The 44,839-nt window shown below is 70.1% G+C and carries 46 protein-coding genes; 18 read left to right on the top strand and 28 right to left on the bottom strand.

Annotation, left to right across the window (positions count from 1 at the left end; all coding sequences use genetic code 11):
• The 6 genes from FL311_RS09105 to FL311_RS09080 form a co-directional block, all read right to left on the bottom strand.
• Nucleotides 1–117, bottom strand: a 117-nt coding sequence (locus FL311_RS09105) for a GTP-binding protein (protein WP_228556770.1), incomplete at its 3' end; no start/stop codon positions are given.
• 141 nt (nt 118–258) lie between these two features.
• Nucleotides 259–2,337: an elongation factor G gene (fusA, locus tag FL311_RS09100; RefSeq protein ID WP_141324546.1), complete on the bottom strand. Its 2,079-nt coding sequence runs from the start codon at nt 2,335–2,337 to the stop codon at nt 259–261.
• 149 nt (nt 2,338–2,486) lie between these two features.
• Nucleotides 2,487–2,957 carry a 30S ribosomal protein S7 gene (gene rpsG, locus FL311_RS09095; RefSeq protein WP_011553340.1) on the bottom strand — a complete coding sequence of 157 codons (471 nt, stop codon included), beginning with the start codon at nt 2,955–2,957 and terminating at the stop codon, nt 2,487–2,489.
• Nucleotides 2,958–3,097: 140 nt separating this feature from the next.
• Nucleotides 3,098–3,469 (bottom strand): 30S ribosomal protein S12, encoded by a 372-nt coding sequence (gene rpsL, locus FL311_RS09090; protein WP_043408969.1) that lies wholly within the window; start codon nt 3,467–3,469, stop codon nt 3,098–3,100.
• 215 nt (nt 3,470–3,684) lie between these two features.
• Nucleotides 3,685–4,179 carry a ribosomal protein S18-alanine N-acetyltransferase gene (gene rimI / locus FL311_RS09085; RefSeq protein ID WP_141324545.1) on the bottom strand — a complete coding sequence of 165 codons (495 nt, stop codon included), beginning with the start codon at nt 4,177–4,179 and terminating at the stop codon, nt 3,685–3,687.
• Complete coding sequence (locus FL311_RS09080; RefSeq protein WP_228556769.1) at nt 4,176–4,877, bottom strand: hypothetical protein; 702 nt, start codon at nt 4,875–4,877, stop codon at nt 4,176–4,178. The genes rimI and FL311_RS09080 overlap by 4 nt, the downstream gene beginning before the upstream one ends.
• Nucleotides 4,878–4,990: 113 nt before the next feature.
• On the opposite strand from FL311_RS09080, the gene FL311_RS09075 reads away from it, so the two are divergent.
• From FL311_RS09075 to FL311_RS09050, 6 genes are all read left to right on the top strand, one after another.
• A complete protein-coding gene (locus FL311_RS09075) occupies nt 4,991–5,986 on the top strand; it encodes a DnaJ C-terminal domain-containing protein (protein WP_141324543.1) in 996 nt (331 codons plus the stop codon).
• 92 nt (nt 5,987–6,078) lie between these two features.
• Nucleotides 6,079–6,807, top strand: coding sequence for a HEAT repeat domain-containing protein (locus FL311_RS09070; protein ID WP_141324542.1), 729 nt, complete (start codon nt 6,079–6,081; stop codon nt 6,805–6,807).
• Nucleotides 6,808–6,915: 108 nt separating this feature from the next.
• Nucleotides 6,916–8,607: a hybrid sensor histidine kinase/response regulator gene (locus tag FL311_RS09065; RefSeq protein WP_141324541.1), complete on the top strand. Its 1,692-nt coding sequence runs from the start codon at nt 6,916–6,918 to the stop codon at nt 8,605–8,607.
• A 75-nt stretch (nt 8,608–8,682) separates the two neighbouring features.
• Nucleotides 8,683–10,404 carry an arginine--tRNA ligase gene (gene argS / locus FL311_RS09060; RefSeq protein WP_141324540.1) on the top strand — a complete coding sequence of 574 codons (1,722 nt, stop codon included), beginning with the start codon at nt 8,683–8,685 and terminating at the stop codon, nt 10,402–10,404.
• A 14-nt stretch (nt 10,405–10,418) separates the two neighbouring features.
• Nucleotides 10,419–12,971, top strand: coding sequence for a 1-acyl-sn-glycerol-3-phosphate acyltransferase (locus tag FL311_RS09055; RefSeq protein ID WP_141324539.1), 2,553 nt, complete (start codon nt 10,419–10,421; stop codon nt 12,969–12,971).
• A gap of 73 nt (nt 12,972–13,044) precedes the next feature.
• A complete protein-coding gene (locus tag FL311_RS09050; protein ID WP_141324538.1) occupies nt 13,045–13,542 on the top strand; it encodes a DUF6265 family protein in 498 nt (165 codons plus the stop codon).
• Between the two features lie 18 nt (nt 13,543–13,560).
• Here the strand turns inward: FL311_RS09050 and FL311_RS09045 are convergent, their stop codons facing one another.
• The 3 genes from FL311_RS09045 to FL311_RS09035 are packed head-to-tail and all read right to left on the bottom strand — an operon-like array spanning nt 13,561 to nt 16,520.
• Nucleotides 13,561–14,016 (bottom strand): Ig-like domain-containing protein, encoded by a 456-nt coding sequence (locus tag FL311_RS09045; protein ID WP_141324537.1) that lies wholly within the window; start codon nt 14,014–14,016, stop codon nt 13,561–13,563.
• Nucleotides 14,016–15,200, bottom strand: coding sequence for a cytochrome c3 family protein (locus FL311_RS09040; RefSeq protein WP_141324536.1), 1,185 nt, complete (start codon nt 15,198–15,200; stop codon nt 14,016–14,018). Before FL311_RS09040 ends, FL311_RS09045 begins: the two co-directional genes overlap by 1 nt.
• The gene (locus FL311_RS09035; RefSeq protein ID WP_228556768.1) at nt 15,201–16,520 is read right to left on the bottom strand and encodes a hypothetical protein; all 1,320 of its coding nucleotides are present in this window, start codon (nt 16,518–16,520) and stop codon (nt 15,201–15,203) included.
• 192 nt (nt 16,521–16,712) lie between these two features.
• Here FL311_RS09035 and FL311_RS09030 point away from each other — a divergent pair, with 192 nt between their 5' ends.
• The gene (locus FL311_RS09030; protein ID WP_305036143.1) at nt 16,713–17,897 is read left to right on the top strand and encodes a type II CAAX endopeptidase family protein; all 1,185 of its coding nucleotides are present in this window, start codon (nt 16,713–16,715) and stop codon (nt 17,895–17,897) included.
• A gap of 299 nt (nt 17,898–18,196) precedes the next feature.
• On the opposite strand, the gene FL311_RS09025 is transcribed toward FL311_RS09030, so the two are convergent.
• The 3 genes from FL311_RS09025 to FL311_RS09015 form a co-directional block, all read right to left on the bottom strand.
• Complete coding sequence (locus tag FL311_RS09025) at nt 18,197–18,412, bottom strand: DUF5818 domain-containing protein (protein ID WP_141324534.1); 216 nt, start codon at nt 18,410–18,412, stop codon at nt 18,197–18,199.
• On the bottom strand, nt 18,409–20,208 hold the full coding sequence (locus FL311_RS09020; RefSeq protein ID WP_141324533.1) for a S8 family serine peptidase: 1,800 nt from the start codon (nt 20,206–20,208) through the stop codon (nt 18,409–18,411). Before FL311_RS09020 ends, FL311_RS09025 begins: the two co-directional genes overlap by 4 nt.
• Nucleotides 20,209–20,369: 161 nt before the next feature.
• On the bottom strand, nt 20,370–21,002 hold the full coding sequence (locus FL311_RS09015; RefSeq protein ID WP_141324532.1) for an alpha/beta hydrolase: 633 nt from the start codon (nt 21,000–21,002) through the stop codon (nt 20,370–20,372).
• A 273-nt stretch (nt 21,003–21,275) separates the two neighbouring features.
• Here FL311_RS09015 and FL311_RS09010 point away from each other — a divergent pair, with 273 nt between their 5' ends.
• The 3 genes from FL311_RS09010 (at nt 21,276) to FL311_RS09000 (ending at nt 23,201) form a co-directional block, all read left to right on the top strand.
• On the top strand, nt 21,276–22,217 hold the full coding sequence (locus FL311_RS09010) for a hypothetical protein (RefSeq protein WP_141324531.1): 942 nt from the start codon (nt 21,276–21,278) through the stop codon (nt 22,215–22,217).
• 33 nt (nt 22,218–22,250) lie between these two features.
• Entirely contained in the window at nt 22,251–22,676 is a 426-nt protein-coding gene (locus tag FL311_RS09005; protein WP_141324530.1) for a hypothetical protein, read from the top strand.
• Nucleotides 22,677–22,778: 102 nt separating this feature from the next.
• Entirely contained in the window at nt 22,779–23,201 is a 423-nt protein-coding gene (locus FL311_RS09000) for a hypothetical protein (RefSeq protein ID WP_141324547.1), read from the top strand.
• Between the two features lie 185 nt (nt 23,202–23,386).
• Here FL311_RS09000 and FL311_RS08995 read toward each other — a convergent pair whose 3' ends face one another.
• Genes FL311_RS08995 through FL311_RS08985 form a run of 3 tightly spaced genes read right to left on the bottom strand, consistent with a single transcriptional unit; the run spans nt 23,387 to nt 26,569 of the window.
• Nucleotides 23,387–24,583, bottom strand: coding sequence for a class I SAM-dependent rRNA methyltransferase (locus tag FL311_RS08995; RefSeq protein WP_141324529.1), 1,197 nt, complete (start codon nt 24,581–24,583; stop codon nt 23,387–23,389).
• Nucleotides 24,584–24,587: 4 nt separating this feature from the next.
• Nucleotides 24,588–25,412 (bottom strand): HAD-IIB family hydrolase, encoded by an 825-nt coding sequence (locus FL311_RS08990; protein ID WP_141324528.1) that lies wholly within the window; start codon nt 25,410–25,412, stop codon nt 24,588–24,590.
• A complete protein-coding gene (locus FL311_RS08985; RefSeq protein ID WP_141324527.1) occupies nt 25,412–26,569 on the bottom strand; it encodes a hypothetical protein in 1,158 nt (385 codons plus the stop codon). Before FL311_RS08985 ends, FL311_RS08990 begins: the two co-directional genes overlap by 1 nt.
• Nucleotides 26,570–26,649: 80 nt before the next feature.
• Here FL311_RS08985 and corA point away from each other — a divergent pair, with 80 nt between their 5' ends.
• Together corA and FL311_RS08975 are read left to right on the top strand one after the other, a co-directional pair.
• Nucleotides 26,650–27,591, top strand: a complete 942-nt coding sequence (corA, locus tag FL311_RS08980) for a magnesium/cobalt transporter CorA (RefSeq protein ID WP_141324526.1) — start codon at nt 26,650–26,652, stop codon at nt 27,589–27,591.
• Between the two features lie 20 nt (nt 27,592–27,611).
• Nucleotides 27,612–28,394, top strand: coding sequence for an alpha/beta fold hydrolase (locus FL311_RS08975; RefSeq protein WP_141324525.1), 783 nt, complete (start codon nt 27,612–27,614; stop codon nt 28,392–28,394).
• Between the two features lie 5 nt (nt 28,395–28,399).
• Here the strand turns inward: FL311_RS08975 and FL311_RS08970 are convergent, their stop codons facing one another.
• The 9 genes from FL311_RS08970 to FL311_RS08930 form a co-directional block, all read right to left on the bottom strand.
• Nucleotides 28,400–29,575, bottom strand: a complete 1,176-nt coding sequence (locus FL311_RS08970) for a hypothetical protein (protein ID WP_141324524.1) — start codon at nt 29,573–29,575, stop codon at nt 28,400–28,402.
• On the bottom strand, nt 29,572–31,035 hold the full coding sequence (locus tag FL311_RS08965; RefSeq protein ID WP_141324523.1) for a hypothetical protein: 1,464 nt from the start codon (nt 31,033–31,035) through the stop codon (nt 29,572–29,574). The genes FL311_RS08970 and FL311_RS08965 overlap by 4 nt, the downstream gene beginning before the upstream one ends.
• A 173-nt stretch (nt 31,036–31,208) precedes the next feature.
• Entirely contained in the window at nt 31,209–31,592 is a 384-nt protein-coding gene (locus FL311_RS08960; protein WP_141324522.1) for a hypothetical protein, read from the bottom strand.
• A gap of 36 nt (nt 31,593–31,628) precedes the next feature.
• Nucleotides 31,629–32,633 carry a dipeptidase gene (locus FL311_RS08955; RefSeq protein WP_141324521.1) on the bottom strand — a complete coding sequence of 335 codons (1,005 nt, stop codon included), beginning with the start codon at nt 32,631–32,633 and terminating at the stop codon, nt 31,629–31,631.
• Nucleotides 32,634–32,694: 61 nt separating this feature from the next.
• Nucleotides 32,695–33,828 carry a serine/threonine-protein kinase gene (locus FL311_RS08950; RefSeq protein WP_141324520.1) on the bottom strand — a complete coding sequence of 378 codons (1,134 nt, stop codon included), beginning with the start codon at nt 33,826–33,828 and terminating at the stop codon, nt 32,695–32,697.
• 207 nt (nt 33,829–34,035) lie between these two features.
• Entirely contained in the window at nt 34,036–34,626 is a 591-nt protein-coding gene (locus FL311_RS08945; RefSeq protein WP_141324519.1) for a hypothetical protein, read from the bottom strand.
• A 254-nt stretch (nt 34,627–34,880) separates the two neighbouring features.
• Nucleotides 34,881–35,459 (bottom strand): hypothetical protein, encoded by a 579-nt coding sequence (locus FL311_RS08940; RefSeq protein WP_141324518.1) that lies wholly within the window; start codon nt 35,457–35,459, stop codon nt 34,881–34,883.
• Nucleotides 35,460–35,513: 54 nt separating this feature from the next.
• Nucleotides 35,514–36,044 carry a hypothetical protein gene (locus FL311_RS08935; RefSeq protein WP_141324517.1) on the bottom strand — a complete coding sequence of 177 codons (531 nt, stop codon included), beginning with the start codon at nt 36,042–36,044 and terminating at the stop codon, nt 35,514–35,516.
• An 11-nt stretch (nt 36,045–36,055) separates the two neighbouring features.
• Nucleotides 36,056–36,445: a hypothetical protein gene (locus tag FL311_RS08930; RefSeq protein WP_223747712.1), complete on the bottom strand. Its 390-nt coding sequence runs from the start codon at nt 36,443–36,445 to the stop codon at nt 36,056–36,058.
• Nucleotides 36,446–36,564: 119 nt separating this feature from the next.
• On the opposite strand from FL311_RS08930, the gene thiS reads away from it, so the two are divergent.
• From thiS to FL311_RS08900, 6 genes are all read left to right on the top strand, one after another.
• Nucleotides 36,565–36,765 carry a sulfur carrier protein ThiS gene (gene thiS / locus FL311_RS08925; protein ID WP_141324516.1) on the top strand — a complete coding sequence of 67 codons (201 nt, stop codon included), beginning with the start codon at nt 36,565–36,567 and terminating at the stop codon, nt 36,763–36,765.
• Between the two features lie 7 nt (nt 36,766–36,772).
• Nucleotides 36,773–37,561 carry a thiazole synthase gene (locus FL311_RS08920; protein ID WP_342742212.1) on the top strand — a complete coding sequence of 263 codons (789 nt, stop codon included), beginning with the start codon at nt 36,773–36,775 and terminating at the stop codon, nt 37,559–37,561.
• A 29-nt stretch (nt 37,562–37,590) separates the two neighbouring features.
• A complete protein-coding gene (locus FL311_RS08915) occupies nt 37,591–38,226 on the top strand; it encodes a thiamine phosphate synthase (RefSeq protein WP_141324515.1) in 636 nt (211 codons plus the stop codon).
• Complete coding sequence (locus tag FL311_RS08910; RefSeq protein WP_141324514.1) at nt 38,223–39,248, top strand: hypothetical protein; 1,026 nt, start codon at nt 38,223–38,225, stop codon at nt 39,246–39,248. The genes FL311_RS08915 and FL311_RS08910 overlap by 4 nt, the downstream gene beginning before the upstream one ends.
• A gap of 12 nt (nt 39,249–39,260) precedes the next feature.
• A complete protein-coding gene (locus tag FL311_RS08905) occupies nt 39,261–40,160 on the top strand; it encodes a DUF4129 domain-containing protein (protein WP_141324513.1) in 900 nt (299 codons plus the stop codon).
• 220 nt (nt 40,161–40,380) lie between these two features.
• Nucleotides 40,381–41,565 carry a DUF4350 domain-containing protein gene (locus FL311_RS08900; RefSeq protein WP_141324512.1) on the top strand — a complete coding sequence of 395 codons (1,185 nt, stop codon included), beginning with the start codon at nt 40,381–40,383 and terminating at the stop codon, nt 41,563–41,565.
• A gap of 56 nt (nt 41,566–41,621) precedes the next feature.
• Here the strand turns inward: FL311_RS08900 and exoP are convergent, their stop codons facing one another.
• From exoP to FL311_RS08880, 4 genes are all read right to left on the bottom strand, one after another.
• Nucleotides 41,622–42,824 (bottom strand): spore coat polysaccharide biosynthesis glycosyltransferase ExoP, encoded by a 1,203-nt coding sequence (gene exoP / locus FL311_RS08895; protein WP_141324511.1) that lies wholly within the window; start codon nt 42,822–42,824, stop codon nt 41,622–41,624.
• 63 nt (nt 42,825–42,887) lie between these two features.
• Nucleotides 42,888–43,949, bottom strand: a complete 1,062-nt coding sequence (locus tag FL311_RS08890) for a glycosyltransferase family 4 protein (RefSeq protein ID WP_141324510.1) — start codon at nt 43,947–43,949, stop codon at nt 42,888–42,890.
• 8 nt (nt 43,950–43,957) lie between these two features.
• The gene (locus tag FL311_RS08885; protein ID WP_046714337.1) at nt 43,958–44,476 is read right to left on the bottom strand and encodes a serine O-acetyltransferase; all 519 of its coding nucleotides are present in this window, start codon (nt 44,474–44,476) and stop codon (nt 43,958–43,960) included.
• Between the two features lie 163 nt (nt 44,477–44,639).
• Nucleotides 44,640–44,839 (bottom strand): hypothetical protein (locus FL311_RS08880; protein WP_194869128.1); only part of this gene is annotated, 200 nt, incomplete at its 5' end.

The following is a 44,839-nucleotide window of genomic DNA, read 5'->3' as shown; positions in this document are numbered from 1 at the left end:
CGTCTTCGCCAGCACCTTCGTGATGGCCGCCGTCAGCGACGTCTTGCCGTGGTCCACGTGTCCGATCGTGCCGATGTTCACGTGGGGCTTGTTACGCTCGAACTTCTCCTTGGCCATGACACTCCTCACCGCGGCTGAGCCGGTCAATCACCCGGCGCGTATCGAATCCCGCCAAAACTCACTGCGAAGGTGCTGCGTCCTGCTCCAAACCCGCCACAACGTCAACTGAAATCGCCCGCTGGGTCGACTGCTGGGCCGTCAGTAGCGGTTCAGCGCCGTCTTGGGCGCTGGCGCGTAGTGACTGAACTGCATGGTGTAGGTGGCCCTTCCCTGGCTGCGGCTGCGCAGGTCGGTCGAGTAGCCGAACATGGCGGCCAGGGGCACCTGCGCCTGGATGGCCTGCAGGCTGCCTGGGCGGGGCGTCATGCCCAGCACCTTCCCCCGGCGGCCGTTCAGGTCGCCAATCACGTCGCCCATGAAGGGCTCCGGCGTGACGATCTCGCAGTTCATGATGGGCTCGAGCAGCACGGGGCTGGCCGCGCGCACGGCGTCCTTGAAGGCCAGCGAGCCGGCGATCTTGAACGCCATCTCGCTCGAGTCCACGTCGTGCACGGAGCCGTCGTAGGCCTCCACCTTCACGTCCACCATGGGGTAGCCCGCCACGGGGCCGTTCTGGAGGGCCTCCTGGACACCGTCGCGCACCGCGTCCACGAACTCCTTGGGCACCACGCCGCCGACGATCTTGTTCTCGAAGGCGAAGCCCTTGCCGGCCTCGTTCGGCATCACCCGCAGCCAGATGTGGCCGTACTGGCCCCGGCCGCCCGTCTGACGGATGAACTTGCCCTCGGCCTCCATCTGGGTGGTGATGGTCTCGCGGTACGCCACCTGCGGCTTGCCGATGTTCGCGTCGACCTTGAACTCCCTCAGGAGGCGGTCGACGATGATCTCCAGGTGCAGCTCGCCCATGCCAGCGATCAGCGTCTGCCCCGTCTCCTCGTTCGTCCGCACGCGGAAGGACGGGTCCTCCATCGCCAGGCGCTGCAGCGACTGGATGATCTTGTCCTGGTCCGCCGTGGACTTCGGCTCGATGGCGATGTCGATGACCGGCTCGGGGAACTCCATCCGCTCCAGGATGATGGGCTGCTTGTCGTCGCAGAGCGTGTCGCCCGTCGCCGCCAGCTTCAGCCCCACCACCGCGCAGATGTCACCCGCGTAGCACTCGGTCAGCTCGTCCTTCTTGTCCGCGCGCATCTGGACCAGGCGGCTGACGCGCTCGCGCTTGCCCTTCACCGAGTTCCACACCGCCGTGCCCGCCTCCAGCTTCCCGGAGTACACGCGCAGGAACGTCAGCGTCTGGGACTGGAACGCCGGGTCGTTCATGATCTTGAACGCCAGGGCGCTGAAGGGCGCGTCGTCGCGCGTCTCGCGCACCGCGTCCTCGCCCTTGGGCGTCTTGCCGTGCACGGGCGGGATGTCCAGCGGGCTCGGCAGGTAGTCGATGACCGCGTCCAGGAGCGGCTGCACGCCCTTGTGGCGGAACGCAGACCCGCAGAACACGGGGAACAGCTTCAGCCCCACGCAGCCCTTGCGGATGGCCGCACGGACCTCCTGCTCGGTGAGCTCCTGGCCCTCCAGGAACTTCTCCGTCAGGGCGTCATCCTGCTCCGCGGCGGCCTCGAGCAACTCCGCGCGCGCGGCCTCGGCCTGCTCGCGCAGCTCCTCGGGAATCTCCTGGATGTCGTAGCGGCTGCCCTGCTCCGAGTCGACGAAGACCAGGGCCTTCATCGTCAGGAGGTCGATGACGCCGCGGTGCTTGTCCTCGGCGCCCAGGGGGAGCTGCATGCGCACCGCGCGCGCGCCGAGCTTCTCACGGATGGTGCCCACGGACATCTCGAAGTCCGCGCCGATGCGGTCCATCTTGTTGATGAAGCAGATGCGGGGGACCTTGTAGCGGTCCGCCTGGCGCCAGACCGTCTCCGACTGCGGCTCCACGCCGTTGACCGCGTCGAACACGGTGACGGCGCCGTCGAGCACGCGCAGGGAGCGCTCCACCTCGATGGTGAAGTCCACGTGCCCGGGGGTGTCGATGATGTTGACGCGGTAGCGCTGCTCGTTGCGCTGCCAGAAGGCGGTGATGGCGGCGGAGGTGATGGTGATGCCGCGCTCACGCTCCTGGACCATCCAGTCCGTGGTGGTGTTTCCCTCGTGCACCTCGCCCATCCGGTGGATGGCGCCGGTGTAGAAGAGGATCCGCTCGGTGGTGGTCGTCTTGCCGGCATCGATGTGCGCCATGATGCCGATGTTGCGGTAGCGCTCCAGGGGATGCTCGCGAGCCATTGCGTCGGTACCTCTCCATGAGGGCGGGAGGGCTTTGGATGCCCCGTCTCACGTTCCCACCCGGACGATTTCAGAGAACCTGCTTCACCTAAAGAAACCGCCCGGATGCACCATCTGCATCCGGGCGGGACACCGCGAGGCCGAAAGACCTACCAGCGGTAGTGAGCGAAGGCCTTGTTGGCCTCCGCCATCTTGTGCGTGTCTTCACGCTTCTTCACCGCGTTGCCGCGGTTGTTGGCGGCGTCCATGATCTCGCCGGCCAGCTTCTCCTGCATGGTCTTCTCGCCACGGGCCTTGGAGTACGTGATGATCCAACGCATGCCGAGGGCGACCCGGCGGTCCTGACGGACCTCGACGGGCACCTGGTAGGTGGCGCCACCAACGCGGCGGCTCTTGACCTCCAGCACCGGCTTGACGTTGTCGAGGGCCTTCTTGAACGTCTTGAGGGGGTCCTCCTTCGCGCGCTCCTCGATGAGGGCGAAGGCTCCGTAGCAGACGCCTTCCGCGATGGACTTCTTGCCCTTCCGCATCAGGTCGTTGACGAACTTGGTGACGAGCCGGTCCTGGAACTTCGGATCCGGAAGAATCTTGCGCTTGGCGACTACGCGACGGCGAGGCATCTCTTCTCTCTTCCCTTACGCCCTGGCTCCCTTGGGAGCACGCTACGACGGGCTTCAAGTACCGCTGAAGGAAACTTCACGAGGACGCTCCCCAGGGTGCGGGGCTCAACGTCCCAACTCTCAAACGAAGGTGATCGCGCTCAGCTCGGACGCTTCGCGCCGTACTTGGAGCGGCTCTGCTTGCGGCCCGCCACGCCCACGGAGTCGAGCGTTCCACGGACGATGTGGTAGCGCACGCCCGGGAGGTCCTTCACACGACCGCCGCGGATCATCACCACCGAGTGCTCCTGGAGGTTGTGGCCCACGCCGGGGATGTAGGACGTCACTTCGATTCCGTTGGTCAGACGCACGCGGGCCACCTTGCGGAGGGCCGAGTTCGGCTTCTTCGGAGTCGTCGTGTACACGCGGGTGCAGACGCCGCGCTTCTGGGGGCACTCCTTGAGCGCGGGGCTCTTGCCCTTGATGTTCAGCTTCTCGCGGCCCTTGCGGACCAGCTGGCTAATGGTCGGCACTGATACCTCGTTCTTCGGGTTCGCAGCCGCCACGAGACACGAGGCGGCGCATATCTACCTACAGGACTACTGAAAAAGGCCGCGAGTATAGGGGGCGACCCCTCCGTGTCAAGCACGGCATGACGCAGACCTGGAACAGGTCAGCGTCCATGAGGTCTTTCCTTGAGACTCGTCAACCCAGCTTACGACGGGTCGGTCCTCTACTCCGCGTGCGCTCAGAAGTCGAGGACCATCACCACGGCGTCCTCGCCCTCGTCGGCGTAGTAGTTCGGCCGGATGCCCACCGGGCGGAAGCCGAAGGCGCGGTAGAGCTGGATCGCCGGCTCGTTGCTCTTGCGGACCTCCAGGGTGGCCAGGCTGCAGCGGCGCGCCCTGCCCCGCTCCAGCACCTCCTCCATGACGGCCCGAGCGACGCCCCGCCGCCGGTGCTGGGGGGCGGTGGCCACGTTGAGCACGTGGACCTCGTCGTGGACGATCCAGAAGATGGCCAGGCCCAAGAGCAGCGGGGGCACGAACTGCCGGGGCTCCTCCACCAGGAGGATGGTGGACCACTCGTGCTCGAGCTCGCGCTTGAGCAGCTCCGGGGACCAGGGGTTCTTGAACGCCGCCTGCTCCAGCGCCATCACCGCCGGCAGGTCCCCTTCCGTCATCTGACGGATGGAGAAGCCATGCGGCTCGCGTGGCTCGGCGTCCTCCCGCATCCGCCTCATCGCCTTGCCTCCCGTGTGAAGGGCGCCACCCGGCGCACCTGGGCCGAGGCCCTCACCTGCGCCAGCTCCTCCACGGCCAGCGCCGCATAGCGCTCGCGGAAGAGCTTCTCCCGGATGGACTCCCGCACCGTCTCGTAGTCGGCCGGAAAGTCCCCGGGGTGCTGCTCGTAGAACCGACGGATCTCCGTCTCACCCACCTGGGCTCGCAGGCGGATGCGGCTGTCCAGGACACGCTCGGCCCTGAGCCCCCGCGTCAGCACCGCCCTGAGCCCCTCCACGTCCACGTCCGCCCGGGCCAGGAAACGCTCCAGGGCCTGGGAGCCCCCGACGCGCAGGCGGAACGCCTCCAGCCGGGCGTCCACCTCGGCGGGTTCGGCGGGGAACGCCTGGAGCCGGTCGGCGTTGAGCACCTGGACCCGCTGGCTGATGGCCAGCTCCAGCGCCCCCCGGAGCAGCTCCTCGTCCAGGGGGACCTCGAGCGCCTGGAGGCCGCCCCGCTGCACGAGCGCCACCCGGGCCTCGAACTCCAGCTCGCTCTGGGTGAGCACCCGACCCTCGATGATGGCGACGACCCGGTCCACCACCCTGCCCTGCGCCTCTCCCGCGGGGGCCTGGGCGTGGACGGCCGGGGCGGCCAGCAGGAGGAACCAGCCCGCCAGCCAGAAGGTACCTGCTCCCGCTCGGCGCGGCGCTGCCATGGCCTCCCTCATCTTTCGCCGGACTTTATACATCCCAGGCCAGCCGAACAGTCCTTGCTGGCGCACTCCCACCGACTGGTTACTTTCAATCACGTACAGCTCGGCGGGAACAAATGGCGGACGACTACTACCAGATCCTCGGCGTGGAACGGACGGCCTCCGAGGAGGCCATCAAGAAGGCGTTCCGGAAGCTCGCGCGCCAGCACCACCCCGACGTCAACCCCGGCAACAAGTCCGCCGAGGAGAAGTTCAAGCAGATCAACTCGGCCTTCGAGGTGCTGTCGGACCCGAAGAAGCGCAAGCTCTACGACGAGTTCGGCGAGGACGCCGAGAAGATCGGCTTCGACGAGAAGAAGGCGGAGGCCTACCGGCAATACCGCGCCCAGGCGTCCCGGGGCGGCGTGGGCGGCATCCCCTACGGAGGCGAGGACTTCGACCTGGGGGATCTCTTCAACGACCTCTTCGGAGGACGCAGGGGCGGCGGAGGCGGGTTCAATGACCCCTTCGGGCGGGTCCGGGGACGCGGCCCCATGGGTCCCGAGCGCGGCGAGGACCTCAACGCCCAGGTCCGCCTGACGCTGGCCGAGGCCGTCAACGGCACCGAGCGGCCCCTGTCCGTCAGCCGCGCCTCCCCCGACCGCTCCACCCCGGACGAGCGCGTCCGCCTGACGGTGAAGATTCCCGCGGGCGTCCAGACCGGCTCCAAGGTCCGGCTGGCGGGCCAGGGCGCCCCCGGCGCGAGGGGTGGGCCTCCGGGCGACCTCTACATCGAGACCGAGGTGATGGAGCATCCCCTGGTGCGTCGGGAAGGCGACGACCTCCACATGGACGTGCCCGTCACGGTTCCGGAGGCCATGCTGGGCGCGGAGGTGCGCGTCCCCACCTTCCAGGGCGAGCTCACCGTCAAGGTCCCCCCCGGCTCCCAGTCCGGCCGGCAGATGCGCCTCAAGGGGCGTGGCGTGCCCTCCCTCAAGGGGGGTTCACCGGGCGACCTCTACCTCCGCCTCCAGGTCAAGGTGCCGGACACCGACACCCCGGAGACGCGCGCCGCGGCGGAGACCCTGGCCAAGGCCTACCGGGACGATGTCCGTCGCGAGCTGACCCTCTGAAGCTCTTGTCTCTTGTCCTGGGCGCCGCCACGGCATAGACGGCCCCTCCCACAGTCGGTTTTCACGTCGCCGCAAACGGAGCACACGCGCACATGGGCCTCTTAGACATCTTCACGGGCGGCTCGGGCCCCGAGAAAGCCCTCAAGCTCAAGCCCAAGGTCACCCAGAAGTACGGCGACCCGGCGACCCGCCAGAAGGCCATCCAGCAGCTCGGGGAGATGAAGTTCCCCGAGGCCGTCTCCGTGCTCCTGGCCCGCTTCACCATCACCGTGGACCCGCTCACCACGGACGCCGACGAGAAGGAGCACACCTTCGAGCTGGTGAAGACCTTCGGCAAGGACGCCGTCCCCCCCATCGTCGAGTTCCTCAGCAAGACCGAGCCCGCCACGTCGTGGGCGCTCCGGCTGCTGGGGGAGCTGGTCACCGAGGACGAGGTGACCGAGGCGTGCGTGAAGGCGCTCCAGCACCTGTCCTCGACGTACACGAAGAACCCGGAGAAGAAGGTCGTCCTGCTCCACCACGTCACCGGCCGCCAGGACGCGCGCATCCCCCCGGTGGTCGTCCCGTTCCTCTCGGACATGTCGGACGACGTGAAGATCGCCGCGCTCAAGGCGCTCGCCTCCTTCAAGTATGAGCCGGCCAGGGAGCCCATGCTCGCGCTCCTGACGGCCGACGAGACGGCGCGTCGGGTGCAGACCTCGGCGCTCTCCGCCCTGGCGGACGCGGGCTTCAGCGTGGGCGAGCAGCGCGCCCGCGTGGAGTCGCTCCTGGTGGAGCCCTACGTCCTGGACAAGGACGGCCGCATCCAGCGCCGGGCCTGAGCGCCCAGGCCCGGTCGTGTCGGGCAGCCGACACGACCACTGTCCTCCGGAAGGCCCTGCACACCAGGGCCGTTCCCAGGCGCTCGGAACCTGGAGCAGGATTCTCCCGTGCGCTCGAAGAAGAAAGGGGCCCTGGCAGAGGTCGTGCCGCTGCGCCCCACCACCTCGAAGAAGTCCACCCGTCGAGCAGCGAAGCCGGCTCCCCCGGCTGACGCCGACGCCGTCGCGCGCGCCCTCCTGGAGATGGCGCGCCACCTCACCGACAACGCGGGCCCCACCGAGGCCCTGCGCTCCCACCTCCAGACGCTCCACGCGCTGCTCAAGCCCAAGGTCTGTTACGTGGCCCGCTTCTTTGCCTCGCGCGAGCAGCTCCACGTCGAGCACGTCCGCGGCCGCTACGACAGCCGCGTGGTCGCCGCCGTCCCGGGCGAGGGCGTGGTGGGACGCGCCTTCTCCGAGAAGAAGCTCCTGCGCGAAGCGGACACTCTCGCGGTGCCGCTGGAGAGCCCCCACGGCGTCACCGGCGTGCTCGTCGTCCTGGGCGCCCGCCGCGCCGTCTCCGACACCGTGCTCCAGTCGCTGGCCGCGCAGCTGGCCGCCGCCTACGAGGTGGCCCGGCTCCGCGACGACAGCGCCCGCCGCAACAAAGACCTCCAGACGGCCATCGCGGGCCTCAAGAGCCTGGAGCAGAACCGCGAGGAGCTGCTCGGCAACGTCTCGCACGACCTCAAGAACCCGCTCACCACCATCAAGTCGTACCTGGCGATGCTGGGACGCGAGAAGCTGGGGCCCCTCACGGACTCCCAGCGCCGCGCGGTGCAGATCTGCGACCGGAACTCCGACCGCATGCTGCGCATGGTGAACGACCTGCTGCTCATGTCCCGGCTCCAGTCCGGGAAGATGCAGCTCAACCAGCGCCCCTTCGGCCTCAAGGCCGTGGCCGAGGAGGTGGTCCGCTCCCTGGCCGTCGTCGCCGAGCACGGCAAGGTGCAGGTGCACATCCCCCCGTGCGCGGAGGTGTTCGTCCGGGGAGACCGCGAGCGCATCGCCGAGGCCATCCACAACCTCGTCGAGAACGGCATCCACCACAGCGAGCAGGATGACACCGTCGAGGTCACCGTCTCCGCCGAGGAAGGGCTCGCCGCACTCACGGTGAAGGACAGCGGCCCCGGCATGTCGGCCGAGGCGCTGGAGCACATCTTCGACGCCTTCTACCGGGCGCAGCCCGGGGTGCCGCGTCCTCCGGGCGCGGGGCTCGGCCTGCCGCTGGTGGGGAAGATCGTCGCCCTGCACGGGGGCCGGGTGGAGGCGTCGAGCGTGCTCGGCGAGGGCAGCACGTTCCAGCTGGTGCTGCCGATGTTCGCCGGCGCGGTGAGCTCCCCGGACCCGAACCAGGCGGCGCCCAAGGCGGGCGGCATCCTCCTGGTCGAGGACGACGCGGACTGCCGCGAGGTGCTGCAGCAGGTGCTGGAGCAGGAGGGCTACCGGGTGATGGCCACCTCGGGGGCCTCCGAGGCGCGCTCCATCCTCTCGCACATCCGGCCGGCCATGGTGCTGCTCGACCTGCGGCTGAGCGAGGAGGACGGGCAGTCGGTGCTCCGCTTCATCCGGGGCACCGAGTCGCTCGCGGACATCGTCGTGTACATCATCTCGGGTGCCAGCGAGGTGGCGTCCCTCACCTCCGGCCAGGGCCTGGAGCGCATCGACGGCTTCTTCGAGAAGCCGCTCCAGCTCCCCAAGCTACTGGACACGGTGTCGGCGGTGGTGCGGCCCAGCCGCCGGGCTCCCGCCGTTCCCTGAGGGGGACGGAATGGACCGCGGAACGAACAAGAGGTGGCCGCACGCCACCTCGGCTTGGCTAGTATCCGCGCGTTCATGAGCACTTCCGTCTATTCCCGCTACCGCGCCGCATTCGCCGAGGGCCTCGCCAGCGCCCTGGGCGTGCAGGCCGCCGACATCGAAGCCCAGGTCAAGCCCGCGGAAGCGGCGCACGGCGACCTGAGCTTCGCCACCTTCCCTCTCGCCAAGGCCCAGAAGAAGGCGCCCCCCGTCATCGCCAAGGAGCTGGCCGAGAAGCTCTCCGTGCCGGGCCTGGAGATCAAGGCCGTGGGCCCGTACGTGAATGCCCGCTTCAACGCGGTGCCCTTCACCAGCGAGGTGCTCGACGCGGCCCGCAAGGCGGGCGCCACCTACGGCGGCGACGCGGACGCCGGGCGCGGCAAGACGGTGGTCATCGACTACTCGTCGCCGAACATCGCCAAGCCCATCGGCTTCCATCACATCCGCACCACGTTCCTGGGTCACTGCATCGCCAACATCTACCGGGCGCTCGGCTGGCGGGTGGAGGGCATCAACTACCTGGGTGACTGGGGCAAGCAGTTCGGCCTCGTCGCGGTGGGCTTCCAGGAGTACGGAGACCCCGCGCGCATCGACGACATGGGCCACCTGGTGGAGGTCTACGTGCGCGCCAACAAGCGCGCCGAGACGGAGCCCGCGTTCGACGAGAAGGCCCGCGACTTCTTCCGCCGCATGGAGGCCGGTGACGCCGAGGCCCTCAAGCTCTGGAACCAGTTCCGCGAGACGAGCATCCGCGGCTTCAAGCAGATCTACGCGCGGATGGGCATCGAGTTCGAGCACATCGAGGGCGAGAGCCGCTACCAGGGCAAGATGGACGCGGTCATCGAGCAGATCGCCAGGAAGCCCGGCGTGAAGGAGTCCCAGGGCGCGCTCATCGTCGACCTGCCCTACGCGGAGAACGAGCCGCCCATCCTGCTCAAGAAGAACGACGGCAGCACGCTCTACGCCACGCGCGACCTGGCCGCCGCCGAGGACCGCCACGCGCGCTTCCAGTTCGACAAGTCGCTCTACGTCGTGGCCCAGGACCAGGCGCTGCACTTCCGTCAGGTGTTCCGCACGCTGAAGGAGATGGGCCAGCCGTGGGCGGACAAGTGCGTGCACGTGGCGTTCGGCCGCATCCACGGCATGAGCACGCGCAAGGGCCAGGTCGTGCAGCTCAACGACGTGCTCGACGAGGCCAAGGAGCGCGCCGCCGCCAAGGTGAAGGAGAACCAGGAGGCCGGGCGGCTGCAGACGGATGACCCGGACAAGCTCGCCGAGCAGATCGGCCTGGGCGCCATCGCCTTCGGCGACCTCAAGCACAAGCGCGCCACCGACTACACCTTCGACTGGGACGAGGTGGTGAGCTTCGAGGGCCACACGGGCCCCTACCTCCAGTACGCCCACGCGCGCGTGGTCAACGTGCTGCGCAAGGGCGGCGGCGCGCCGGCCAGCTACGACGCCAGCCTGCTGACGCTCCCCGAGGAGCAGGCCCTGGTGCGCGAAATCATGCGCCTGCCCGAGGTGGTGCGCGACGCGGCCGAGCAGTACGAGCCCAGCCTCGTGGCCCGCCTGCTGCTCGACGTGGCCGCCGCCCTGAGCCGCTACTACACGCTCGGCAACCAGGAGCGCGACAAGCGCATCAACGTCGAAGGGAATGACGCGCTGCGTTCCGCGCGACTCGCCCTGGCGGACGCGGCGCGGGTTACGCTCGCGTCGGGTCTGACCTTGTTGGGCATTCCGACACCCGAGAACATGTAGCCCCGGGGGCTGCCTTGGAAACCGCGCTGTCGCAGTCTGCGAATCAGGGAGAGTCCTTGCTGAAGGCGGAGTTCGGCCCGATGAGCCGGGCGCTGGGCACTCGTTATCTGGAGAGCGTCCACTTCCCACCCGAGGCCGAGGACGAGCTGCGAAACCTCCACGCCAAGGGGTTCGTGGTGCACGTCATGCGCTCCACGGCGTGGGTGAACTTCCTCTACCTCACCTGGGCCATGGTGCGCCGGAGCCTGCCGCCCGTGCGGGCGGTGGCCAACCTGCGCCCGTGGTTCACCAAGCCGTGGCGCCAGACGAAGCAGTCCGGCGCCTTCCTGGAGCGCTTCGAGTACGCGCGTCAGCAGGGAGGCAGCGGCCTGGTCTTCCTGCGGCGCACGGCGCTGTTGCACGCGTCCGGGAAGGAGACACACGAGGATCCCTTCCCCGCCCTGGTGGAGCTGGCGCGCACGTCGGACCGGCCCGTGTACCTGGTGCCCGAGCTGTTCGTCTGGGAGAAGCGCAGCGCGCGCCTCAAGCCCAACTGGGTGGACGTCGTCTTCGGCAGCCCCGAGGCGCCGGGCTTCCTGCACTCGATGCTGGCCTTCTTCCGCAACTACAAGCGCGCGCAGTTCCGCGTGGGAGAGCCCATCGACCTGCGCGCCTTCGCCGAGCAGAACCCGAAGGACTCGGTGGAGGTGCTCGCGCGCAAGGTGCGCAGCACGCTGCACGTGCACCTGGCCCGTGAGACGCGCGCGGTGTTCGGCCCGCCAGCCAAGCCGGCCGTGCGCATCATCGACGAGACGCTGCGCGACAGGCAGCTGCGCAAGGTGGTGGACGAGCACGCCGCGCAGTCCGGCCGCAAGCAGGAGAGCGTGCTGCGCGAGGCCCGCCGCAACCTGGAGGCCATCGCCGCGAAGCCCAGCCCCACGACGCTGGCCTTCGTGGCGCCGCTGCTCGACTGGGTGTTCAACCGCATCTACGACGGCATGCACGTGGATGAGGCGGGCCTGCACCGCGCGCTCAAGGCCGCCACCCGCGCGCCCATCGTCCTGTGCCCCAGCCACAAGAGCCACATGGACTACCTGGTGATGAGCTGGGTGCTGTGGAACCGCGGCTACGCGGTGCCGCTGGTGGCCGCCGGCGCCAACCTGTCCTTCTGGCCGCTGGGCAGCATCTTCCGCCGCTGCGGCGCGTTCTTCCTGCGCCGCTCGTTCAAGGGCGACAAGGTCTACGCCGCGTCCTTCAAGGCCTACGTGCGCAAGCTGGTGCACGACGGCATCCACCAGGAGTTCTTCCCCGAGGGCGGTCGCTCGCGCACGGGCAAGCTGCTCTCCCCCAAGCTGGGCATGTTCACCTGGCAGGTGGAGTCGGTGCTCGAGGGCGCGCGCAACGACCTGCTCTTCGTCCCGGTGGCCATCGACTACGAGAAGGTCGTCGAGTCGGGCAGCTACTCGAAGGAGCTGGCGGGCGGGGAGAAGAAGCCCGAGGACCTCAAGGCGCTGCTCAGCACGCCCAAGGTGCTCGCGGCGCGCTACGGCCGCATCCACCTGGGCTTCGACGAGCCGATTTCGCTCGTGGAGTTCATGAAGGAGCGCGGGCTCGACCCCGAGCAGCCGGTGACGGACGAGCAGAAGAAGGGCCTGGTCCGCGCGCTCGGCAACCGCGTGATGTACGGCATCAGCAAGGTGTCCACCGTGACGCCGCACGCGCTGGTGAGCACGTCGCTGCTCGCGCACCGTCGCCGGGGCCTGACGCAGCGGGAGCTGGCGGACCGCATCAGCATCCTGCGCCGCATCGCCCAGGAGGACGGCGCGCCGCAGTCGCGCGAGCTGGGCAACGCCCCCAGCAACCCCGAGACGATGGGGCCCATCCAGGACGCGATGCGCACCTTCATCGGCGACGAGATGGTGCGCACCCAGGAGGCCAAGGGTGACGTCATCTACCAGGTGGAGGACGACCGCCGCGCGGAGATGTCCTTCTACAAGAACACCCTGATGAACCTGGTGGCCGCGCGCAGCCTCGTGGCCAACGCCATGCTGGCCGCCGGCACGTCCGCCTCGTACGACGACGTGAAGGCGCGCGCGCTGTTCCTCTCGCGCCTGTTCAAGCTCGAGTTCATCTACCGGGTGAACACCACCTTCGACACCATCTTCGCGGAGACGGTGGAGCGGCTGGTGCGCATGGGCCTGGTGATGCACGAGGGCGACACGCTCAGCGTCGCGCCCGAGCCCCACGCCCAGCCGGAGCTGGAGTTCCTGGCGGACCTGCTGCGCGACTACCTGGAGGCGTACCTGCTGGCCGCGATGACGCTCAACGACGTGGCCACGGGCGTCGCCGAGGACCGCAAGGCCTTCCTCCGGATGGCCCTGGAGACAGGCCGCGCCGAGTACCACGCCGGTCGCATCACCGCCGCCGAGTCCCTGGCCAAGGTGACGCTGGAGAACGCGGTGACGTACCTGCAGGACCAGAAGCTCCTCGTCGAGGAGGACAAGAAGCTCAAGGTCGGTCCCCAGGCGACGGACGCGGACGCGCGCAAGCAGCTGGTCGAGAGCATCCGCGAGTACCTGCAGCGCTGACGTGTCGACTCCGGGCCGCGCCGCCTCCTCGAGGACGGTGCGGCCCGTCAGCGGGGCATGGGAGGATGGGCGGATGACTGCTCGCCCTGCCCTCCTGGCCCTCGTCCTCGGTGTCACCCCTCTTCTCGGTTGCGGCTCCACGCCGAACACCCGCGAGCCGGCCTCGCGCGAGTGTGGCGCGTCCATCCACGACGTGGCCTGGCTGTCGGGGAGCTGGCGTCAGGACACGGCCGGCAACCTCACGGAGGAGCACTGGACGCCCGCGGCGGGAGGCACGCTCTTCGGGGTGAGCCGCACCATCGTCCAGGGCAAGACGGTGTTCTTCGAGTACATGCGCATCGAGGCGCGCAAGGACGGGCTCTACTTCGTGGCCCAGCCCATGGGACGCCCGCCCTCGGACTTCAAGATGCTGCGTTGCAACAGCAACGGCGTACTGTTCGAGAACCCGCAGCACGACTACCCGCAGCGCATCTTCTACCAGCGCCCCACCGCCAACCGCCTCACCGCCCGAATCGAGGGGACGAAGGACGGCAAGGAGGCGGGACAGAGCTTCGAGTTCTTCCAGATGTAGCAGCGGGCGCGCGCGGGCTCACGGCGCGCTGCGGAAGACGATGCGAAGCTCGCTGGAGAGCGGGTTGCCCTCGTAGTCCGTGAGCACCGTGCGCAGCACCAGCGTGTACTGCGTGTTGGGCGTCAGCACGACGCCCTCGGCGAAGGCGGCCTCCACCGTGTACGGGACGTCGCCCCGCTCCACGTCCTCGTCCAGCTCCGGTACGGGCGGCGCGGTGAGGACCAGCGGGAGCTCGTCCCGACCTGAGAACACCGCGAAGCCTGGGCGCAGGCTGCGCACGTCCATGGCCTCGGAGAAGGTGACGCGCAGGGAGCCGCCCCTCGGAAGCGTCTCCCCTCCTCCGGGCGCCGTCGAGACGACCCGGGGCGGCACGGTGTCGCGCGGCAGGTAGATGGCATCTCCGGGCTCCAGGCACCCGGACAGCGACGACAGCGCGAGCACGCCCGCGAAGAACCGACTCGAGCGCGCGCCCATCAGCGACACCCCTTCTGCGCCAGGCTCTCCGACGAGTGGCACTTGAGGCAGGCGCGGTCATTCGCCGACGCCAGCTTCTTGCACGACTGCGCGAAGCCCGCTGGGTGCGGGTTGATCTGCCGCCGCGGCGACAGCTCCGAGTGGCAGCTCATGCACGACTCCTCGCGGTGGCAGGAGATGCAGCTGGTCAAGTCCCGCGACGCTGCGATGCCGTGGTGCTGCGGTCCGGGCAGCTCCACCCACGTGGCGTAGTCCGGGTGCACCTTCAGGTTGCGCGGCCGCAGCGACTTCGCGGCGTCCATGCCCACACCCGCGCGCTCGTGGCAGGCGGCGCAGAAGGACTGGGCACGATGGCAGCTCTCGCACCGGGGCGAGTTGGTCCGAGCCTGCACCGGGTGCAGCGTGATGAAGTCGTTGGGGTGGATGGACAGCGGCTTCTGCATGCCGTCATGGCACGTCTGGCAGTAGCTCTCGCTGTGGCACTGCATGCAGACCAGCCGGTCCGTCGACGCGCGGGCCCCGTGGTTGAACTCGAAGCGCGGGCCGTGGTCCAGGCCCAGCGGGTTGCCCTGCATGGGCTTGAGCAGGCCCGAGTCGAACGTCAGCTTGAGCCGGCCGGACGGCTCCGTCGGGTGGCAGGTCGCGCACGTGTTCGAGGCCACGGTGCCGTCGTGGCACTTGAAGCACGTGGCCATCTTCGGCAGCTGGTTTCGCGTGCCCAGCTTCACGTCCTTCATCTCGCCGTGGCACACCGAGCACTCCACCTTCTTGTCCACGTGCTGCTGGTGGCTGAAGTGCAGGTTGGCCGGAGGCATGGACAGCTTCGCGGGCTCCTTGCGCACGGTGGCGTCGAAGCCCGGGTGGCAGGTGTTGCACGCGGACGGAGGGTCCGTGGGCTTGCCCTTCCGACCCGCCTCGATGTCGTGACAGGTCTCGCACTCCTCGTGGCCCGGGAGGTTCAGGTCCTTGGAGGACGCGCTGGCGCGGGCCGAGTCGTGGCACGTGGTGCACTCGGCGCCCGCCTCCAGGTGCTGGGCGTGGTCGAAGCGCAGCGGGACGTGCTGGGCGGGATAGACGGCCAGGCTGCGCTCGCGGGCCGTGGCGGCCCAGGCGACGCTGGCGCCCACCAGCATGGCGAGCGCGGCCAGGGCGAGCAGCGCATGTCGGTTCTGACGGTGAAGCATCTACAAGCTCGCCTTCAGGTCGAAGAGGAGGAAGGCCTTGGTGTCGGAGTCGGTGAAGGGATTGAAGTTCTGCTCCACCACCAGCGACAGCCGCGTCGCGCGCGTCAGGGCCCGGCTGGCCCACACCTGGGCGCCGTAGAAGTTGCCCCCCAGGCGCGCGTTGAAGCTGTCGAAGATGCGCGCGAAGGACACCCGCGCGTCCAGCGTGAAGCGCTCCCGGTCGAACGTGTAGCCACCGGTGAGGTCGCCCCAGAGCTGGTCTCCGCCGAAGCCCGTGCGGTACGTCACGTCCAGCGCCGAGCGGAACGCGCCCGAGCGCCACGCCGCGCCCGCCGCCCCACCGACGCTGGTGGACTCCGGCGCGCCCTCCGCGTCCACTTGCGAGGCGATGGCCATCTCCGGGTTGACGTTCTCGTTGTAGCGGCTGCCCAGCGCCTGCACGTAGAAGCGCAGCGGGCCGGGGGTGAACACGTCCACGCGCACCCGCGCCTCGTCGCGCGGCGCCCACGCGAAGTAGTACCAGATGGAGTCCGCCGACAGCACGGGCGACAGGCGCATCACCTCCAGCGTCGTCGCGACGCGCGTGCCGTCCCAGCGCACCTGCGTGCGCACCTGGGCCACCTTGCCCTGCAGCACGTCGTAGTCCACGCCAGCCAGCGCGTTGAGCCCCAGGCCCCGGCCGTAGCGCGCCTCCACCGTGGCGCGCTCCAGGTCCGTCTTCCCCTCCACCATCGCCTTGCGGTAGCCCACCGCGGCGTTGAAGCCCTTCAGGTCCTCGAGCAGCAGCTTGGCGCCGAAGACGGGCTCCATCGAATCCAGCGTGGGGTCCGCGCCCGCCACGCCCTGGTCCAGCCGCCGCGAGTCGCTCTCCCGCGTACCGTCCGGCTGATACACGGACGAGCCCAGGAAGCTCGCGCCCTTCACCCACAGGCCGCCGTACAGCTCCGCGCCCAGGCCCATGCGCGTCACGTAGCGCGCGCGCAGACCATCGAACGCGATGATGTCCGAGACGTCCGTGTAGAGCTGACGGCCCAGCCGTCCCTCGAAGCCGCCGTTCGCGTAGCGCACGTACGCGTGCAGCAGCTCCGCGTCCTCGGACTTCAGCCCGTCGACGCGCTCGGCCTCACCCTTGGGCAGACCGAAGTCCGCCCAGATGCGCAGGTTGGACTCGAAGCCCAGGTCCTGCCCCGTGGCGAGCTCGAAGGCGTTGAGCCCCAGGTACTGGACGATTCGCCGCCTTGGCAGCAGCACCGGGTCGTCCGACGTGCTGCCACGCCACGCACGAATCTGGTACGCCTGCGCCTCGGTTCGCGCTTCCACCAGGAACGCCGACGCGTGCGACGTCGTTGCTCCCAGCCCCAGGCCCAGGGCACAGACGGCACCAAGGATTCGAGGGGGCTTCCACCACGTCCGCTGCACCGTTCGAGCCAGGATGTAGGACGTCAAGGTGCTGACAGTATAGAGAACCTGCTGTCGCGACAGTTCAGCTTTTCGCGTCAAGGAGACGACAAATTGGAAGATTCCGCTCCCAGCGACGCCGCGCCCCTCGGGCCGACGGGCCCCTCCGAGCCTCCCCTTCCGGAGCCCAGGAGCCCTCGGATGCTGGCGCTCGGCGGGGCGGCCCTGGCGCTGGTGCTCTACATCCTGGTGGGCGCCTCCGTCCAGTTGCTCAACGCGGCCTTCGGCATCTGGTTCACCGAAGTGTTCATCTTCATGGCGCTGGGGTGGCTGCTGCCGCGCCTCGGAGGATGGAAGCCCGCGCTCTTCACGGGGCTGACGCCGCTGCATCCGGTGTCGACGCTCTTCGGCTTCCTGCTGGGCATCGCCAACTTCTTCGCGCTGGTGGTGCCCATCCAGTTCACCGCGCAGAAGCTCGCGCCCGAGTGGATGAAGGAGATGTTCGATGGCTCGCGGCTCTTCGAGCAGCAGACGCCGGTGGAGCTGGCCATCATCCTGGCGGGCGTGACGGTCGCCGCGCCCATCTGCGAGGAGCTGTTCTTCCGAGGCGTCTTCCAGCGGGGCCTGACGTCCCCGTCGCCGCGCTCGCCCACGACGGCCCTGGTCATCTCCGCGGTGGTGTTCAGCGCGTTCCACCTGGACCCGGTGGGCTTCGTGGCGCGCGTGGAACTGGGCCTGCTGTTCGGCTGGCTCTACCTGCGCACCGGCTCGCTGTGGCCCGGCATCGCCGCGCATGCGGCCAACAACCTGGTGTCCTCGGCGGCGTTCCTGGTGGCGAAGTCGATGGGCACCGAGGCCGCGGACACGGACACCAACCCCCAGGACGTGCTGATGCTGGCGAGCCTCGGCTGGGCGGGAGTGCTCGCGCTGCTGGGCATGTCACGGTGGGTTCCCGTCTGGGGCACCGGCATCGCGGTGAGCGACGAGCGCGCGAGGGAGACGAAGCCCGTGCCGTCGCTGGCGAAGCTGGTGCTGCCGTGGGTGGTGGCCGCGACGGTGTCCCTGGTGCTGCTCGCCGTGGTGGACCGGCGCGGCATCGCGCTCAACCTCCATGACGTGGCCCACCCGCTGGCGCCACTCAAGAAGGACGCGCCCGCGGGGCTCCAAGCGGAGCGGGAGTCGTTGCAGGAGCTCCGCGAGGCCGTGCGCCGGGGCGAGGCTCCGCTGGAGGCCTACAGCGAGGAGCGCACGCGTCAGGCGCGCGCGCACAAGGCCGAAGGCGGTACCAAGTCACCGTGAGCGGGCGCGAAGCCAACGGTCGGGCGCTGATGGGCGCCGCTCACTGAACGACTTGCGTACGTGGTGCCGCCCCCCCGACGCTGGCGGCCCTCATGCCATGGAGCAAGCGCGGTTCGGCACGTCGCCCTGACGATGGTCGTCTCGGCGCGGCGTGCCACGTCACAAGACAGCGCGCCCACGAGCCCATCGCGGACAGGAACGCTGGCGGCAGGACGTACCCGCGCCTGGCCCATGCTCACGGGCCAGCACCTGACGTCTTCCGCGACGAGGGAGGGCCGGAGCGGACTCCAGTCCCCGAGTCAGACGAAGCGATACGAGCTCACGTGGAAGACGGGCCCCACCATCGCGGCGGTGAGCACGTCCTTGTCCACGCGGCCCTCGGCCTCGATGCGGTGGCCGTCCTTCTTGAGGTGCCGGTCGCCACCCGCGAGCTGGTACGTGGTGCCGTCATCGGCCTCCAGCACCCAGACGCCCGTCTCGAGGTCGCGGTACACCACGCGCCCGGTGAGCGTCACGGCACGTCCTCACGCTTGAGCATCGCGCGGGCGACGATGAGGCAGACGACCGTGTTGAACCCCAGCCACGGCTTCGCCAGGAACGCGAAGGGCATCCACGAGAGCGCCGGAGCGCCCGCCCACGCCGAGTACGCCAGGAAGCCCGCGAAGCCCAGCGCGAGGCCCCCCACCGCCGAGCGCATCCCCTTCCATCCGATGGCGGGCAGCGACAGCAGCACGGGGATGAGCGCGCTGTAGAACAGCGGGTTCACCGTGCGGCCCCGGCCGAAGATGATGCGCTCCCAATCCGGGATGGGCAGCGAGGCCATCTCCACCACGTCACCCGCGGCGCCCGCCGTGCCCATGAACCAGGCGCGCACGAAGTACACGCCCACCGTGGAGAGCAGCAGCGGCACGAAGAACGCTGGACGCAGCAGCGCGTTGAGGTAACCCGGGCGCTCACGGCCGCGCAGCGTCAGCAGCACGAAGGCCAGCAGCGCCAGCGCCCAGTACAGCGGCGGCCAGCGCGACATCCCACCGCCGAGCGACGCCAGCGACGCCTCCGCGTTGAGCAGGCCGTGCCCGTACTGCTCGGTCCACGCCTGGTCCGCCACCTTGGTCGCACCCGCATACAGCGCCTTCTCCACCTCGTCGGGCCCCTTGGCGCCGGCCGAGTACAGCATCGCGGCCACCGCGGCCACGTGCGGCGTGGCCATGCTGGTGCCCTGATACGAGGCGTAGACGGAGCGCGACACGTCCCTCGGGTCGATGGTGTTCTGGATGATGCCGCCCGCGTCCCCACGGCGCTTGTCACCACCGGGCGCGGCGATGTCCAGCTCCTTGCCATAGGACGAGTACGGCGCCAGCGAGCCCTCCGGCCCCACCGCCGACACCGCCACGGCGCCGGGATAGGCCGCGGGGAACTCAACGTGCGCGCGGCCGCCGTTGCCCGCAGCCGCCACCACCGTGACACCCTTCTTGCGGGCGTACTCCACCGCCTGCGCCATCACCTGCGAATAGCCGCCGCCGCCCAGCGACATGTTGATGACGTTGGCGCCCTTGTCCGCCGCGAAGCGGATGGCGTCCGCGATGTCCGCCGTGGTGCCACCACCGAAGTGGTTGAGCACCTTCACCGGCATCAGCGTCGCCTCGAAGGCCACGCCCGCCACGCCCTCGCCGTTGTTGGTGGCCTGCGCGATGGTGCCCGCCACGTGCGTGCCGTGGCCGTGGTCATCGTTGGCGTGCTCGTCGTCGTTGACGAAGTCGTAGCCGGCCACGAACTTCACGCCCTTGAGGTCGGGCACCTGCTTGAAGTCCTCGTGGTCCTCGTACGCGATGCCCGTGTCCAGCACGGCCACGACGACACCCTTGCCCCGGCTGCGCTCCCAGGCCTTGGGCATGTCGATCATCTGGAGGTTCCACTGCCGCGCGTACTCGGGGTCATTCGGCGTGAAGCTCGCGCGGACCTCCATCAGCGGCTCGGCGGCCTCGACGCTCGGGTGCTGGCGGATCTTCTCCAGCACGCCCGCCACGTCGTCCACGCCCACCGCCAGCGTGAGGGCCTCGTCGGCGCTCTCCACCGAGTTGAGCTCCAGGTCCACGCCCCAGTCGGCCTCCCAGGCGTCGAACTCCGCCTTGGTGGTGCCGTCCTTGAAGTCCACGACGATGGCGTGGGGCACCACGTCCACCGCGTCCGCCAGCGAGGCGGGGGGCGGCGCCGGGCGCTCGGACTCGCTCTGGGCGGACTTGCACGCGGGCGCCACCGTCACGGCCAGGGCCAGCGCGGCTCCGCCCAAACTCCATCGCACCATCCGCATCGGGTTGCTCCTTGAGAAACGAGGCACGCTTCCGGAAGACCCTACGAACGAACGGAGAAACGATTGGGTCTGCACGGACAGTCTGTACGCCCACTCTCCCGGCGTGCAAGTGCGGGAGGCTGAAGAAATGTGAAGAAGTCCGCTGGGTTGCGGAGCATCGGTCAACCGCCGGAGAGGCGCTGGAGCCAGGTGGACAGGGCGTGCCCCACCTGCGGGAGGTTGCGTTGGAAGGTGGCGCCCGCGTCGTCGATGACCTCGAAATCCCCCCCGGCCCGGGCCACCGCCGCCGACACCGCCGCCCGAGCCATCCGTGCGTCCCCCTCCCCCTGGACCACCAGAAACGGACACGTCACGCGCCCCAGCACCGCCGGGTCCACGTCCGCCGGCGCGACCAGACACAGGCCCCCCACGGCGGGGAAGCGCGCCTGGAGCGCCAGGGCCACCTGCGCGCCGCCGTGCAGCGACGCCACCGCCACCGCGCTCGTGCCGGCCGTCTCCAGGAGCACCCGCATCGCCGCCTCGGCGTCCTCGAGCAACGCCAGGTCCTTGCCCCGCTTGCCCTGGCTCGCGCCCACGCCCCGGTGATTGAAGCGCAGGGTGGGAAAGCCCGCGCTGGCCGCCGCCCAGGCGAGCTCCGCGGCGATGACGTGATCCATCCCCCCACCCTCGTCCGGCCGCGGCGGGATGATGAGCAACGGAGGCGCGCGCTTGCCGCGATGCGCCGTGCCCTCCATCACCTCCGCGCCCACGGGGATGAGCGTGGAGCGCTCCAGGAACTGACCTTTCTGGACCATGAAACCCACCATAGGAGGGCGGGCGCCGGACCGATACTCCTGCCCGCGCCGCCCCTCGGAAGGCCTCCAACCCTGGAGATCACCTCGGGTTCGGCTCGGCTTCCCCGCTTCACTCGGGATGTGACGCAACAAGTCACCACGACGCATCGCGTCGGAATTGAGTGTTTGGAGCGAATTACCGCGTTCGTGCGCAACTTCGGACGGCTTCCTGGGACAATGGGGCAAGGACGTCATCTTCCATCCCCCCGTTGTAGTCCGCAGGAGCCCTCCAGCATGAGCACCATCGAGCGTGGCCGCCCCGTCGTCGGCACCACCCCCCGGACCCCTGTTGGTCGCACGTCGGAAGTGAACACCGTGGCGACGCCGGCGGTGCAGCCGAGCGCGGCGCGCGCGAACGCGGTGGTGGATGGCTTCGAGAGCGGCAAGGCGAGGGGCACGGCGACGGTGGCCGGTGTCTTCACGGCGCCCCCGGGCTCGAAGGACAAGGTCTACGACGGCAAGCTGGTGGGCGCGGGTGGCCAGACGTTCGAGCCCGGCACGCCGCTGAGCGACATCCCCGCCTTCACGCCGAAGAACAACCCGAACGCGACGGCCACGGTCATCTACACCAACGGCATGCGCACGGACCTGGCCAAGCAGACGGCGGAGCTGCAGGCGCTCGCGGACACGACGGGCATGCGCACCATCGGCATCCACAACTCCACGCAGGGCACCGTCGCCGACCTGTTCCAGGCCGTGAAGGACAAGCTGGACAAGGGCACCAACCCGGCCGTGGATACGCTGGCGGACACGGTCTACAACGAGCTGAAGGCGGGCCGGGACGTGCACCTGGTCGGCTACAGCCAGGGTGGCCTCATCACCTCGCGCGCGCTGTCGGATGTGGCGCGCCGGCTGCGCATCGAAGATGGGATGTCGAAGGAGCAGGTCGAGCAGACGATGAGCAAGCTGAACGTGGAGACGTTCGCGGCCGCCGCCTGCACCTATCCGGACGGCCCCAACTACGTGCACTACATCAACAACCGCGACGCGGTCCCCACGCTCTTCGGTCTGGGCGGCAAGGGCTGGAGCCCCGCGGACCTGCTGCGCCACGCGGGCAAGGGCGCGCAGGTGCACTACTTCTCCGAGGACACGGTGTTCTCGGGCGCGCACTCGCTGGTGGGCACGTACCTGAACCACCGCGTCCCGTTCGAGCAGGCTCGCGCCGGCCAGTTCTGATGGCCCACACGCCAGTCGTGGTAAACCACCACCATGACGCGTGACGAGGCCACTCAACTGGTGCAGGAGTATCTTCGGGCTCAGGGCGTCCACCTGAGCCCCGGGCTCAATCCCAAGGGGCTCGGTGGAGTGTCGGTGGGCGAGGCGCAGCTGTACTTCGAGCACTCCGAGGACACCGGCGAGCTCAAGTGCAGCGCCCTCATCTATCGCTTCCGTGACGCGCCCCGCCCCGGCGTCCTCGAGGGCTTCCGCGCCGAGCAGGCCGCGGGCACGGACGCCGGCGGTGGCACGGTGGACTTCGAGTCGGAGAGCAAGAGCCTCTTCCTCAGTCGCTCGTACCAGACGCCGCCCATCGACCTGGTCTTCGCCTCGGAGCTGAGCAAGCTCATGGCGGCGAGCCTGCGCTGGGGCAGCGAGGTGTTCGAGCGCGTGGCCTCCAAGGTCATCCCCGCGAAGTGACGTAGGAGGGCTTCGGACATGGCGCTCGCGTTCTCCCGCCACCTGCAGTGGCTCCTGTCGACCATGGGCCTGGCGAAGCCCCCTCCCCCGCCGGGCGGCCCGATGACTCGCGAGGCCGCGCGGGAGCTGGTGCGCTGGTACCTGCAGACGCAGGGCGCGGGGATGAGCGAGGGCCTCAACGCGCAGGGCTTCGGCGGCGCGATGGTGGGCGACGCGCAGCTCTACTTCGAGCACCACGAGGCGACGCAGACACTCGAGTGCAGCGCGCTGGTGTACCGCTTCCGCGAGGACCCGAAGCCGGGCGTCATCGACGGCTTCCGTCGTGAGGCGGAGGAAGGCACCGACGCGGGCGGCGGCACCGTGGACTTCGAGACGGAGAACAAGAGCCTGTTCCTCAGCCGCGACTACACGCGGCTGCCCGCGGGCTCCGCCTTCACGAAGGACATGGAGCGGCTGATGAAGGCCAGCCTCACGTGGGGCACCACCGTGCTGGACCGCGTGGCGTCGCGCGTCTTCGGGACGTGAGCGCGGCGCAAGTCCGCCAGCCGCATGCCTCGGCTTCTCGCGCCTCGCATCAAGCCAGGGTGGTGAGGCACCGGCCGGAGCACGGCCACTCGCCTGGGGCACGCCCCCTCCCCGACCGGGAGGGAGCGACACTCATCCCCCAAGCTCCGCGGCGCCCCCACGCGACGGCTAGCAGCAAGCGCGCGTCAGACGGCCTGCAGCACGTAGAACTTGAGGTACTTCCCTTCCGGGAACTGCAGGCGCACCGGGTGGTCCGGCGGCTGGTAGCGCTCCTCGACGAGCGCCAGGTCCACGCCCGCCTTGAAGCCCGCCTCGCGCACCGCGCCCATGAACTCATCCGGGCTCACGCGCGCTGAGCACGACGCCGTGGCCAGCAGCCCACCGGGCCGGAGGATGCCCAGCGCCTGACGGTTGAGCGACGCGTACCCGTCGATGGCCGCCTGAACCGCGCGCTGACTCTTGGCGAAGGCGGGCGGGTCCAGGATGAGCAGGTCGAAGGTGCGGCCCTCGTCCTTGAAGGACTGGATGACCTTGAACACGTCCGCCGCGAGGAAGTCGTGCTTCTCCGCGGGCAGCCCGTTGCGCGTGAAGTTCTCGCGCGCCAGGGCGATGGCCTCCGGGTCCAGGTCCACGGAGAACACGCTGTTGGCCCCGCCCAGCGCCGCGTTGACGGAGAAGCCGCCGCTGAAGCTGAAGCAGTTGAGCACGTCTCGGCCCTTGGCCAGTCGACGGATGAGGTGACGATTCTCCCGCTGGTCCAGGAAGAAGCCCGTCTTCTGCCCTCGCCACACGTCCACCATGAAGGTGACGCCGCGCTCGCGGATGGCGATCTGCTCGGGCGCTTCGGGGCCGTACAGCATGCGCCCGGTGCCCCGGCCCTCGTCCTCCTCCACGTCGTCGCGCGCCACCTCGTCGCGGCCGACGATGCCCTTGAGCCCCGGCACTCCGGCCTTCAGCGCCTCGATGATGAGCGGCCGGTACGGCGTCAGGCCGGCCGAGTACAGCTTCATCACCGCCCAGCCCGCGTAGAGGTCCACCACCACGCCCGGCAGGCCGTCGCCCTCGCCGTGGATCAGGCGGTAGCTGTCCGTGTCCGTCAGGTCGATGAGCGACTGGCGCTCGGCCAGCGCCTGGCGCACGCGCCGGGTGATGAAGCCCGCGTCCACCGTGTCCCGCGAGTCGCGCGTCAGCACCCGCACGGCGATGGCCGAGTGCGGGTCGTAATACCCGCGCGCGACGAACTTCCCGTTCTCCGTCAGGTCCACCACGCTGCCGGCGGGGATGCGCGGCACGTGCTCCAGCGCCTTGCGGAACACCCACGGGTGCCCCGCGCGCAGGTGCCGTCCCAGTCCGCGCGCCAGCTCCAACTTCACGACATTCACGGTGTCACTCCTCACGAGCCCTTCGGCTCCGCCGGGCCAGCAGCGTCCGGGCCAGCTCCTCGAAGCCCTTGCCCTCCGCCGCCCGGGTGATGAAGGCCGGCGGCGCGTCGATGCGGTCCAGCACCGCGCGCACGTTGGCCACGCCCACTCCCAGCTCGAAAGCCTGGAACATCGGGGCGTCGTTGAAAGAATCCCCCACGTACACGTAGCGGCCGTCCCGGGGCTCCAGCTTCTCGCCCCACGCCACCCGCGCGAATCTCCGCGTCGCGCTCAGCTTGTCGAAGCGGCCGAGCCAGCAATTCACATGCACCGACGAGCGCACCGCCGTCACGCCTCGCGCGTGCAGCAGCGACTCGATGCGAGAGGCGCCCTCCTCGCCGAGGCGGGCCTCCTCGTTGTAATCCACGGCCAGGTCCACTTCCGTGTACGCGCTGTCCACCGACAGCCTCGCGCCGGGCACCTGCTTCAACACCCGGGCGACCTCGGCCTGGAGCCGGCGCCGGTTCGCCACGCGCTCAGCGGGCGACTCCAGGTACACCTTGCGCAGCCCTCGCTTGCCGCGCAGGAAGAACAGGCCGCCGTTCTCCACGATGACGCCGTCCACCGGGAGCTGTCGGGCCCACGCCTCGCCCCACCCCGCCGGACGACCGCTCACCAGCACCACGCGCAGCCCGGAGTCGGACAGCCGCTCCAGCGCTCGCACGGTGTCCGAGCGCAGCTTGTGGCCCGTCGTCAGCGTGCCATCCACGTCCGTGAAGACACCCTCGACACGGGACAGGTCCGCCTCGCGCAGCGGGCGCGGCGTCACGACCTTGCTGGAGGCCGGCATCACATCACGTCCAGTTGGGCGAGCAGTCCCTGGAAGATCTCGATGGTCGCGCCCAGCTCCGGGCCCGTGAGCTGGGCCAGCGGCTGCTTGCGCGCCTTGCGCAGGAACGCGTCCATGTCCGACGCGCGCCCGTAGAGCGCCTGGGCCGCCTGGGCCGCCTCGGCGAGCAGCCGCGCGGACACCGGCGCGTCCTCGTCCACCAGCGACAGGGCCCGCTCCAGCTTCACGCCGCAGGAGGCCCACACCTCGCGGTCGTGGATGATGAGGATCTGCCGCTGGTTCACAGCGGACAGGCCGCGCACGAAGGTGTCCAGCTCGCTGACGACCTTCAGCAGCTCCTCGCGAGAGGGGTTGGCGAGGATGGCCAGCCGCCCCACCTCCGCGCGCATCTCCACGATGTGGCGCTTGTCCTGCGCGCGCAGGTTCCGGTACGCGGCCGTGCGGCCGAACGCGTCCATCTCCGTCTGGAGCTGCTGCGCGTTCCACTGCACGTCCTGCGCCTCCGCCTCGCGCACCTTGTTGAGCCTCGCGGTGAGGATGCGGCCCAGGTCCGCGGAGATGGCGCGCACCGTCACCGCGGCCTTCACCTCCGCCTCGTGGCCGGGCACCACCTGCGCCCGCGTCACCTCGCCCAGCGTGCTCGCCGTCTCGAACACGAGGTTGCTGACGCGCTCACGGAAGCTCGAGCGGAAGCGTTGTATCTCCGCCAGCAGCGTCCACCGGTCGCTCACCACGGAGGGGTTGCGCATGGCCTCGCCCAGCTGGGTGATTCCCTGGGCCAGCTGCGTCATCGCGTCATGCATCAGCATGCCCGGGTCCTTGGTGCCGCTCAGGACCAGGTCGGCCAGGTTTCCACCGGGCTGCGCGGGGAACTGCACGCGGATGACGTTGAGGAGCGCGTTGACGTCCATCACCGTGTCACGGATGACGGGCGCCATCTCCTCCCAGAGGGAGAGGTCCGGGCTGGAATCCACCACGGGCGTCTCGTACTTCACCAGGTCCATGTCGCTCAGCCGGGCGATGGCCTGGGCGGCGGCGGCGTACACCTTGCGCAGCCGGCCGGCGAAGGCGCCGTCGGGGTGGGCCTGGAGGATTTCTTCGAGCCTCGGAGTCAGGGAGGCCTGCGGGTTCTCGGCGTCTGCGGACACGGGGGGCACACTCTAGCGCTCGACTTCCGCGCGGGGGAGTTCTAGCACTCGGACCGGGGCCGCGCCGCAAGGCCCGGGAGCGCTACGGGATGATTCAGGTCTGTCTGCTGAAGGACGGAGCCCTCTTCACCGGGGGTGAGGAGCTGCTCGCCGAGGAGGGGCGCAAGTGGATCGACGTCCTCCAGCCCGACGAGGCGCAGATGGCCCGGCTCGCCGAGCGCTTCGGCCTGCACAAGCTGGCCGTCGAGGACTGCCTCCACCTGGACCAGCGCCCCAAGCTGGAGGAGTACCCCAACCACGTCTTCGTCGTGCTCCAGGGCTTCAGCGCGGGCAAGGACGTCTGCCAGCTCACCCTCCATGAGCACCACTTCTTCCTCGCCAAGGAGTGGATCATCAGCGTGCATGAGCTGCCCTTCGACGGGCTGGAGTCCGTGAGACAGCGCGTGCGCGCGGACCCCGCCACCACCCTGGGGCGCGGCACGGACTTCATCCTCTACCTGCTGGCGGACGGGCTGGTGGATGCCCAGTTTCCCATCCTCGACACGTTCAGCGACGAGCTGGAGGACCTGGAGGTGGCCATCTTCGAGCAGGCGGAGAAGACCCAGCTGCAGCGCATCTTCGAGCTGAAGCGGATGCTGGTGCAGCTGCGCCGGGTGCTCTCCCCCCAGCGCGACGTGGTGGGGCTGATGGCGCGGCGGGGCATCTCCCACGTCGACGAGCGCTCCACGCTCTACTTCCGCGACGTGTACGACCACCTGGTGCGGCTGTACGAGCAGATCGACGCGGGCCGCGACATCCTGGGCAACGTGATGGACGGCTACCTGTCGATGGTGGCCAACAAGACGAACGACATCACCAAGCAGCTCACCATCTTCGCCACCATCTTCCTGCCGCTCTCGTTCATCGTCGGATTCTTCGGACAGAACTTCGACGCGCTGTCGGGACGGGGCTCGTACATCGCCATGTGGGTCTCGATTGTCGCCCTGCCCGTGTCCCTCTTCTTCTGGTTCAAACACAAGCAGTGGCTGTGAGGCCGCTCGCTGGAGGATGCATGCCGACCGTCACCGTGAATGGCCTTCCCCTGCACTACCGCGACGTGGGCCAGGGCCCGGCGGTGGTGCTGTTGCACGGCTTTCCCCTCAACGGGGAGTCCTTCGATGCGCAGGTGAAGGCCCTGTCGGGCCGCTACCGCTTCATCCTCCCGGACACGCGGGGCTTCGGCGGGAGCGGGCTCGGTGAGGGCCCCACCCTCATGTCCCTCATCGCCCAGGACACCCTGGCGCTGCTGGATGCGCTCGGCATCGACCGGGCCGTGGTGGGCGGGGTGTCCATGGGTGGCTACGCGGCCATGGCGCTGCTGCGCGAGGACGCGGGGCGGGTGGCGGGCCTCGTGTTGATGGACACGCAGTGCACCGCGGATGACGACGCGGGCAAGGCGCGCCGCGAGGCCTCCGCGAAGGAGGCGCTGGAGAAGGGCGTGGAGCCTGTCATCCAGGCCCTGCTGCCCAAGCTCGTCGGCGGCGGGGCGGATTCACAGGTGGGTCGCGCGGTGGAGGCGCAGATGCGCGCGGCCTCGCCCCAGGCCATCGCCGCCGCCCAGAGTGGCATGGCGCTGCGTCCCGACAGCAAGGACATCCTGGCGCGCTACGCGGGGCCCGCGTTGATGGTGGTGGGAGAGCACGACGCCATCACCCCGCCCGAGAAGGCGAAGCAGATGGCGGACCTGGTGACAGGAGCCCGGCTGGAGGTCATCCCCGGCGCCGCGCACCTGGCCAACCAGGAGCAGCCCGAGCGCGTCAACGCGGTGCTGGACTCATTCCTCGCGTCACTCTGAGGAGCTCAGCGCCCACGGGTCGCCAGTCGGCGGGCCTCCTCGAGGACATGCGCCTTGAGGAGATAACCGAAGCCCGCGTTCTGGATGCGGGTGACGAGCTCCTGTCGGGTGGAGCCCATGTGCTCGGCGACCTCGTCCAGGTTCCACCGGGATTGGGCGAGCCGTTGCAGCAGGTAGGCGCGACGCGTCTGCGCCGCGGAGAGGCGGTACGTCTTCAGGTATTGAAGCGTGCCGTCCTTGTCCACGATGGCCTCGCCCAGGTGGTTCTCCGCCGACGGGACCAGGCTCGTGTGGAAGCGCTGCAGGAGATACGGGCCGGCCTCGTACACCTTCTGTGACGACACCTCGACGCCGAAGAGGCCTCCGGCCATGAAGCCGTGGAAGGCGCCCCAGTCCTCGCGCATGCGCGTCACCTCCGCGCGCAGCTCACCGAGGCTCGACACCCGCTTCGCGTCCAGCGGCGTCCACAGCTCGACGACCTCCTGGAGATAGCCGTACTGGAGCAGCAGCTCGCCGTAGAAGTCCTCGAGCAGCGTGCGGTGCAGGACGCGGTAGTCGTCGGGATGTGAGACGACGAAGGCGGACAGCAGCTCATCCGCGTTGAAGAGCAGCAGGCCCACCTGCTTCTCGTGGACCTCGAAGGTGCGCAGCGCCCCGTCCAACACCGAGCTGAGCCACCCGGGGACGGAGGACTCCATGCGGGGATTGAGCCCGTAGGTCAGCGCGTCGCGCGAGTACTCCGACCAGGCAATCTCCGGCCCGCCGAAGTGCTGCGCCAGGAAGCCCTCCATCGCCAGATGCAGGGGCAACATGCGCAGCTGGTTCTTGTCCTCGCGGTGCACCATGCGATGCAACAGGCGCACCGGGACGGGGCCGGCCATCACCTTCTTGCCGTCACGCGCGTTCAGCCACGTGCCGTAGACGGCGTCCGCCTGGCGCTGGCCCCAGCTCACCACCATGCCGTGCGGGACGTAGGAGATGTACTTGAGGCCGCGGCCCTCGAGCTCACCCTCCAGGGACACCACCGCCGCCCACTCCGAGTACTCGCGGCGCGCGAAGCGCAGGTCGTCCCGCACCTCGTCGCGGAGCACCGGCACCAGCCGCATGCGGTTCCACGCCTGCGCTGGCGCGAAGCGCAGCCCGTGCGCCTCCAGTCGCCGGATGAGTCGCGTGTCGCTCATGCCTCCACCTCGTCCGCGCCTTCCTGCACCTGGGGCTTCAGCCACGAATCCACGCATCCGGACAGGTAGCGCTCCAGCTCCGCCAGCGACGCCGTGCCCTCCGCGAAGCGCGCGAAGCCGAGCACCGTCGGGACGTCCTCGGCGTCTCGCACGCCCACCGTGGCCACCGCTCCGCCGAACGAGCGCGGCGCGTACTCCTCCGCGTCGAAGACGGGATTGACGTGCACCAGCGCGGTGCGCCGGCCCCGGTCCAGGCGCTCACGGAACACCCGCGTCAGCTCCGCCACCGCGCCCGGCGGGTCATTGTCGTAGCCATCCGAGACGATGACCACCAGCTCCGCGCCCCACTCCAGCGCATCCAACAGGGGCGTGGCCAGGTCCGTCTGCCCGCGCGCCGACACCGTCAACGGGTCCTCCACGGGCTCGCCCGTCCAGAAGGCCCGGTACTCCCGCGCCGCGGAGGACAGCAGGTAGTGCGTCGCCAGCGCCACGGCCAGCGGACGCCGCCGCTTCTGCAGCGAGCCGGACGTCGAATAGCTCCGGTCCAACACCGCCGCCACCTTCCCCAACGCGGGCTTCGCGCGCGCCAGCACCCGCGCCGCCGAGCCCTCCAGCGCCGTGTGCAACTCCTCGCGGCGAGAGGCCCGCGCCTCCGCCTTCAATGACAACACATACAGCGCGAGCTTCGTCAGCGGCGCGCGGGACAGGTCCACCGCCGGCTCCACGCCCCCCTCGCGTGCGGCGGACTCCTGGAGTCGCAGGCGCTCCGCCTGGGTGAGCCGCGGCTCGATGCGCTGGAGGAACACGTCGCGCGGGACGCCGTGCTTCTGCGCCAGTCCCTCCGCCACCGTGTAGGGCAGCTCGTAGAGCGCTTCTTGCGCGAAGTGCGCCCGACGAAAGGATTCGAGCAGCGGCTGGGTGAAGACCCGCTTCTTCCAGCCCTTGAAGAGGAACGGCCCCAGCTCGCCCTCCAGCTTCACGTGCCCGTGCACCACCGCCGCGCGCAGCTTGGAGCGGTACTTCACCGCGTCGAAGGAGAGGTTCGAGCGCCCGGCCAGGTACTCCCGGACGATGGCGCGGCTGCGGCGGTTGTTGACGCGCCGCGAGCGCAGCGACTCCAACACCCGGAACGCGCGCTGCGTGGGCAGCCGGCGCAGCGCCGCGGCGATGAGGGCCCCCTCCTCCGCTCGCCCGGCGGGGTCCACGGGACTGCCGGCGGCGAGCAGGTTGAGGATGATCTGTGCCTGGTTGAAGTGGTTGATGCCCGCCGCGAGCGTGCGGCGGTAGAGGCGCCGGTAGTTGCCCAGGATGTACTGGTGCAGGAACTCGATGGAGACCGACTGCCCGCGCGCGTCACCGTAGAACTCCCGCTGGCCGGTGCAGGAGAAGCACGCGTTGACGAACATCACCAGGTCCTCTCGGGCGACCTGTTCGATACGGACTTCTGCGGGCAAGGCCATCGCGCGCACTGCCTCCGGGAAGACGAGAGGAGCGCCGCTCGGGGAAGAGTGAAACGACCAGCGTGTCAGGCTCCAAAGGCTTGAATCGGAAGTCGCATCGGAGTCCCGCGAGCGGCGCGCCGAGGCTACCACACGTCGCGCGCCGGGGACTCCTGACGTCCGCCTTCACCGCCTCACGGCTGGCACGACACCTCGGTGTCCTCCACCACGCAGGAGGTGCACGAGGCCGTCTCCACCAGGATGCCCTCGCGGCACTCCAGGATGGCCTTCCCGTCCTGACGGCACAGGCCCCGCCCCTCGGCGCTGGCCGCGCACGCATCCCCCGGGCCGTTGCCGGAGGTGTCACAGCGCACCGCCTCGTCAGACTCGCGACACCCCAGCGGCCCCCGGCACGGCAGCTGCCGCCACTTGCCGGAGCGACACTCCAGGGCCAGGACGGCCTCCTGACAGATGAAGCTCCCCGGTTCGTCGCAGTCGTCCCCAGAGCCGGGGCCACCGCAGGCAGTGAGGAGGAGGGAGCCAACAGCGGACACGAGTGCGAGGAAGGAGCGGTTCATGGGCTGAACCCAATATTTCGAGCGTCCCGCTCCCGGTCAACCACCCAGTGTCGACTGGAAGAAACGCCGGAAGTTTCCGCCCATCACACGTTCCACCCAGGACTCCGGATGGCGGCGCAGCAGTGCCGTGGTGAGCAGGTGCAGGTCCGTGACGTCCTTCATGCCCTTGGGCAAGGGCACCATGCCGTCGTAGTCCGAGCCCAGACCCACACCCTCCTCGCCCATGACGTCCACCGCGTGCTCGATGTGGCGAACCACGTCGTCCACCGAGTCTCCGCCCAGGTACACGGGGGCGAAGATGATTCCCACCACCCCACCCCGGTCCGCGATGAAGCGCAGCGAGGTGTCGCTCAGGTTGCGCCACCCGCCGCCCGCCGCGCGCACCCCCGTGTGCGAACAGAAGTAGCGCACCGAGGGATGGGAGAAGAGGTTCTCCAGGGTGCGCTCGGAGGCGTGCGCCACGTCCACGCTCAATCCCAGCCGGGCCATCTCCTCCATCACCTCGTGGCCCAGCGTCGTCAGCCCCCGGTTGCCCATCATCGGGAACGAGGAGCCGCCCAGGTCATTGTTCGACAGGTGCGTGAGCCCCATGAAGCGCACGCCCCGGCGGTGCAGCTCCGCCAGCCGCTCCACCTTCCCCTCGATGGCGTGCCCGCCCTCCACGCCCAGCACCGCGGACAGCCGCCCCTGGGCCAGGTTGTCGTCCAACACCTGACGCGAGTCGGCCACGCGCACCGCGTCCCCGGAGCGCTGGCAGAACTCCGCCATGCGCTCGAGCTGCCACAGCGCCCGCGTCCACTCGCTGGCGCGCGCCTCCCGAGGCCAGCCGCGCCACGCGGCGAACACCGGGAAGCCGCCGATGAAGGGGAAGCCGCGGGTGACGATGGTGAAGCACTGCAGCTTCACCCCCGCCTCCCGCAGGCGGGGGAAGTCCACGTGCCCCTCGTCGGAGCGGACACACAAGTCCCGGTTCCACATGAGGGAGTCCGCGTGTCCGTCCGCGATGCACCAGCGCTGGTGGAGCTCGTTCACGTCACCCATAGGTGCCTGAGTCTGCCCATCCCACGGCCCCAGACAAGCACCCTCCGACCCACGCCGGGCCTCATGTCCCGCTGGCGATGACGCCGCGGGGGAAGGCGAGCCCGGCCAGCGCGTCCTCCGGGGACAGCACGTCCGCGGCCTGCCCCCGGGAGCGCGCCTCCTGGCGCACCTGCAGGGCCTCCCGCGCGGCCTCCGGCGGACCATAGGCGTACCCCCGCCCCGCCAGCACCCCACGCAGCGCGTCCCGCAGCTCCAGCGCCGTCTGGAAGCGCTCCTCCGGCTCCCGGCGCAGCAGCCGCGCCAGGATGGAGCGCAGCGGCGAGCACAGGGACCGCGTCGCATGCTCCACGTGCTCCGGCGCGAAGCAGGCCACGCGCGCCGCCATCAACGGCAGGGGCAGCCAGCTGGGCGACTCCGCCTGGAGTGCCTCCGCGTCCGGGTGCGGGCCGGCCGCGAGCGCCGCGCGCTCCACCGGCTCCAGGTCCAGCAGGTGCAACCCGGTGGCGAGCTCCAGCAGCACCACGCCCAGGGAGAACAGGTCCGAGCGCCCGTCGACCGGGCGGCGCAGCAACACCTCCGGAGACGCATACGCCAGGTCTCCGCGGACCACGTGGCCTTCGGTGGCCACGCGCCCCGGCAGCCGCGCCCACGCCAGCGCGAAGTCCGCCAGCTTCACGTGGCCGCGCGCGTCCAGCCGCAGCGTGCGCGGGCTGACGTCCCGGTGCACGAGCCCCAGGGGCCTGCCCCGGTCATCCTCCAGCGAGTGCGCGTGGTGGAGCGCGTCCGCCAGCTGCTCTCCCACGTAGGCGGTGAAGGCTTCCGAGAGCGGCCGGCGCCGCAGCGCCGCGAAGCTGATGAGCGTCTCCAGGCTCTGGCCCTCCACGTACTCCATGACGAGGTGGGGCGAGCCGTCGTGCACGCGCACCAGGAACACCCGCGCGATGGACGGGTGCGACAGCCGCATCAGCAGCTTGACCTCCTCCCGCAGCCGCGCCCGACCGAGTTCGTCCTCCGCGTCCATCAGGCGCTTGATGAGCACCAGGTCACCGGGCGAGTCCGCGTAGTGCCTGCGGGCGAGCAGCAGCTCGCCCGAGCCACGCGAGCCCAGGTAGCGGATCAGCTCGTAGGACGTGGCGCCCGCGGAGAAGAGGATGAAGGGTTTGAGGGAAGGCGGATCCGGGTGGTGGGTGCCCATGCGAAGGACGGCTCCTGGTGCGAAGGACCTCCCCAGGGTTGGGAAGGCGTGAGGAAACCTCACGCATCCTCCCTACCATCCAGGTCCGACACGCACTTCCGACCCCTCAGAATGGATTCAGGGAAAAAAGGAAACGGCCCCCACCGGAGTGGGAGCCGTCCCTGGGCCGCCCGTGAGGAGACGAGCCGCCCGACCGCGCCCCGTGGGTTACTTGGTGGGCTTCACGTCCTGCGTGACGTTCAGCTCACGGACCACCATGTCCTTGCCATCCATGACGTACGACGCGCGGACCTGGTCACCCTCCTTCAGGTCACCCAGCTTCACCTCCTGGTTGTTCTGGAGGATGCGGCTCTGGTCGTTCGTCTTCAGCTTGAGCTGACGGTTGTTGGAGGTGTCCACCACCGTCAGCGAGCTGCCGCTGGTGGAGAGCACGCGACCGGACACGTTGGTGGTCGCCGCCATGGCGCCCGCCGTGCCGGAGCCGCCCTGGGCCAGCTCCTCGTTGCGCTCACGCCGCGCCTCGGCGAGGTCCGCCTGCTCATCGCGGACGTCCTCCTGGGCGCTGGCGATCTCCTCGTTCGCCTCACGCTGGGACTCGGCAATGTCCTCCCGCGCGTCGCGCTGGGTGTTCGCGATGTCCTGCTGCTCGTCCTGGCGAATCTCCGCCACCTCCTGGCGGGCCTCGTTCTGCGCCTCGGCGACGTCCTGGCGCTGCTCCGCCACGTTGTCCCGCTTGCTGCAACCGGTCACCATCGCCATCGCCGCGACCGCACCGACCGCCATCATGAGCTTGCGCATGTTCGTCCTGCCCCTTTCGGTAGGCTGCCCGGAGTGAGTGTTCCCCGGTGTTGGACAGAAAGTGAGCGCTCCCCTCGAACTTGCACAGGGCTTGCGCACACGCGCGGGAGGACACAGGGGGCCCTCGGCGTGCACCCGGGCCTTGCTCGCCCGGCTGCTCTGCGTGGGAACATTCCCTGACACGGCTCATCGGGGAGCACCCGATTGCCGACGGAGAGGCGCCGGCTTCTCCCCGTGCTCCAGGCGTTGACGGACTACGGCCCCGCGTCGCCGCCAGCGTCCGGAGAACCGCCATCCGGCGCGCCGCCGCCCGCGTCGGCGTCATCGCAGAACGGAGCGCCGCCCTCCACCCAGCGGGCGACGAGGGCGCGCTCTTCCGCCGTGGGCAACGGGACGGTGGTCGGCGAGGGCGGCATGTCCTGGAACACCGAAGTGCGCGCGCGGATTCTCTCCGCCTTCGCGAAAGCGCCCGGCAGTCCACCACCGTCCGCGCCGCCATCCGGCGCCACGTAGTAGTCCAGGCGGAACGAGGCCTGGCCGCTGCCGCTGGTGTCCGCGCCGTGGCAGGTGCTCACGCAGCTGGCGGCGAGGATGGGCTGCACGTCGTCGCAGTACGTGGGCACCGGCCCCGCGTCGCTGGGGCCCGCGTCGGACCCGGGCAGGCCGAGCACCTCGCACGTGCGCCCCTGCCCCTGCCTCACCGCGACGCAGACGTGGGTGTCGGGACAGTCGCCGGCCGTCTCGCACGTCTTGCCGGTGAAGTCCGCCACGTCGATGGTGCAGGCCACGAGGAGGGCGGCCGCGCCGGTGGCGCCCGCGAGGAGTTTCTTCATGTTGGGCTCGGGAGAAACCGGGGACGAAGGAAGCGAGGGGGAACGGCCGCGACGTCAGGGCCCGGCATCGGGGCTGTCACAGAAGGGAGCACCACCGGCCACCCAGCGCGCCACCAGGGCCCGCTCCTCGGCGGTGGGCTGGGTGACGCCGCTGCCCGAGGGAGGCATGTCCTTCAGGTCCGACGTGCGCACCCGGATGCGCAGCGCCTTGGCGCGCGCGCCCGGCACGCCGTTGCCCGTGGGCTCGTAGTAGTCCAGGCGGAACGAGGACTGGCCGCTGCCGCTGGTGTCCGCGCCGTGGCAGGTGCTCACGCAGCTGGCGGCGAGGATGGGTTGCACGTCGTCGCAGTACGTGGGCACCGGCCCCGCGTCCGTGCCGCCGTCGGCCTCGGCGTAGCTGGGGGGATAGATGACCTCGCACGTGCGCTGGCCGTCGGCGGCCACGGCGGTGCAGGCATACGCGGAGGGACACTCGGTGTCGTCCGAGCAGGCGCGCCCGGCGAGGTCGTCCACGTTGATGGAGCAGGCCACGGCCACCAGCACGGCACCGCAGGCCAGGAGGGGGACAGGAGAGCGGAGGGCCACGGGGGGCTCGGTCAGAAGTGGTAGGTGAGGCTGGCGGTGTCGGCGGCCTCGTCCGGGAGCAGCTCCAGCACCAGCCCGTACAGCACGGCGGCGCCCGCGGCGGCGTACATCAGGTTGGCCGCGGTGGACGCCGAGCGGGCGCGGTCCAGCGTGCTCCTCGCCTCCCGGGCGGACGACAGGCTCTGCGCGCGCTTGGCCTCTCCCTGCGCGAAGAAGCCCAGGCCCAGCCCCCCCACGGCCAGCACGCCGCCCGCGACGAAGGCATACCGGTGACCGTGCAGCAGGGGCTGGGGCGCGCGGACAGGGGCATCCAGGGTCGCGACGGGGTCCGCGGCGGCGGCGGTGACGGGCAGCCCGAGCGCGACGACGAGCGCGGTGGAGACAAGCCTGCTGGGAGCCATGAGCATGGCGCCGAGTATAGCGGTGACGCTGGCGGACGTACTGCCGGAGTGTGCGTTGACAGCACGAGAGGGCCCCTGTAGTGCGTGCCCGGGTCCCCATCGCAAGGAGCCGTGACGCCGTGCAGGTCTGGGTCAACGGAGAAACGCGCGAGGTGCCGGAGGCCATCACCCTCTCGGCGCTGCTGGAGTCGCTTCGGGTCGGCGGCCCGGGCGTGGCCGTGGAGGTGAACGCCGAGGTGGTGCGCCGCGCCCGCCACCCCGAGCACCGCCTCCAGCCGGGGGACCGCGTGGAGATCGTCACCTTCGTCGGCGGCGGGTAGCGAGGAGATGGCCATGAGCATCCAGGACAAGCCCTTCACCATCGCGGGGGTGACGTTCTCCTCCCGCCTCATCCTGGGGACCGGCAAGTACCCCAGTCACGCCATCATGAAGCAGTGCCACGAGTCCTCCGGCACGGAGATGGTGACGGTGGCCGTGCGCCGGCTGGACCTGAAGGCCACGGGCGAGGCGTCGCTCATGAGCTTCATCGACCGGCAGAAGCTGCGCCTTTTGCCCAACACGGCCCTCTGCTACACGGCCGACGACGCGGTGCGCACCTGCCGGCTCGCCGAGGAGCTGGGCATGAGCAAGTGGGTGAAGCTGGAGGTCCTCGGCGACGAGAAGACGCTCTACCCGGACGTCGAGGAGACGGTGAAGGCGGCGCGCATCCTGGTGAAGGAGGGCTTCACCGTGCTGCCCTACACCAGCGATGACCCCATCACCGCGCGCAAGCTGGAGGACGCGGGCTGCGCGGCGGTGATGCCGCTGGGCGCGCCCATCGGCAGCGGCCTGGGCATCCGCAACCCGCACAACCTGCGCCTCATCCTGGAGACGGTGAAGGTGCCCGTCATCGTCGACGCAGGCGTGGGCACCGCGTCCGACGCGGCCATCGCCATGGAGCTGGGCGTGGACGGCGTGCTGATGAACACCGCCATCGCCGGCGCGCAGGACCCGGTGCGCATGGCCGTGGCCATGAAGAAGGCCGTGGAGGCGGGCCGCGACGCGTACCTCGCCGGCCGCATCCCCCGGAAGGCCTACGGCTCCGCGTCCAGCCCCATCGACGGCATCGTCCAGTAGCCTTCTCCGCGGACGGACAGGACGCTCCCGTGGCGCCCACCCTCCCCCGGCTCGTCGTCATCACCGACTGGCGCCTTCCTCGGGGGCGCCTGCTGGAGGCGTTGTCCCGCGCGCTGGACGCGGGACCGGACGTCGCCGTGCAGCACCGCCATCCGGAGGCCACCTCGCGCGGGTTCCTCGAGGAGGCCCGGGTGCTCGCCGCGCTCTGCCATGCCCGGGGCAATCCGCTGTTCATCAACGGGCGGCTGGACGTGGCGCTGCTGGTGGACGCCCATCTGCACCTGCCCGCCCACGGGCTGCTGCCCGCGCAGGTCCGCCCTCGCCTGCCCGCGGGCCGACTCCTCAGCGTGGCCGTGCACGACGAGGCCGAGGCCCTGGACGCGAGCGGCGCCGACCTGGCCCTGGTGAGCCCCGTCCACGCGCCCGGCTCCAAGCCCGGGGATGCGCGGCGACCGCTCGGTCCCGAGGGGTTCCGTGCCCTGGCGGGCAGGCTCGGGTGCCCGGCGCTCGCGCTCGGGGGCATCACGAGCGAGCGGGCCCGTGCGCTGGAGGGCGCGGCGGGGGTGGCCGTCATCTCGGCGGTGCTGGAGGCGGAGGACCCGGCGCGCGCGGCGCGCACGCTGCTCGCGGCCTGCCCGCCCCGGGCTATGCTGCCGGTCCCGTGACTTCACCTGCCTCCGCATCCGCGCTGCGTCCCCTGGCCCTGGGGGAGCTCATCGACCGCTCCGTCACCTTCTGGCGCGGCCACCTCAAGCCCCTCTTCGTGCTCAGCCTGGGCTACTCGCTGGTCAACTACATCGCGACCAAGGGCGTGCTCCAGCTCACGCGGGTGCTGACGCCCATGCTGTACTCCCCCGACCAGCAGGTGCTGGCCCAGCAGAATCCGTTCGAGATGCTGGGGCAGTCCGCCCTCGCCATGGTGCTGTGGGGCGGGATGTTCTCGTTCCTCATCTGGAGCTACTGGCTGGCGATGGTCGCCACGTCCCGCTTCGTGGTGTCCACGCAGCTCGGCACGCCGGTGAGCCCCGCGGACAGCCTGCGCCGCAGCCTCTCCATGGTGGGGCCGGTGACGGGGGCGTTCGTGTTGTCTTTGGGCTGGTCGCTGCTGGTGATGCTGGTGGCGTGTGTCCCCGGCATCATCGTGCTCGTCGTGGGCGGAGTCGTGTCGGCGATGGGCTCGCAGGCGCTGGGCGCGGTGGTGCTCATCCTGGGTGTGCTGGTGCTGGGCCTGGGCATGGTGGGTGCCATGCTCTGGTACTTCCTGCGCTTCCTGCTCTTGCCGCCGGTGCTGGCGATGGAGGACCTGGGCGCGTGGGCCGCCTTCCAGCGCTCGGGGACGTTGCTGTCGGGGCGCGTGGAGCCGGGCTTCCTGGGGCGCGTCGTGGTGCGGGGGATGATTCTCTTCACCGTCGTCAGCCTCATCCTGTTCTCGGTGCACCTGCTGTTCGGCATCCCCTCCTGGCTGGTGATGCTGCCCTACGGCAACCCGTTCTCCGCGGACACCATCGCCCGCACGCCCCAGTGGCTGCTGGTGCCCGTCGAGCTGCTGCAGGTCATGGCCCAGTCCTTCTTCTCCCCCGTGAACTTCGTCGTCTGCGCGTTCTTCTACCTGGACCTGCGCGTGCGCCGGGAAGCCCTGGACCTGGAGCAGCGGCTGGGCGGTGATACGTCGCCGCTCGCCGCCTGACCTCGCGCGCCCGTGTCCTTCCTGCCCTTGATGCTCCTGCTGACCGCGCTTCCCTGCGAGGAGCGGGAGGACACGGCGCGCTCGCTCGAGGAGGCGCTGCGCGCGGGCCCCTCCGAGGTGTCCGCGTCACTGGAGCGACTGGAGCGGAGGCTCGGAGGAATCCCGCTGCCTCCCGCACCCGAGGACGCGACGGATGCTCAGCGCGTCGAGCAGGTGACGGCGTTCCTCGAACGCGCGTGTGGCTTGCGTGAGCAGGAGGCCCGCTCCGGCGAGCCGGTGACGGAGTTGCCCGCGAGCGAGCAGCAGCGGCTCAAGTCCGTGTTGGACCGGCCGGAGTTCGCTCGCGCGCGGCAGCGGCACGGAGATCTGGTGAAGCAGTGGCTGCGCAAGCTGGAGGCGTGGCTGGAGGGACTGTTCGAGTCGCGCGAGGCCCAGGGCTTCGCGGTGGCGACTCGCACGGTGATGCTGGGACTGGCGATGGCGCTCGTGCTGTGGGGCGTGCTGAAGGTTCGCGCCATGCGTCGGGGGCGCGCTCCGGGGCGAGCACAGGACGGTGTCGGGCCCGCGGCGCCGCTCGTGCTGGACGCGCCACCGGAGCACCTGCGACGCGCGCGCACGGCCCTGGCGAACGATTCACGCGAGGCGATTCGCGAGGCACTGCTGGCCATGCTGTCCGCGCTGGAGGAGCGCAGGCTGGCGCGTCCCGATCGCGTGAAGACGAACCGGGAGCTGGCCTCGGAGCTGCCGTCGCGAGGAGCCCCCGCCTCGCTCACCCGGGAGGTGGAGCGTCTGGTGGAGTGGTACGACCACGCCTTCTACTCCCTGGCCCCCGTGCCCGGGGACGAGGCCACGCGTTTCCTCGACGCGGTGGAGCGACTCCTCGGCACGCTCGGCGCGGAGGCGGCGGCATGAGATGGCCGACGACACGCAAGCTCGTTCCGGCGGCTGAAGCCGGACCTCTTTCGTCGCTGCGACCGCGTGACCTCGGCGGGTCGACGACACGCGACAGCCTCGCCGCTGAAGTCGGGAGCCTGTTTCATCCCGCGCGAAGTGCGCGTCCTCACGCCCCCTCTGCACGGCCCGGTGCCCGCTCCATCGGGGGCGCCGCGCCTGGGGAGCTGGAGGCCACGCCGTGAAGAACGCACGGACGCTCATCGTCTTCGGGGTCCTCATCGCCATCGCGCTGGCGATGGGTCTGTCCACGCGCGCGGATGCGCCCGACTCGCCCGTGCCCTCCGTGGAGAACACGGGCCCCCAGGGCGCCCGCGCGCTCTACCTGTTCCTCCAAGAAGGAGGACGCGCGGTCAGCACGCACCTCGCCTCCCTGGAGTCACTCGCCGCCGACACCCGGACGCTCGTGCTGGCCTCCCCCATCGGAAGCCCCGTGACGGACGAGGAGGTGCGCAAGGTCGAGCACTTCGTCGAGCAAGGCGGCACGCTCGTGTACCTGTCGACGCGCGAGCTCGGCATGCACCAGGCCGCGATGGAGAAGTGGCTCGGTCTGGAGCCCGGCCCGCTGCTGCCCGCGAGTGAGCGCGGACTCTCCACGGACCTCGCGGACGCCGGTGGAACCACGGTGGACGTGTGGCTGGGCGCGGGTCCCCTTCGCGGACTCAGCACGCTGCGCGTCTCCCAGGACCGCGGCATCCTCATGGAGCACCCGGACGCGATTCCGCTCGCGGGGCTCGGCGGCGCGGTGACGGTGTGGCGACGTGCGCTCGGACAGGGCGAGATCTACGTGCTCGCCGGAGCGGACCTCCTGGAGAACCGCCGCATCGAGCTGCTCGACAACGCGCGCTTCTGGAACGCGCTCGCGGCCCGAGGCCCGCTCGTCATCGACGAGTACCACCACCAGCTCGCGCCCCCGCCGCCGCTGTCACGTGGCATCTGGGTCTTCGTCGCGCAGGTCCTGGTCGTCAGCAGCCTCTACGCGTTCTCACGCGGCACGCGCTTCGGCGCGCCGAGGCCGCAGCGGGAGGAGAAACACCGCTCCGCGCTGGAGTACGTGCGCAGCATGGGCTGGCTCATGCGACGCGCGAAGGTGGAGAAGTCCCTGCTCCCCGAGCTGGACACCTCCCTGCGTCAGCAGTTGCAGGAGCGCCTGGGCATCTCCCCCGCCCTCGCCGACGCGGAGGCCGCGCGGCTCCTCGAACAGGACGGCGGCATCCCCGCGTCGCACTACCTGGACGCGAAGGCGGAGCTGAACCGACTGCTCGGACAAGCCACCGTCAAGCCCTCGGACTACGCGCGAGTGGCCCGCCTCTATGCGCACCTGGAGCGCACCGTGGCGGGCCGACAATCGCTCAACCGTTCCTGAGTCCCACCCTCACGTGGACACCGGGCGCGAGACCACCGCGCCCGGCAGCCCGACGCTCAGAGCGACTTGCCCGCGGCCACCATCGCCGTGCCCACGTGGTGACGAATCTCGTCCACGCGCGCGTCCCAGCTCTCGTTGAAGATCTTCTCCGCGCGCTCGCGGCTGGGGCCCGGGCCCTCCGCGAGGCACTCGTCCACCTTGGCCACGAAGTCCTCGGTGGACTTGGCGATCTTGCACAGGCCGACCTTGCGGACCTCCGGCAGGTCCGTGGACACCACCGGCAGACCCGAGGCCAGGTACTCGCGCACCTTCAACGGGTTGGCGTTCAGCGTCAGCTCGCTGATCTTGAACGGCATCAGCGCCACGTCGAACGCACGGCTGTAACCCGGCAGGTCCGCGTACGCCTTGCGGCCAAGCATGTGGATGTTCGGCTCCGCCCGCAGCCGGGAGTCATCGCAGTCCGGCGTCGTCTTGCCGATGATGACCACCGAGCCCTCGGGGTGCGCGCGCGCCGTGGCGATGATGGCGTCCTGGTCCACCCAGTCCGCCACCAGCCCGAAGAAGCCGATGACCGGCTTGGGCAGGTTCGCGATGTCCGCTGGGATGACCGTCGTCGGATCACACGCCTTCACGAAGTGGCGGAAGTCGGTGCCGTGACGCACCAGCACCGTGCGCGGATTGACGCGGGACTTGTTGTCCCTCAGGCGCTCGGCGGACGTGATGCACAGGTCCGCGCGACGCAGGAGCCGGTCCTCCAGCTCCGCGATGTGCCGACCGTTGGTGTCGCTGAAGGCGGAGAACTCGTCCACGCAGTGGTAGACGACGAACTCCTCTCCCAGCGTGCCCGACACGGGCGCCGACGCGGGCAGGAAGCTCCAGGAGATGGGCCGCTGGAAGTTCAGCTGCTTCATCGCCCGGCGCACCTGCAGCCGGAGCAGCTCGCGGTTCGCCCCGCGCACCATCTCCGAGCCGTAGAACGGGATGGCCAGCGGCGACAGGACATGGAGGTTGGGCTCCACCTCGCGCAGGCCCTGTGTGAAGCGCTCCAGCTTGGAGAAGATGCGCTTGACGTCGTGCGCGTTCGCCTTCGGCGCGCGGTTGCCGATGCTGTTCACCCAGAGGATGCGGTTGTCCCTGGAGAGGATCCGCATGATGTGGACCTTCGACAGCGGGTCGCCGTCCCAGTCGTTGGAGAACACCACCAGGTCGCGCCCTCGGAGCGCCCGGCGCGTCAAATCCAGGTCATCACTGCGACGCATCTCTCATCTCCCCTGTGTCTGAAGTCCTCGCGGGAGTCCCGCGAATCTCGTGTGAAGAACCGCTCATGCCGCGGGCGCCGCCTGCGCGGGCGCGGACCGACGAGGCGCCAGCGCCTCGTACAGCTCCAGCAACACCGGCCCCACGTCGGGCGAGGCCACCTTCGCCGGCCCCGCCGCCACCGCCTCACCGATGCTCGTCGCGAGCGACGCCGCGTCCCCCGCCCGGAACAGCCGCGTCCCCTCCGGCCGCGCGCAGACGTCGCTCGCCACGCAGGGCACGCCCAGGGCCAGCGACTCGCGCACGGAGATGGAGTCCCCGTCATGCGTCGTGGGCCGCAGGAAGACATCGCCGCGCGCGATGAGCCCCAGCGCCGCGGGGTGGTCCAGCTCTCCGAGCACCTCGAGCTGCCCCGCCACGCCCAGCTCGCGCGCGTCGCGGATGAACTCCTCGGAGTCCGTCCCGGGGCCGAACAGCGCCAGCCCCACGTCCGGATGGGACTCCATCAACTTCCGCAGCGCCCGGAAGGCCACCTTGCGCCCGTACACGGGCGAGGGGTGGTGCGCCATCGTCAGCAACGGACGCCGCCGGGCCCGCGCGGCCTCCACCTTCACGGGCACCTCGCCCGCCTGCACCTGCGAGGCGCAGAAGGCGGGCTGCACCAGGACCTTCTCCGCCGGCACGCCGCACGACAGCAGCGCCTCACGCACCGCCAGCGAGACGGCGATGATGCGCGTGTAGCCCGCGAGCGCCACCCGGGCGAACGCGCGCCGCGCCGCGGACGCCGCCAGGTAGTCCGGCAACAGCCCCGAGTGCAGCGTGATGAAGCGGGGTGCCCGACCCGCGGGCACCCCGGCCACCATGGCCGCGAGCAGCCAGGCCTTGGGGTTGTTCCCGCTGGTGTGGACATGCACCGTCCACCCCGAGGCGAGAAACCCGGTCAGCCTGAGGCCGAAGTGAGCGGGGCTTCGCACCGGGAGCACGTCCGGAACCGGCCGGCCGCCCTTCCCGATGTCCAGCACCTTCGCTTCGACCCCACGGCTGCGCAGGAACCGATGAAGTTGTTGAACGTGAATCGCCACGCCCCCGAACGGAGGCGGATGGTCTCCCACCAGGAGCACGCGCATGGCAGGCCCTAGCTCGGCACCGACGCCGAAGGAGGCACCGCCGACAGCGGCGAGCGACGCGGCAGCAGGCCCATCTCCCGCTGATACGTGGTCAGCGGATCCGGATCCTGCCGGATGACCCGCGCGGGGATGCCCGCCACCACCGAGCCCGGCGCCACGTCCTTGAGCACCACGGCGTTGGCGCCGATGACCGCGAAGTCACCGATGTGGATGTTGCCGAGAATCTTGGCGCCCGCGCCCACCCGCACGTAGTCGCCGATGATGGGCGCGCCCTCGATGCCCGAGCGTCCACCAATCGTCACCTGCTGCGAGATGAGGCAGTGGCGGCCGATCTTCGCCGCCTTGTGGATGACGACGCCGATTCCGCCGTAGCCCAGCTGCGTCCCCTCGCCGATGTCGGCCTCGTCCGGAACGTAGGAGCTGTGCAGGTAGTAGATGGCCTTGCGCAAGAGCGCGGGCAGCAGCGGAACCTTCTTCAGCCGCAAACCGCGAGCCATCCGGTACAACGTCATCGCATCGACACCCATCCACGCCTCCCCTGACCCAAACCTCGCGACGGGGAGCAACCTAGGTACCGTTCCCCCGAGAGGGAAGTAGGCGCCAGGCGCATCCCGGCTTTTCCTCAGGCCGTCCTCCGGGGACGCAGGCCCGCGAGCACCGCCAGCGGCCGCACCCCCGCGACGTACAGCATCACCACGTAGCCCACCGAGAAGAGCACCCCGGCCACCGCCAGCGGCAGCACGCGCCAGAAGAAGCCCTGGGGCAGGGCGAGCCCATGTCGCCGAAGTACGCGTGCCCCGTGGCGATGCCGATCTGCAGCTCGCGCACGTAGGGGTAGGCCTCGCGCTCGCGCACCAGCTTGCACGCGAGCCGGCTGGCCAGCACCTCCT

This window comes from Myxococcus sp. AB025B (genome assembly GCF_006518215.1).
Lineage (GTDB): Bacteria > Myxococcota > Myxococcia > Myxococcales > Myxococcaceae > Myxococcus > Myxococcus fulvus.
Note: the sequence above shows the minus strand (reverse complement) of the source record. Positions and strands in the feature narration are given on the sequence as shown.

Coding starts and splice junctions, on each gene's coding strand:
- fusA (WP_141324546.1), bottom strand. CDS start 2,337: ATGGCTCGCGAGCATCCCCTGGAGCGCTACCGCAACATCGGCATCATG.
- rpsG (WP_011553340.1), bottom strand. CDS start 2,957: ATGCCTCGCCGTCGCGTAGTCGCCAAGCGCAAGATTCTTCCGGATCCG.
- rimI (WP_141324545.1), bottom strand. CDS start 4,179: ATGAGGCGGATGCGGGAGGACGCCGAGCCACGCGAGCCGCATGGCTTC.
- FL311_RS09080 (WP_228556769.1), bottom strand. CDS start 4,877: ATGGCAGCGCCGCGCCGAGCGGGAGCAGGTACCTTCTGGCTGGCGGGC.
- FL311_RS09075 (WP_141324543.1), top strand. CDS start 4,991: ATGGCGGACGACTACTACCAGATCCTCGGCGTGGAACGGACGGCCTCC.
- FL311_RS09070 (WP_141324542.1), top strand. CDS start 6,079: ATGGGCCTCTTAGACATCTTCACGGGCGGCTCGGGCCCCGAGAAAGCC.
- argS (WP_141324540.1), top strand. CDS start 8,683: ATGAGCACTTCCGTCTATTCCCGCTACCGCGCCGCATTCGCCGAGGGC.
- FL311_RS09050 (WP_141324538.1), top strand. CDS start 13,045: ATGACTGCTCGCCCTGCCCTCCTGGCCCTCGTCCTCGGTGTCACCCCT.
- FL311_RS09045 (WP_141324537.1), bottom strand. CDS start 14,016: ATGGGCGCGCGCTCGAGTCGGTTCTTCGCGGGCGTGCTCGCGCTGTCG.
- FL311_RS09040 (WP_141324536.1), bottom strand. CDS start 15,200: ATGCTTCACCGTCAGAACCGACATGCGCTGCTCGCCCTGGCCGCGCTC.
- FL311_RS09020 (WP_141324533.1), bottom strand. CDS start 20,208: ATGCGGATGGTGCGATGGAGTTTGGGCGGAGCCGCGCTGGCCCTGGCC.
- FL311_RS09015 (WP_141324532.1), bottom strand. CDS start 21,002: ATGGTCCAGAAAGGTCAGTTCCTGGAGCGCTCCACGCTCATCCCCGTG.
- FL311_RS09010 (WP_141324531.1), top strand. CDS start 21,276: ATGAGCACCATCGAGCGTGGCCGCCCCGTCGTCGGCACCACCCCCCGG.
- FL311_RS09005 (WP_141324530.1), top strand. CDS start 22,251: ATGACGCGTGACGAGGCCACTCAACTGGTGCAGGAGTATCTTCGGGCT.
- FL311_RS09000 (WP_141324547.1), top strand. CDS start 22,779: ATGACTCGCGAGGCCGCGCGGGAGCTGGTGCGCTGGTACCTGCAGACG.
- FL311_RS08990 (WP_141324528.1), bottom strand. CDS start 25,412: ATGCCGGCCTCCAGCAAGGTCGTGACGCCGCGCCCGCTGCGCGAGGCG.
- corA (WP_141324526.1), top strand. CDS start 26,650: ATGATTCAGGTCTGTCTGCTGAAGGACGGAGCCCTCTTCACCGGGGGT.
- FL311_RS08975 (WP_141324525.1), top strand. CDS start 27,612: ATGCCGACCGTCACCGTGAATGGCCTTCCCCTGCACTACCGCGACGTG.
- FL311_RS08970 (WP_141324524.1), bottom strand. CDS start 29,575: ATGAGCGACACGCGACTCATCCGGCGACTGGAGGCGCACGGGCTGCGC.
- FL311_RS08965 (WP_141324523.1), bottom strand. CDS start 31,035: ATGGCCTTGCCCGCAGAAGTCCGTATCGAACAGGTCGCCCGAGAGGAC.
- FL311_RS08960 (WP_141324522.1), bottom strand. CDS start 31,592: ATGAACCGCTCCTTCCTCGCACTCGTGTCCGCTGTTGGCTCCCTCCTC.
- FL311_RS08955 (WP_141324521.1), bottom strand. CDS start 32,633: ATGGGTGACGTGAACGAGCTCCACCAGCGCTGGTGCATCGCGGACGGA.
- FL311_RS08950 (WP_141324520.1), bottom strand. CDS start 33,828: ATGGGCACCCACCACCCGGATCCGCCTTCCCTCAAACCCTTCATCCTC.
- FL311_RS08945 (WP_141324519.1), bottom strand. CDS start 34,626: ATGCGCAAGCTCATGATGGCGGTCGGTGCGGTCGCGGCGATGGCGATG.
- FL311_RS08940 (WP_141324518.1), bottom strand. CDS start 35,459: ATGAAGAAACTCCTCGCGGGCGCCACCGGCGCGGCCGCCCTCCTCGTG.
- FL311_RS08930 (WP_223747712.1), bottom strand. CDS start 36,445: ATGGCTCCCAGCAGGCTTGTCTCCACCGCGCTCGTCGTCGCGCTCGGG.
- FL311_RS08920 (WP_342742212.1), top strand. CDS start 36,773: ATGGCCATGAGCATCCAGGACAAGCCCTTCACCATCGCGGGGGTGACG.
- exoP (WP_141324511.1), bottom strand. CDS start 42,824: ATGCGTCGCAGTGATGACCTGGATTTGACGCGCCGGGCGCTCCGAGGG.
- FL311_RS08890 (WP_141324510.1), bottom strand. CDS start 43,949: ATGCGCGTGCTCCTGGTGGGAGACCATCCGCCTCCGTTCGGGGGCGTG.
- FL311_RS08885 (WP_046714337.1), bottom strand. CDS start 44,476: ATGGGTGTCGATGCGATGACGTTGTACCGGATGGCTCGCGGTTTGCGG.